General features: G+C 75.1%; 52 protein-coding genes and 1 tRNA gene (2 of these 53 cut by a window edge). 19 read left to right on the forward strand and 34 right to left on the reverse strand.

From position 1 onward, the window contains the following. Positions 1-451: the 5' portion of a helix-turn-helix domain-containing protein gene (locus ACIQKA_RS12665; RefSeq protein WP_383151476.1), read on the reverse strand. 425 nt of this gene lie to the left of the window's left edge; the window shows 451 of its 876 coding nt (coding positions 1-451); its start codon is at positions 449-451; its stop codon lies off the left edge, out of view. 263 nt (positions 452-714) lie between these two features. Here ACIQKA_RS12665 and ACIQKA_RS12670 point away from each other — a divergent pair, with 263 nt between their 5' ends. From ACIQKA_RS12670 to ACIQKA_RS12680, 3 genes are all read left to right on the forward strand, one after another. Continuing rightward, on the forward strand, positions 715-1,152 hold the full coding sequence (locus ACIQKA_RS12670) for an ATP-binding protein (RefSeq protein WP_376230734.1): 438 nt from the start codon (positions 715-717) through the stop codon (positions 1,150-1,152). Positions 1,153-1,229: 77 nt separating this feature from the next. Next, positions 1,230-1,688: a hypothetical protein gene (locus ACIQKA_RS12675; RefSeq protein ID WP_402540970.1), complete on the forward strand. Its 459-nt coding sequence runs from the start codon at positions 1,230-1,232 to the stop codon at positions 1,686-1,688. A 34-nt stretch (positions 1,689-1,722) separates the two neighbouring features. Further along, entirely contained in the window at positions 1,723-2,433 is a 711-nt protein-coding gene (locus ACIQKA_RS12680) for a class I SAM-dependent methyltransferase (RefSeq protein ID WP_383151481.1), read from the forward strand. A 100-nt stretch (positions 2,434-2,533) separates the two neighbouring features. Here ACIQKA_RS12680 and ACIQKA_RS12685 read toward each other — a convergent pair. From ACIQKA_RS12685 to ACIQKA_RS12745, 13 genes are all read right to left on the reverse strand, one after another. Then, positions 2,534-2,618, reverse strand: a tRNA-Leu gene (locus tag ACIQKA_RS12685). Positions 2,619-2,906: 288 nt separating this feature from the next. Continuing rightward, on the reverse strand, positions 2,907-3,920 hold the full coding sequence (locus ACIQKA_RS12690) for a sugar phosphate isomerase/epimerase family protein (RefSeq protein ID WP_383151483.1): 1,014 nt from the start codon (positions 3,918-3,920) through the stop codon (positions 2,907-2,909). Positions 3,921-3,932: 12 nt separating this feature from the next. Beyond that, positions 3,933-5,150, reverse strand: a complete 1,218-nt coding sequence (locus tag ACIQKA_RS12695; protein ID WP_402540873.1) for a Gfo/Idh/MocA family protein — start codon at positions 5,148-5,150, stop codon at positions 3,933-3,935. A gap of 50 nt (positions 5,151-5,200) precedes the next feature. Continuing rightward, complete coding sequence (locus tag ACIQKA_RS12700; RefSeq protein WP_383151487.1) at positions 5,201-6,238, reverse strand: substrate-binding domain-containing protein; 1,038 nt, start codon at positions 6,236-6,238, stop codon at positions 5,201-5,203. Between the two features lie 85 nt (positions 6,239-6,323). Next, on the reverse strand, positions 6,324-7,322 hold the full coding sequence (locus ACIQKA_RS12705) for an ABC transporter permease (RefSeq protein ID WP_391094139.1): 999 nt from the start codon (positions 7,320-7,322) through the stop codon (positions 6,324-6,326). Then, entirely contained in the window at positions 7,319-8,848 is a 1,530-nt protein-coding gene (locus ACIQKA_RS12710) for an ATP-binding cassette domain-containing protein (protein WP_391094140.1), read from the reverse strand. The genes ACIQKA_RS12705 and ACIQKA_RS12710 overlap by 4 nt, the downstream gene beginning before the upstream one ends. 277 nt (positions 8,849-9,125) lie before the next feature. After that, a complete protein-coding gene (locus ACIQKA_RS12715) occupies positions 9,126-10,307 on the reverse strand; it encodes an ROK family protein (RefSeq protein ID WP_383431338.1) in 1,182 nt (393 codons plus the stop codon). Between the two features lie 180 nt (positions 10,308-10,487). After that, positions 10,488-11,150 carry a class F sortase gene (locus ACIQKA_RS12720; RefSeq protein WP_383151495.1) on the reverse strand — a complete coding sequence of 221 codons (663 nt, stop codon included), beginning with the start codon at positions 11,148-11,150 and terminating at the stop codon, positions 10,488-10,490. 124 nt (positions 11,151-11,274) lie between these two features. Next, positions 11,275-12,003: a hypothetical protein gene (locus ACIQKA_RS12725; protein WP_402540875.1), complete on the reverse strand. Its 729-nt coding sequence runs from the start codon at positions 12,001-12,003 to the stop codon at positions 11,275-11,277. 199 nt (positions 12,004-12,202) lie between these two features. Then, a complete protein-coding gene (locus ACIQKA_RS12730) occupies positions 12,203-13,159 on the reverse strand; it encodes a beta-ketoacyl-ACP synthase III (protein WP_383151499.1) in 957 nt (318 codons plus the stop codon). A 214-nt stretch (positions 13,160-13,373) separates the two neighbouring features. Next, positions 13,374-13,757, reverse strand: a complete 384-nt coding sequence (locus ACIQKA_RS12735) for a (2Fe-2S) ferredoxin domain-containing protein (RefSeq protein WP_386365499.1) — start codon at positions 13,755-13,757, stop codon at positions 13,374-13,376. Beyond that, positions 13,754-14,275, reverse strand: coding sequence for an isochorismatase family protein (locus ACIQKA_RS12740; RefSeq protein ID WP_383151503.1), 522 nt, complete (start codon positions 14,273-14,275; stop codon positions 13,754-13,756). The genes ACIQKA_RS12735 and ACIQKA_RS12740 overlap by 4 nt, the downstream gene beginning before the upstream one ends. A gap of 57 nt (positions 14,276-14,332) precedes the next feature. Further along, on the reverse strand, positions 14,333-15,439 hold the full coding sequence (locus ACIQKA_RS12745; RefSeq protein WP_402540876.1) for a bile acid:sodium symporter family protein: 1,107 nt from the start codon (positions 15,437-15,439) through the stop codon (positions 14,333-14,335). 211 nt (positions 15,440-15,650) lie between these two features. On the opposite strand from ACIQKA_RS12745, the gene ACIQKA_RS12750 reads away from it, so the two are divergent. The 4 genes from ACIQKA_RS12750 to ACIQKA_RS12765 all read left to right on the forward strand — a co-directional run bounded on the left by ACIQKA_RS12750 (position 15,651) and on the right by ACIQKA_RS12765 (position 20,361). Next, complete coding sequence (locus tag ACIQKA_RS12750; protein WP_402540877.1) at positions 15,651-16,517, forward strand: LysR substrate-binding domain-containing protein; 867 nt, start codon at positions 15,651-15,653, stop codon at positions 16,515-16,517. A gap of 412 nt (positions 16,518-16,929) precedes the next feature. Then, a complete protein-coding gene (locus ACIQKA_RS12755) occupies positions 16,930-18,753 on the forward strand; it encodes an AMP-dependent synthetase/ligase (protein ID WP_402540878.1) in 1,824 nt (607 codons plus the stop codon). A gap of 205 nt (positions 18,754-18,958) precedes the next feature. Then, entirely contained in the window at positions 18,959-19,753 is a 795-nt protein-coding gene (locus ACIQKA_RS12760; protein WP_402540971.1) for an aldo/keto reductase, read from the forward strand. Positions 19,754-19,896: 143 nt separating this feature from the next. Further along, positions 19,897-20,361: an RICIN domain-containing protein gene (locus ACIQKA_RS12765; RefSeq protein WP_402540879.1), complete on the forward strand. Its 465-nt coding sequence runs from the start codon at positions 19,897-19,899 to the stop codon at positions 20,359-20,361. A 174-nt stretch (positions 20,362-20,535) separates the two neighbouring features. On the opposite strand, the gene ACIQKA_RS12770 is transcribed toward ACIQKA_RS12765, so the two are convergent. Beyond that, positions 20,536-20,841, reverse strand: a complete 306-nt coding sequence (locus ACIQKA_RS12770) for a 4a-hydroxytetrahydrobiopterin dehydratase (RefSeq protein ID WP_383151513.1) — start codon at positions 20,839-20,841, stop codon at positions 20,536-20,538. Between the two features lie 121 nt (positions 20,842-20,962). Here ACIQKA_RS12770 and ACIQKA_RS12775 point away from each other — a divergent pair, with 121 nt between their 5' ends. Continuing rightward, a complete protein-coding gene (locus tag ACIQKA_RS12775; RefSeq protein ID WP_390107945.1) occupies positions 20,963-21,787 on the forward strand; it encodes a helix-turn-helix domain-containing protein in 825 nt (274 codons plus the stop codon). Here the strand turns inward: ACIQKA_RS12775 and ACIQKA_RS12780 are convergent. The 5 genes from ACIQKA_RS12780 to ACIQKA_RS12800 all read right to left on the reverse strand — a co-directional run bounded on the left by ACIQKA_RS12780 (position 21,784) and on the right by ACIQKA_RS12800 (position 26,196). Then, positions 21,784-22,200 carry a hypothetical protein gene (locus tag ACIQKA_RS12780; RefSeq protein ID WP_383151517.1) on the reverse strand — a complete coding sequence of 139 codons (417 nt, stop codon included), beginning with the start codon at positions 22,198-22,200 and terminating at the stop codon, positions 21,784-21,786. The two genes, ACIQKA_RS12775 and ACIQKA_RS12780, sit on opposite strands and share 4 nt — an antisense overlap. Positions 22,201-22,519: 319 nt before the next feature. Beyond that, positions 22,520-22,684, reverse strand: a complete 165-nt coding sequence (locus ACIQKA_RS12785; protein WP_383151519.1) for a hypothetical protein — start codon at positions 22,682-22,684, stop codon at positions 22,520-22,522. A gap of 58 nt (positions 22,685-22,742) precedes the next feature. Next, on the reverse strand, positions 22,743-23,120 hold the full coding sequence (locus ACIQKA_RS12790) for a hypothetical protein (RefSeq protein ID WP_390107941.1): 378 nt from the start codon (positions 23,118-23,120) through the stop codon (positions 22,743-22,745). Between the two features lie 112 nt (positions 23,121-23,232). Beyond that, a complete protein-coding gene (locus ACIQKA_RS12795) occupies positions 23,233-25,530 on the reverse strand; it encodes a phage holin family protein (protein WP_402540881.1) in 2,298 nt (765 codons plus the stop codon). 261 nt (positions 25,531-25,791) lie between these two features. Then, a complete protein-coding gene (locus tag ACIQKA_RS12800; RefSeq protein ID WP_383151522.1) occupies positions 25,792-26,196 on the reverse strand; it encodes a recombinase family protein in 405 nt (134 codons plus the stop codon). A 121-nt stretch (positions 26,197-26,317) separates the two neighbouring features. Between ACIQKA_RS12800 and ACIQKA_RS12805 the strand changes: the two genes are divergently transcribed. Continuing rightward, positions 26,318-27,091, forward strand: a complete 774-nt coding sequence (locus ACIQKA_RS12805) for an MBL fold metallo-hydrolase (protein ID WP_383431234.1) — start codon at positions 26,318-26,320, stop codon at positions 27,089-27,091. Next, the gene (locus tag ACIQKA_RS12810) at positions 27,088-27,819 is read left to right on the forward strand and encodes a DedA family protein (RefSeq protein WP_402540882.1); all 732 of its coding nucleotides are present in this window, start codon (positions 27,088-27,090) and stop codon (positions 27,817-27,819) included. The genes ACIQKA_RS12805 and ACIQKA_RS12810 overlap by 4 nt, the downstream gene beginning before the upstream one ends. Here the strand turns inward: ACIQKA_RS12810 and ACIQKA_RS12815 are convergent. The 3 genes from ACIQKA_RS12815 to ACIQKA_RS12825 all read right to left on the reverse strand — a co-directional run bounded on the left by ACIQKA_RS12815 (position 27,799) and on the right by ACIQKA_RS12825 (position 31,515). Beyond that, positions 27,799-28,821 carry an MBL fold metallo-hydrolase gene (locus ACIQKA_RS12815; RefSeq protein ID WP_391094152.1) on the reverse strand — a complete coding sequence of 341 codons (1,023 nt, stop codon included), beginning with the start codon at positions 28,819-28,821 and terminating at the stop codon, positions 27,799-27,801. The two genes, ACIQKA_RS12810 and ACIQKA_RS12815, sit on opposite strands and share 21 nt — an antisense overlap. A 64-nt stretch (positions 28,822-28,885) precedes the next feature. Next, entirely contained in the window at positions 28,886-30,118 is a 1,233-nt protein-coding gene (locus ACIQKA_RS12820) for an aminotransferase class I/II-fold pyridoxal phosphate-dependent enzyme (protein ID WP_391094153.1), read from the reverse strand. A gap of 185 nt (positions 30,119-30,303) precedes the next feature. Further along, on the reverse strand, positions 30,304-31,515 hold the full coding sequence (locus ACIQKA_RS12825) for a sulfite oxidase (protein WP_402540883.1): 1,212 nt from the start codon (positions 31,513-31,515) through the stop codon (positions 30,304-30,306). Between the two features lie 424 nt (positions 31,516-31,939). Here ACIQKA_RS12825 and ACIQKA_RS12830 point away from each other — a divergent pair, with 424 nt between their 5' ends. Together ACIQKA_RS12830 and ACIQKA_RS12835 are read left to right on the forward strand one after the other, a co-directional pair. Next, positions 31,940-32,776: a methyltransferase domain-containing protein gene (locus tag ACIQKA_RS12830; RefSeq protein ID WP_383151528.1), complete on the forward strand. Its 837-nt coding sequence runs from the start codon at positions 31,940-31,942 to the stop codon at positions 32,774-32,776. A 229-nt stretch (positions 32,777-33,005) separates the two neighbouring features. Continuing rightward, positions 33,006-33,338: a DUF6204 family protein gene (locus tag ACIQKA_RS12835; protein WP_402540885.1), complete on the forward strand. Its 333-nt coding sequence runs from the start codon at positions 33,006-33,008 to the stop codon at positions 33,336-33,338. Positions 33,339-33,351: 13 nt separating this feature from the next. Here ACIQKA_RS12835 and ACIQKA_RS12840 read toward each other — a convergent pair whose 3' ends face one another. Together ACIQKA_RS12840 and ACIQKA_RS12845 are read right to left on the reverse strand one after the other, a co-directional pair. Then, entirely contained in the window at positions 33,352-33,963 is a 612-nt protein-coding gene (locus tag ACIQKA_RS12840; RefSeq protein ID WP_383151530.1) for a GNAT family N-acetyltransferase, read from the reverse strand. Positions 33,964-34,028: 65 nt separating this feature from the next. After that, positions 34,029-34,391, reverse strand: coding sequence for a hypothetical protein (locus ACIQKA_RS12845; RefSeq protein ID WP_383151531.1), 363 nt, complete (start codon positions 34,389-34,391; stop codon positions 34,029-34,031). 269 nt (positions 34,392-34,660) lie between these two features. Between ACIQKA_RS12845 and ACIQKA_RS12850 the strand changes: the two genes are divergently transcribed. Together ACIQKA_RS12850 and ACIQKA_RS12855 are read left to right on the forward strand one after the other, a co-directional pair. After that, positions 34,661-35,416 carry a GntR family transcriptional regulator gene (locus tag ACIQKA_RS12850; protein WP_402540887.1) on the forward strand — a complete coding sequence of 252 codons (756 nt, stop codon included), beginning with the start codon at positions 34,661-34,663 and terminating at the stop codon, positions 35,414-35,416. Positions 35,417-35,492: 76 nt separating this feature from the next. Then, positions 35,493-36,581 (forward strand): adenosine deaminase, encoded by a 1,089-nt coding sequence (locus ACIQKA_RS12855; RefSeq protein ID WP_383442581.1) that lies wholly within the window; start codon positions 35,493-35,495, stop codon positions 36,579-36,581. 53 nt (positions 36,582-36,634) lie between these two features. On the opposite strand, the gene ACIQKA_RS12860 is transcribed toward ACIQKA_RS12855, so the two are convergent. The 6 genes from ACIQKA_RS12860 to ACIQKA_RS12885 all read right to left on the reverse strand — a co-directional run bounded on the left by ACIQKA_RS12860 (position 36,635) and on the right by ACIQKA_RS12885 (position 43,832). Next, on the reverse strand, positions 36,635-37,501 hold the full coding sequence (locus tag ACIQKA_RS12860) for a D-alanyl-D-alanine carboxypeptidase family protein (RefSeq protein WP_402540889.1): 867 nt from the start codon (positions 37,499-37,501) through the stop codon (positions 36,635-36,637). A 226-nt stretch (positions 37,502-37,727) separates the two neighbouring features. Beyond that, on the reverse strand, positions 37,728-38,468 hold the full coding sequence (locus tag ACIQKA_RS12865) for a class I SAM-dependent methyltransferase (RefSeq protein WP_383431221.1): 741 nt from the start codon (positions 38,466-38,468) through the stop codon (positions 37,728-37,730). A 170-nt stretch (positions 38,469-38,638) separates the two neighbouring features. Further along, the gene (locus ACIQKA_RS12870) at positions 38,639-39,598 is read right to left on the reverse strand and encodes an LD-carboxypeptidase (RefSeq protein ID WP_402540890.1); all 960 of its coding nucleotides are present in this window, start codon (positions 39,596-39,598) and stop codon (positions 38,639-38,641) included. After that, positions 39,595-41,592, reverse strand: coding sequence for a S9 family peptidase (locus ACIQKA_RS12875; RefSeq protein WP_402540891.1), 1,998 nt, complete (start codon positions 41,590-41,592; stop codon positions 39,595-39,597). The genes ACIQKA_RS12870 and ACIQKA_RS12875 overlap by 4 nt, the downstream gene beginning before the upstream one ends. A gap of 79 nt (positions 41,593-41,671) precedes the next feature. Continuing rightward, positions 41,672-43,006 (reverse strand): M20/M25/M40 family metallo-hydrolase, encoded by a 1,335-nt coding sequence (locus tag ACIQKA_RS12880; RefSeq protein ID WP_383431216.1) that lies wholly within the window; start codon positions 43,004-43,006, stop codon positions 41,672-41,674. After that, the gene (locus ACIQKA_RS12885; RefSeq protein WP_383159532.1) at positions 42,999-43,832 is read right to left on the reverse strand and encodes a M55 family metallopeptidase; all 834 of its coding nucleotides are present in this window, start codon (positions 43,830-43,832) and stop codon (positions 42,999-43,001) included. The genes ACIQKA_RS12880 and ACIQKA_RS12885 overlap by 8 nt, the downstream gene beginning before the upstream one ends. 215 nt (positions 43,833-44,047) lie before the next feature. On the opposite strand from ACIQKA_RS12885, the gene ACIQKA_RS12890 reads away from it, so the two are divergent. Continuing rightward, on the forward strand, positions 44,048-45,280 hold the full coding sequence (locus ACIQKA_RS12890; RefSeq protein ID WP_402540893.1) for a hypothetical protein: 1,233 nt from the start codon (positions 44,048-44,050) through the stop codon (positions 45,278-45,280). A 142-nt stretch (positions 45,281-45,422) separates the two neighbouring features. Here the strand turns inward: ACIQKA_RS12890 and ACIQKA_RS12895 are convergent, their stop codons facing one another. Both ACIQKA_RS12895 and ACIQKA_RS12900 read right to left on the reverse strand, forming a co-directional pair. Next, entirely contained in the window at positions 45,423-47,951 is a 2,529-nt protein-coding gene (locus ACIQKA_RS12895; RefSeq protein WP_402540895.1) for an MFS transporter, read from the reverse strand. Between the two features lie 281 nt (positions 47,952-48,232). Further along, on the reverse strand, positions 48,233-48,676 hold the full coding sequence (locus ACIQKA_RS12900) for an SRPBCC family protein (protein WP_383159539.1): 444 nt from the start codon (positions 48,674-48,676) through the stop codon (positions 48,233-48,235). Between the two features lie 147 nt (positions 48,677-48,823). Between ACIQKA_RS12900 and ACIQKA_RS12905 the strand changes: the two genes are divergently transcribed. Next, positions 48,824-49,873, forward strand: a complete 1,050-nt coding sequence (locus tag ACIQKA_RS12905; protein WP_383442566.1) for an Rv2578c family radical SAM protein — start codon at positions 48,824-48,826, stop codon at positions 49,871-49,873. A gap of 151 nt (positions 49,874-50,024) precedes the next feature. After that, on the forward strand, positions 50,025-51,653 hold the full coding sequence (locus ACIQKA_RS12910; protein WP_402540897.1) for an alpha/beta hydrolase: 1,629 nt from the start codon (positions 50,025-50,027) through the stop codon (positions 51,651-51,653). 43 nt (positions 51,654-51,696) lie between these two features. Here the strand turns inward: ACIQKA_RS12910 and ACIQKA_RS12915 are convergent, their stop codons facing one another. Beyond that, complete coding sequence (locus tag ACIQKA_RS12915) at positions 51,697-52,335, reverse strand: HEAT repeat domain-containing protein (RefSeq protein ID WP_383442563.1); 639 nt, start codon at positions 52,333-52,335, stop codon at positions 51,697-51,699. A 329-nt stretch (positions 52,336-52,664) separates the two neighbouring features. On the opposite strand from ACIQKA_RS12915, the gene ACIQKA_RS12920 reads away from it, so the two are divergent. Together ACIQKA_RS12920 and ACIQKA_RS12925 are read left to right on the forward strand one after the other, a co-directional pair. Continuing rightward, positions 52,665-54,446 carry a 3-hydroxyacyl-CoA dehydrogenase family protein gene (locus ACIQKA_RS12920; RefSeq protein WP_383159873.1) on the forward strand — a complete coding sequence of 594 codons (1,782 nt, stop codon included), beginning with the start codon at positions 52,665-52,667 and terminating at the stop codon, positions 54,444-54,446. 115 nt (positions 54,447-54,561) lie between these two features. After that, positions 54,562-55,309, forward strand: the 5' portion of a protein-coding gene (locus ACIQKA_RS12925) for a TetR family transcriptional regulator (protein ID WP_383159876.1). The gene runs 101 nt beyond the window's last position; the window shows 748 of its 849 coding nt (coding positions 1-748); the start codon lies at positions 54,562-54,564; its stop codon lies beyond the right edge, outside the window.

Here is a 55,309-nt window from a genome sequence, read left to right on the forward strand (position 1 = left end):
CCTCTTCCCCGGCGGCGTCGCTGCCGCCTCCGACCGCCCCGCTGCGCAGAATGGCACGGGCGTACTCCGCGGTCTGGAGCAGACCGGGAACGAACTGGGGCTCGTACGCCCGGATGAGGCTCGCGGCCCCCTCCAGACTGACGTACATGGAGAACCAGCCGGGCAGCACGTCGTGGAACCGCTGCCACCAGCCGGGGAGGTTGGCCTCCTCCGCGAGGGCGACGAAGCCCTCGGCCTCGGAGTCCGTGATCCCGTACTCCTTGAGCAGGAGCTGGACGTAGGGGATCTTCAGCGCGACCTCGGCGGTCTCCATCCGCCGGACGGTGGCCGGGGCCACCCGGAGGATCCTGGCGGCCTCCTCCCGCTTCATGCCGGCCCGCTCGCGCAGGTCCTGCAACCGCTTTCCGAGGACGACCTGTCCCACCGTGGGGGCGGACCGCGGCTCGCTCACTCCCAGACCTCCCCGACGCGCTGTTTTCGACGAGTGTGCCACGAAGCCGGGCCGGAGAGAACACGGCACTCTGCAATTTTCAGAGTGCCACTTGCCAAGTGTCCGACTCAGGAGGACAGTGTTCCGGTGAACCAGTACACGCTGCCGTCGTGCGCCTCCGCGCCCCGGCGCGGCGCCGTACGGCAAGTCCTGCCCACTGTTGTGAGGAACCGGTCGTGGCTTCTGGTAACGCGCAGCCTTCAGGTCTCATGAGTCCCCGCGTCATGGCCCAGCGCCCACAGCCTCAGACCGATACCGGCGCCGTGCGGCGCTTCGCCTTCGAGCTCCCGGCCCTCACGGCGTCGGTCGCGCGGGCCCGTCGCCTCGCGGAGGAGCGGCTCATCATCTGGGGCTGCGGCCCCGACATACGCGACACCGTCTCCCTGATCGTCTCCGAGCTGGTCACCAACGCCGTCGTGCACACCGCCAGCGGCCGTTTCGTCTGCGAGCTCCGCGAGGGCGAGGAGAAGCTGCGGATAGCGGTGCGGGACGAGGGCGGCCCGGCGGGCCCGAGGATCCGCGACTGCGGTGAGGACGAGCGCGGCCGGGGACTGATCATCGTCGACGCGCTGTGCAGCGCGTGGGGCGCCGAGCGCACCGGGCACGGCACGTCACAGACCGTCTGGGCCGAGCTGGCCCACGGCACGGGGGAGCCGTGCTGAGGTCGATGGCGGACCGCATGCTGCCGCGGGCCCGCCGCCGCCCCGGACTCGGCCTGGTCGCGACCACCGGCCGCCCCCTGGAACTCCGTCTCGAACGGGACGACCACCGCGCCGCGGAAGCGCCCTCCCGGAGCGTCCTCGGCCCGGCGGGCCCCACCCGCTCCCCGCGGCCGGACCCCGTCGTCCGGCTCGCCGTCCCCGCCGACCTCCCCGCCGGCCTGGGCCGCGACGCCGTCGGCGTCCCCGCCCGCTTCGGCTTCAAGATCCTCTCCCGGCTCCCCGCCAACGGCTGCGTCTACGCCGACTCCGACTGGTGGTGGTGGCTCGTCCCGGCCGGCTCCGACCTGGACCTGACCTGGCCGCTGCCCGCCTGCTACGCGCGCGGCGCGAAGATCCCGGACCGCCGCCCCCGGCTGATCCACCGGCCCGACGGCGCCTCGCCCTACACCCCGCCGATCCCGCTCTACCTGCTGGCCTGCCAGCTCACGGGCGTCACCCCGTCCTGGTCGGCCCCCTCGGTGCGCAGCGCGCTCTGACGCGTGCGGGCCGTCACGGCATAGGGTCGGGGCCATGTTCACTCCGCAGGGCCCCGGCCTCCGCGAGCTGACCGTCCAGGCCCTCTCCTCGGTCGAGCACGGTTACGACCTGCTCGCGGAGAAGTTCGACGCGACGCCCTTCCGCACCTCCGACCGCCTCCTGGACGCGGTGACCCGCACCCTGGAGACCCTCGGCCCGTTCGACTCGGGCCTCGACGTCTGCTGCGGCACCGGCGCCGGGCTCGGCGTCCTGCGCGCGGTCTGCGCGGGCCGGGTCGCCGGGGTCGACTTCAGCACGGGCATGCTGGCCGGGGCCCGCCGCGCCCACCCCGACGCCGACCTGGTCCGCGCCGACGCCCTGGCCCTGCCCTTCGGGCCCGCCTTCGACCTGGCGGTGAGCTTCGGAGCCTTCGGCCACTTCCTGCCGGAGGAGCAGCGCACCCTCTTCGAGCGGGTCCACGCCTCCCTCCGCCCGGGCGGCACCTTCGCCTTCCCCCTCCCGGCCCCGCCCCGCGTCGGCTCGCGCCCCTACTGGATCCTCTGGGGCTTCGACGCGGCGATGCGGGTCAGGAACGCGCTCTGGCGCCCGCCCTTCGTCATGTACTACCGCACCTTCCGCCTCGCGGACGTCCGCGCCCGCCTGGAGGCGGCCGGCTTCGACGTCTCCCTCGTCCCGGTCGAGCCCCTGGGCCGCCGCGACGACGGCAGCCCGGCGTGCAGGCTGGTGGTGGCGAGGAAGGGCTGACCGCGGGAGTCGACGCCGGTGTGGAAGCCCGGCCTCGTACGAGAAGTGCCGGATACGAGAAGTGCCGGTCGATGCGAGATCGACCGGCACTTCTTCGTTGTGTCCGAGGGGGGACTTGAACCCCCACGCCCGATAAAGGGCACTAGCACCTCAAGCTAGCGCGTCTGCCATTCCGCCACCCGGACCGGGTGTTGTCGTTCCGGGGTTTCCCCCGCGGCGACAGAGATAACTCTACCAGGGGTTCCAGGCGCCTTTCACCAGCGTTTTCCGTGGTCAGTGGGGTGGGGCGGCACCGGCGGCACCGATCCGGACGGAATCGTCCGGACATGCGCACGATGGGTGCTTTCGCGCGTACGGAGCGTGCCTCGGCGCTCCGGGCGGCCCGGTGGAGCTCGACGCCCCCCGACGCCGGCTCCGTGGGAGTCACCTTGGCGACGCCCTGCGGTCCAGGCCAATGCTTCGGGGAGAGTCCGTCAGGTCGGGTCGGGGCCGGTTCCGAAGGCGGCGTCGAAGGAGGCGGCCGGGGGGTCGAAGTCGTACCGCTTGAGGAAGGAGAGCGCCTCGGGGGCGCCCGTGAGCCGGTCCATGCCCGCGTCCTCCCACTCCACGGAGACCGGTCCGGCGTAGCCGATCGAGCGGAGCATCCGGAAGACGTCCTCCCAGGGCACGTCGCCGTGGCCGGCGGAGACGAAGTCCCAGCCGCGCCGGGGGTCGCCCCAGGGCAGGTGGGAGCCGAGCCGTCCGTTGCGCCCGTCCAGCCGCTTGCGGGCCTCCTTGCAGTCCACGTGGTAGATCCGGTCGCGGAAGTCCCACAGGAAGCCGACCGGGTCGAGGTCCTGCCACACGAAGTGGCTCGGGTCGAAGTTCAGGCCGAAGGCGGGGCGCCGGCCGACCGCCTCCAGGGCCCGCCGGGTGGTCCAGTAGTCGTACGCGATCTCGCCGGGATGGACCTCGTGGGCGAAGCGGACGCCCTCGGCGTCGAAGACGTCGAGGATCGGGTTCCAGCGCTCCGCGAAGTCCTCGAAGCCGCGTTCGACCATGCGCTCGGGAACCGGCGGGAACATCGCCACCAGGTGCCAGATGGAGGAGCCGGTGAAGCCCACGACGGTGTCGACGCCGAGCGCCGCCGCGGCCCGCGCGGTGTCCGCGAGCTCGCGGGCCGCCCGGCGCCGCACCCCCTCGGCCTCGCCGTCGCCCCAGATCCGGGCGGGCACGATCGCCCGGTGGCGCTCGTCGATCGGGTCGTCGCAGACGGCCTGCCCCACCAGGTGGTTGGAGACCGCCCGGCACTTCAGGCCGTACGCGTCGAGCAGGTCCCGCCTGCCCTTGACGTACGCCGGGTCGGCGAGGGCCTTGTCGACCTCGAAGTGGTCGCCCCAGCAGGCGAGTTCGAGGCCGTCGTAGCCGAAGTCGCGGGCGAGCCGGCAGACCTCCTCCAGGGGCAGGTCGGCCCACTGGCCGGTGAAGAGGGTGAAGGGTCGTGGCACGGTCCGGGCCTCCTAGCGGGATACGGGGGGTGCGGGGAGCACGGGGGTGTAGACGGCGTCGTTCCGGGCGCTCTCCTCCACGGCGGCCAGGACCCGCTGGACCTGGAGGCCGTCGGCGAAGGAGGGCTCGGGGGCGGTGCCGGTCGCGACGGCGTGGACCAGGTCGCGGACCTGGTGGGCGAAGGTGTGCTCGTAGCCGAGCGCGTGGCCGGGCGGCCACCAGCCCTCCAGATAGGGGTGGCCGGGCTCGGTGACGAGGACGCGGCGGAAGCCGGCCGTGACGGCGGGCTCGGTGTGGTCGTGGAAGGACAGCTCGTTGAGCCGCTCCAGGTCGAAGGCGAGGGAGCCGCGCTCCCCGTTGATCTCCAGGCGCAGCGCGTTCTTGCGGCCGGCGGCCATCCGGGTCGCCTCGAAGGAGGCGAGCGCCCCGGAGGCGAGCCGCCCGGTGAACAGGGCCGCGTCGTCGACCGTGACCCGCCCGCGGGCGCCGCGGGCCGGCCCCGGCGCGAGGCCCGCGGCGGCTCCCGCGAGCAGCGGGCGCTCCCGTACGAAGGTCTCGGTGAGCGCCGAGACCCCGACGAGCGGCTCCCCCGCCAGGTGCTGGGCGAGGTCGACGGCGTGCGCCCCCAGGTCGCCGAGCGCCCCCGACCCGGCGTGCTCGCGCTCCAGGCGCCAGGTCAGCGGGAAGTCGGGGTCGACCAGCCAGTCCTGGAGGTACGTGACGCGGACGTGCCGCAGGGCGCCGAGCCGGCCCTCCGCGACGAGCGTCCGGGCGTACGCGAGGGCCGGCACCCGGCGGTAGTTGAAGCCGACCATGGCGATCTGGCCCCGGGCGGAGGCGGCCTCGGCGGCGGCCGTCATCGCCTCGGCCTCGGCCACCGAGTTGGCGAGCGGCTTCTCGCACAGCACGTGCTTGCCGGCCTCCAGGGCGGCGATCGCGATCTCCGCGTGGCTGTCGCCCGGGGTGCAGACGTCGACGAGCCGGACGTCGTCGCGGGCGATCAGGGCGCGCCAGTCGGTCTCGGCGGCGGCCCAGCCGTGCCGGCGTGCGGCGGCCCGTACGGCGTCGGCGTCGCGGCCGGCGACGGCGGCGAGGACGGGCCGCAGCGGCAGGTCGAAGACGCGGCCCGCGGTCCGCCAGCCCTGGGAGTGGGCGGCTCCCATGAACGCGTGACCGACCATGCCGATGCCGAGCGGCGGCGCGGTCCCGCCCTGCGTGGTCTGTTCCATGCGGTTCCTCCCTGTCGTGGTGCGCCGGGGGCCCTTCGGTGCCGGCGGGGTCAGTGGAAGCCGGTGGGCAGGTACGCGTCGACGTTCTCCTTGGTGACGACGGCCGAGTAGAGGGTGATCGAGGCGGGGATCTCCAGTTCGGACAGGCCGCCGATCCCCTTCTTCTGGCCGAGGGCGCGGGCGAGGTCGATCGCGGAGGCGGCCATGGTCGGCGGGTAGAGGACGGTGGCCTTGAGGACGCCGTCGTCGGCCTTGATGGCGTCCATGGCGGATCTGGCCCCGGCGCCGCCGACCATGAGGAAGTCCTTGCGTCCGGCCTGGGCGACGGCGCGGAGCGCGCCCACGCCCTGGTCGTCGTCGTGGTTCCAGAGGGCGTCGAACTTCTGCTGCGCCTGGAGCAGTTGGGCCATCTTGGCCTGGCCGGACTCGACGGTGAAGTCGGCGGCCTGGCGGGCGACCTTGCGGATGTTGGGATAGTTCTTCAGGGCGTCGTCGAAGCCCCGGGTGCGCTGTTGGGTGAGCTCCAGGCTGTCCATGCCGGCGAGTTCGACGACGGTGGCGTCCGGCTTGTCCTTGAGCTTCTCGCCGATGAAGCGGCCTGCGTTGAGGCCCATGCCGTAGTTGTCGCCGCCGATCCAGCAGCGGTAGGCCTGCGGGGAGGCGAAGATCCGGTCGAGGTTGACGACGGGGATGCCGGCCCGCATGGCCTGGAGGCCGACCTGGGTGAGGGCCTTGCCGTCGGCGGGGAGGACGACGAGGACGTCGACCTTCTTGTTGACGAGCGTCCGGACCTGGCCGATCTGGGCGGCGGTGTCGTTGGAGCCCTCGGTGATCTCCAGGGTGACGTCGGAGTACGTCGCGGCGCGCCGCTTGGCGTTCTCGTTGATGGCGTTGAGCCAGCCGTGGTCGGCCTGCGGGCCGGCGAAGCCGATGGTGACGGGGGTGCCGGGCTTGCCGTCGGCGGCGGGCGCGGCGCTCCCGGCGGGCGCCCGCCCCTCGGGCTCGTTGCCGGTGCAGGCGGTGAGCAGGGCTCCGGCGGAGACGGCGGCGCCGCCGAGGAGGAGGTGTCTGCGGCTGGTTGCGGGCATGGCGGTGGATCCCTTCGGGCGGGTTTCTTCGGAGGGGGCGGGCCGTGCGGAAGGGGCTGCGGGCGGGGGTTTTCGGGCCCGGCGCTCAGTGTGGGTCGCGGGCGGTGCGGTGCTGGACCAGGACGGCGGCGACGATGATCGCGCCCTTGGCGATCTGCTGGACGTCGCTCTGGAGGTTGTTGAGGGCGAAGAGGTTGGTGATCGTGGTGAAGACGAGGACGCCGAGGACGGAGCCGGCGATGGTGCCCCGGCCGCCGCTGAGGAGGGTGCCGCCGATGATGGCGGCGGCGATGGCGTCGAGCTCGTACAGGTTGCCGTTGGTGTTCTGGCCGGAGCCGGAGAGCACGATCAGGAGGAAGGCGGCGATGCCGCAGCACAGGCCGGAGAGCAGGTAGAGCAGCAGGCGCTGGCGGCGCACGTCGATGCCGGCGAGCCGGGCGGCCTCGGGGTTGCCGCCGACGGCGACGGTGCGGCGGCCGAAGGTGGTGCGGTTGAGCAGCAGCCAGCCGGCGGCGGTGACGGCCGCGAGGACGAGGACGAGCGGCGGGATCCCGAGGACGTGGGAGTCGGGGAGGCCCAGGTCGAGGACGGACGGGACGGTGACGATCTGGGTCCTGCCCTCGGTGATCTGGAGGGCGAGGCCGCGGGCGGAGGCGAGCATCGCGAGGGTGGCGATGAAGGGGACCATCCCGCCGTACGCGACGAGGAGGCCGTTCACCAGTCCGCAGCCGAGGCCGACGACGACCGCCGTGAAGAGGATCCCGGCGAAGCCGAACTCCTGGGTGGCGAGGGTGGTGGCCCAGACGGAGGCGAGGGCGACGACCGCGCCGACGGAGAGGTCGATGCCTCCGCCGGTGATGACGAAGGTCATGCCGACGGTGACGACGCCGATGACGGAGGCCTGGGTCAGGACGAGTTGCAGGTTGGAGGCGGCGAGGAACTCGGCGGGCCGGGTGAGGCCGCCGACGAGGACCAGGACGGCGAGCACGCCGAGCAGGGACAGGTTGCGGACGTCGGGCCGGAGGCCGGGCGCCGGCCGGCGTCCTTCCCGGGGCGTCATCCCGGCGGGGGTGGTGGGCGTCATGCCACCGGGCTCCCTTCCATCACGAGGTCGAGTACGCGGTGTTCGTCGAGGTCGCGGGCGGGCGCCTCGTGGACGACCCGGCCCTCGCGCAGGACCAGGACGCGGTCGGCGAGGCCGAGGACCTCGGGCACCTCGCTGGAGACGAGGAGGACGGCGAGTCCCTCGTCGGCGAGGCGGCGGACGACGGCGTAGAGCTCGGCGCGGGCACCGACGTCGACGCCCCGGGTCGGTTCGTCGAGGAGGAGGACGCGGCAGCCGCGGAGCAGCCAGCGGGCGAGGACGGCCTTCTGCTGGTTGCCGCCGGAGAGGGTGCGGACGGGGGCCTCGGGGTGGTCGGGGCGGAGGGAGAGCTCCCGGGTGGCGGTCCGGGCGGCGGCGCGTTCGGCGGCGCGGTCGATCCAGCCGGCGCGGGAGAAGCGGCCGAGGGAGGAGACGGAGACGTTGCGGGTGACGGATTCGAGGAGGAGCAGGCCCTGGGCCTTGCGCTCCTCGGGGGCGAGGCCGAGTCCGGCGCGGACGGCGGCCGGGACGCTGCCGGGGCGCAGCGGCCGCCCGTCGACGAGGACCCGGCCGGCGGTGGGCCTCCGGGCCCCGTAGACGGTCTCCAGGATCTCGGAGCGCCCGGAGCCGACGAGTCCGGCGAGGCCGACGATCTCGCCGGGGCGCAGTTCGAGGTCGAGCGCCTCGAACTCGCCTTTTCTGGCGAGCCCTTGGACCGTGAGGACGGGTTCCGCACCGGGGGCGTGGGCGCGGCGGCCGGGCCTGTCGGGGAAGGCGTACGGGACGTCCCGGCCGGTCATCAGGGAGACGACCTCGCGGGTCGGGGTGGTCGCGGCGGGCAGTCCGCGGGCGACGGCCCGGCCGTCCTTGAGGACGGTGACGCGGTCGCCGATCCGGCGGATCTCCTCCAGGCGGTGGGAGATGTGGAGGACGGCGACGCCGTCGGCGGTGAGGTCGGCGACGATCCGGAAGAGGTTGTCGGCCTCGTCGGGGTCGAGGGCGGCCGAGGGCTCGTCCATGACGATGAGGCGGACGTCGTGGGAGAGCGCGCGGGCCATGGAGACGATCTGCCGCTGGGCGGCGGAGAGCCCGCCGACGCGCCGGGCGGGATCGATCTCGGGGTGGCCGAGGCGCTTCAGGAGGGCGGCGGTGGCGGCCCGCGCCGTCTTGGCCCGGACGAACCCGGCGGTGGCGGGCTCGTGTCCGAGGTGGGTGTTCTCCGCGACGGAGAGCCCTTCGACGAGGTCGAGCTCCTGGTGGAGGGTGGCGATGCCGAGGCGGACGGCGGCGCTCGGGGAGCCGAGCCGTACGGGCTCGCCGTTCCAGGTGATGCTGCCGCCGTCGGGCTGGTGGGCGCCGGCGAGGACCTTGATGAGGGTGGACTTCCCGGCGCCGTTCTGGCCGAGGAGGCAGTGGACCTCGCCGGGCGCGACCTCCAGGTCGACGCCGTCGAGGGCGCGGACGCCGGGGAACGACTTGGTGATGCCGGACATGGTGAGCAGGGGCGGGCGGGGGTCTGGGGCCATGACGGAGTTCCCCTCGGCGGGTGCGGGCGGGCGCCTGGGCGAGCGGGGTGGGCGGGGCGGAGTGCGCGGGTGCGGGCGTATGGGCGTATGGGCGTATAGGCGTGCGGGCGTACGCGGGTACGGACGTACGGACTTGCGGACGTACGGGTGGGGCGGGAGTACGCGGGTGCGGACGTGCGGACGTACGGGTGGGGCGGGCGGGCGCGGGTGCGGACGTGCGGACGTACGGGTGGGGCGGGCGGGCACGAGCCGGGTGTCGCGGCGCGGGGCCCGGGTGTTACGCCGGGGAGAAGAGGTGGTCGCTGATGAGGCGGGCCGCGCCGGTCACGCCGGCGGTCTGGCCGAGTTCGCCGAGGACGATGGGGAGGTTGCCGGTGGCCAGGGGCAGGGACTGCCGGTAGACCTGGGTGCGGACACTGGCGAGGAGGTGGTGGCCGAGGCCGGTGACACCGCCCCCGATCACCACCAGACCGGGGTTGAAGAAGCTGACGAGTCCGGCGACGACCTGGCCGACCCGTCGGCCGCCCTCGCGGACGAGGGCGAGCGAGGTGGCGTCGCCCGCGGCGGCGGCCGCGGCGACGTCGACGGCGGTGAGGCGCCCGGCCGCCGCGAGCCGGGCGGCGAGCTCCTCCGACCGGCCGCCGCGCGCCGCGTCCTCCGCGTCGCGGGCGAGGGCGGCGCCGCCGAAGTGGGCCTCCAGGCAGCCGTGGTTGCCGCAGGCGCAGGGGCGCCCGTCCGGCTCGACCCGGATGTGGCCGATGTCGCCGGCGCTGCCCGTCGCGCCCCGGTGGACCCGGCCGCCGACGACGATGCCGCAGCCGATGCCGGTGCCGATCTTGACGCAGAGGAAGTCGTCGACGGAGCGGGCGACGCCGGCGTGCCGCTCCCCCAGGGCCATGAGGTTCGCGTCGTTGTCGACCATGACGGGGCAGCCGAGTTCCTGGCTGAGCGCCTCCCGCACGGGGAAGCCGTCCCAGCCGGGCATGATCGGCGGCGCGACGGGGACGCCCTCGGGGAAGCGGACGGGTCCGGGGACGCCGACCCCGGCGCCGTCGAAACCCTCCGCGAGACCGGCGGAGCGGAGCTTCGCCGCCATCGACAGGGCCTGTTCGAAGACGGCGACGGGTCCCTCGCGGACGTCCATGGGGTGGTTGAGGTGCCCGAGGACCTCCAGCTCGGCGTTGGTGACGGCGACGTCGACCGAGGTGGCGCCGATGTCGATGCCGAGGAACCGGAGTCCGGGCGCGAGGCGGACGTTGTGGGAGCGTCGGCCGCCCCGGGAGGCGGCGAGTCCGTCGGCGACGACGAGCCCGGTCTCCAGGAGCCGGTCGACCTCGACGGCGAGCTTGGAGCGCGAGAGGTCGATCCGGTCGCCGAGCTGTGCCCGGGAGCTGGGGCCCCCGTCGCGCAGCAGCCGGAGGAGGCGCGCCTGGTGCCGGTTGGCGGGTCGTGCCGTCATGCGTCTCACGCGCCCCTCCCTCTCCCCCGTGCTCTTCCGCACGCGGTGTCGCCGGGTCCTCCGTCGGCTTTCGGGGGAACGTAGCAGCGGACCGCCGGGCCGGGAAGAAGTCGTGCGCGAATCCGCCGGACTTTTTCCCCCGAGGGGACAAAGGGCGGGCCGGTACGGGGAGAAGAGGGGTCAGCGGACGTCGGTGAGGCGGGCCGAGACCACCACGTTGCCCTCGTAGCCGTTCTCCTCGGTGTACGTGCCGCCGCAGGTGATCAGGCGCAGCTCGGGCCGGCCCGAGTCGGCGTAGACCCGCCGGGCGGGGAAGCCCTCCTTGGGGACGACCTCGGCCCCGTACACGGTGAAGACGGCGGTCCTCCCGTCGCGGCGGAGGACCTCGATCCGGCTGCCCCTGCCGACGGCGCCGAGCTCGTAGAAGACGGCCGGGCCGCCCGGGGCGTCGACGTGGCCGACGACGACGGCGGTGCCGCGCTCGCCGGGGGTGACCGCGCCGGTGAACCAGCCCGCCGAGCGGTCGTCCTCCGGCGGCGGGGCCTCGATCCAGCCCTCGGCGTCGAGTCCGACCGCCGTGACGGGCGCGTCGACGCGGACGGCGGGGACGCGGACGCGGACCGGGGGCGAGGCGGGCAGCGGGCCGGGAGCGGCGGCGGGGGCGGGAGCGAGGAGGGCGGCGTCGGCGCGGGTGCCGCCGGGGGCGGCCGCGGCGAGGGGCTGCGGCGGGCCGGCCGCCCGCAGCTCCTCCGCGCCGCCGCGCACCAGGTGCACGCCCACGAGGAGGACGACGGCGACGGCGCCCCAGGCGCCGTGCCGGCCCGTGCTGTCCGCTCGCCCCACGTCCGCTCTCCTCCACGGCGGCCGCTCGGCCGCGTGGTCGCTCGTTCCTCCGTATGGCGCCCCTCCGTCCCGGACCTCGTCACACCGGGGCGGAGGGGCCGTTGCGGCCCCCCGGTCCCGGCCGTCAGACGCGGCCGTCGGCGGTGCGGCGGCGGGTGAGGACGACGGCGGAGCCGAGCGCGCCGACGATGAGCAGGGCGCCCGTCACCACCTCGGCCGTGCCGAGCCCGTCGGCCTCCGTGTCGGAGGCGGCGGTCCCGTAACCGGCCTTCACGCCCTTCTGGGCGCCGGCGGGGGTGTCGGACCGGGCGCCGACACCGGTGTCGTGGCTGTCGGTGCCGGTCCCGGTGCCGTACTTCTCGGTCTCGGTGCCGGTGCCGTACAGGTCGGTGCCGGTGCCGTACGTGTCGGTGCCGGTTCCGGTGTCGTGTCCGCCGGTGGTTCCGGTGCCGGTGGTGCCGTCGGCGTGCTCCGTGGTGTCGCCGGCCTCGTGCTCCCGGGCGCCGTCCCCGGCGACGGTCAGGGCTGCGGTGCCGCGTTCGCCCTGGCAGTCGAAGGCGATCTCGTACCGGGCGCCCGCCTTGGCGTCGGAGTCCACGGTCGCGGTGCCCGGACGGCCCTCTTCGAGGGTGACGGTGTCGAAGACGCCGGAGGTGACCGTCACGGACGGCACCTCGCAGCCCTCGGACGCGAGGGTGACGGTGCCGCCGGGGGCGACCGTCTCCGGGGTGACGGAGAAGCCGAACGACGTGACGGGGCCGGTGCCCTCGTCCGCCAGGGCCGCGGGGCCCGCCGTCATCACGGCGGCGGCGGCGAGCAGGGCGGCGGAAGCGGCGGCGCGTATCGCACGCATGGCGTTCCTCCGATCGCGCGAGGGCCCGGACGCGGAGCGGTTCCGCCCCAGGAAGGACGACCCTCACCGCGTTCGAAGCTAGGCCCGCCCCCGGCCCGCCGCCACCGGCGCGCCGCCGAACGGAGCACGGGCCCCGGAGCCCCGCCGGGGCCGTACGGGCGGCCCGTGCGCCCCGGTCGCGGACCCGCCGCGGGGTCCCCTACGGGACCCGGATCACCTGACCGGCGTACGAGAGGTTGCCGCCGAAGCCGAAGAGCAGGACCGGGGCGCCGGAGGGCAGCTCGCCGCGCTCGACCAGCTTGGCCAGGGCCAGCGGGATCGAGGCGGCGGAGGTGTTGCCGGAGTCGACGACGTCGCGGGCCACGACGGCGTTGACGGCGCCGATCTTGGCGGCCAGCGGCTCGATGATGCGCAGGTTGGCCTGGTGGAGGACGACGCCCGCGAGCTCCTCGGGGGTGACGCCGGAGCGCTCGCAGGCCTTGCGGGCGAGGGCGGGGAGCTGCTGGGTCGCCCAGCGGTAGACGCTCTGGCCCTCCTGCGCGAAGCGGGGCGGGGTGCCCTCGATGCGGACGGCGTGGCCCATCTCCGGGACCGAGCCCCACAGGACCGGGCCGATGCCCGGGGCGGCCCCGGCCTCGTCCTCCTCGACGGCCTCGACGATCGCGGCGCCCGCGCCGTCGCCGACGAGGACGCAGGTGGTGCGGTCCGTCCAGTCGGCCACGTCGGTCATCTTGTCGGCGCCGATCACCAGGACGCGGCGGGCGCCGCCGGCCCGTACGGCGTGGTCGGCGGTGGCCAGGGCGTGGGTGAAGCCGGCGCAGACCACGTTGAGGTCGAGAGTGGCGGGCCCGGTCATGCCGAGGCGGGCGGCGACGCGGGCGGCCGTGTTCGGGGAGCGGTCGATCGCGGTGGAGGTGGCGACGAGGACCATGTCGACGTCGTCGGGGACCAGGCCGGCCGTGGCCAGGGCCTTGCCCGCGGCGTGCGCGGCGAGCTCGTCCACGGGCTCGTCGGGGCCCGCGACGTGCCGGGTGCGGATGCCGACCCTGCTGGTGATCCACGCGTCGTCGGTGTCGACGAGTTCGGCGAGGTCGTGGTTGGTCAGCACCTTGGCGGGCTGGTAGTGCCCGAGCGCGGCAATGCGAGTGCCCGTCATGCTCAGGGTCCCCCTAGGTGGTTCGTTCGTCCGGCAGGACCACCCAGTCTTGCCAGCGACTGATGGGTAACCGGTGACGTAAACCACCAACATTCACCCGTATCGCTTGGCCGACCGCGACAAGGGCCCGTGGGGGGCACGGCCCCCGCCGCACCGCGCCCCTCCCCGGGTTCCGCGAGGGTCCTCCCCCGCTTCCGTACGGGTCGTGCGGGGCTCAGTTCTTCGGCGGGTCGACCAGCTGGAGGGCCAGGGACGCCGGGGGCGGGGCGATGCCGGGGCCGCCCGCCGCCGTCCAGGCGAGGATGTCGTCGAGGCAGTCCTCGTCCAGGGCGAACCCGACCCACGCGGCCCGTCCGCCGCGCCGCCGGCCCTCGGTGGAGGGCTGCACCACGACGATGTTGGCCTGGGCGCAGGGCCCCAGGCAGTCGCTGGTGCGGACGATCAGCCGGCCGCCGGAGGCCGCGGCGGCCTCGCGGAGCCGGGCGAGCTGGGCGTCGTGGTCGGTGCCGGGGTTCTTGCGGGCGTCGCCGCAGCAGCAGCCCCGGCAGACGACGAGGGAGCAGGGGCGGGCCCCGTACCGTATCGGCACCGGGGTCACCGCGGGCCGTCCAGGGTGATCGCGGAGACGGGGGCGACCGTGCCGAGGCGGGGGAAGTCGAGGGCGACGGAGGCGCGGTGCTCGTCGGCGGTGAGGGCGGCCATGGCGTCCTCGGCGAAGACGAGGCCGTAGCCGAGGTCGCAGGCGGCGCGGGCGGTGGACTCGACGCCGAGGTTGGTGGCGATGCCGCCGAGGACCAGGGTGTCGGCGCCGAGGCCGGAGAGCAGCTCGTGGAGGCCGGTGTCCTGGAAGCCGCCGATGGTCCGCTTGACGACGACCGGGTCGCCGTCCCGGACGAGGTCGGGGACGAGCTCGCTGCCGGGCGGCTGCGTGGCGGTGTTCGGGCGCTCGACGCGGAGGTGGACGACGGGCGCGCCGGCGTCCCGGAAGGCGTCGGCGAGCCGGGCGGAGGCGGCGAGGACGTCGGTGCCGGGGCGGGGGGCGAGGGGCAGCGCGACGATGCGTTCCATCAGGTCGACGAGGACGAGTGCGGTGCGGCCGGGATCGAGTGCGGGCATGGGAGCACCGTAGCCGCCCCGATGATCATCCAGGGGTGGCCGGGGATGTGATCCGGCCTACGGGACCTTCTCGGCGGGGCGGGGAGGCGTACGGGGTTCCGGGGCGGCCGGTCCGTCCGGCTCCCCGTCGCGGACACGGCGCGGTCCGTCCGGCTCCCCGTCGCGGGCACGGCGCTTCGCGAGGACCGCGCAGACCATCAGCTGCATCTGGTGGAAGAGCATCAGGGGGAGGACGGCGAGGGAGGCGTGGGGGCCGAAGAGGACGCTGGCCATCGGGAGTCCGGCCGCCAGGCTCTTCTTCGAGCCGGCGAACTGGATGGCGATCCGGTCGGCCCGGTCGAAGCCGAGGCGCCCGGCCCCGTACCAGGTCGCCGCCAGCATCACCGCGAGCAGCACGGCCTCGACGGCGAGCAGCAGGCCGAGCCGGGCGGGGGTCACCAGGTGCCAGACGCCGGCGGTCATGCCCTGGCTGAAGGCGGTGTAGACGACGAGCAGGATCGAGCCCCGGTCGACGTGGCCGAGGACCTTCTTGTGCCGGACCAGGAAGCCACCGACCCAGCGGCGCAGGAGCTGCCCGGCGAGGAACGGCACGAGGAGCTGGAGGACGATCCGCGGAATCCCGTCGGCGGAGAAGCCGCCCGCGCCGGTCCCGCCGCCTCCGCCGGCCCCGCCGCCGAGGAGCAGCGCCGCGAGCAGCGGTGTCAGGACGATCCCGGCGAGCGAGGAGAACGAGCCGGCGCAGATGGCGGCGGACACGTTGCCCCGGGCGATCGAGGTGAAGGCGATGGAGGACTGGATGGTGGACGGCACCAGGCAGAGGAAGAGGAGCCCGCCGTAGAGCTGGGGCGTGAGCACGGCGGGGACGAGTCCGCGCGCGGCGAGGCCGAGGAGCGGGAAGAGCAGGAAGGTGCAGCCGAGGACGGTGAGGTGGAGCCGCCAGTGCCTCAGGCCGTCGAGCGCCTCGCGGGTGGAGAGCCGGGCCCCGTAGAGGAAGAAGAGGAGGGCGACGGCCCCGGTCGACGTCCCCTCCGCGACGGTCGCGGCGGTCCCCGAGGCGGGCAGGAGCGCGGCGAGGACGACCGTGCCGAGCAGCGCCAGGACGTACCCGTCGACGGGCAGCCGGGAGAGGAGGCGGGAGGCGCGGCCGGCGGTGCGGGGGGTCATGGGCTCCACTGTCTGTGCGCGGTCGTACGGGTGGGGGCCCGTGCGGGAGGGTGCCCGTACGGGTGCGGGGTACCCGTACGGCGGGGTGCCCGTGCGGGTCCGCGCCGCCGCGGGGCGGCTCGCGGGCGGGTCCATCCTGCTCCACGGCCCGGTGATCGGGAATCCCGCACAGCGCTCTGACTGTCATCACGCACCGCGATAACCTCGTCCCGTGTACGAACCCGCCCAGGTGCGCACCTTCCTCGCCGTGGCCCAGACGCTGAGCTTCACGCGGGCCGCGGAGCGGCTCGGGCTGCGCCAGTCGACCGTCAGCCAGCACGTGCGGCGTCTGGAGGAGGCGACCGGGCGACCGCTCTTCAGCCGGGACACGCACCGCGTGGAGCTGACCGAGGACGGCGAGGCGATGCTCGGCTTCGCGCGGACGATCCTCCGGGCGCACGAGCGGGCGGCGGCGTTCTTCGGCGGGACGCGGCTGCGCGGGCGGCTGCGGTTCGGCGCGTCGGAGGACTTCGTGACGACCCGGCTGCCGGAGATCCTGGAGTCCTTCCGGCGCGAGCACCCCGAGGTCGACCTGGAGCTGACGGTCGAGCTCTCGGGGACGCTCCAGGCCCGGCTCGCGGCCGGCCGGCTCGATCTGATCCTGGCCAAGCGGCGGGGCACGGAGGACGGGGGCCGGCTCGTCTGGGAGGACTCCCTGGTCTGGATCGGGTCGCCGGGGCTGCGGATCGAGCCGGACCGGCCGGTGCCGCTCATCCTGTACCCGCCGCCGGGGATCACCCGGGCGCGGGCCCTGGAGGCGCTGGAGGCGCAGGGCCGGGCGTGGCGGATCGCCTGTACGAGCTCCAGCCTGAGCGCGAACGTGGCGGCGGCCCGCGCGGGGCTCGGGGTGATGGCGCACACCCGGGGCCTGGTGCCGCCGGGGCTCATGCCGGTGCCGGCCCGGGCCGGGCTCCCCGACCTCGGCGAGGTGGGCTTCGTGCTGCGGAGGGGGCGCCGGGGCGGGGAGACACAGGCGGCGGCCGACGCGCTCGCGGAGGCGATCCTGGCGGGCGGCGACCGGCTGCACCGCCCCCGCTGACGGGGCCTCCGCCCGGCGTCCGACGCCCCTGCCGACAGAGCCCCCACCCGGCGTCCGACACCCCCGCCGACAGAGCCCCCGCCCGGCATCCGGAGCCCCTGTCGACAGCACCCCGCCCGGCGCCCGGCGCCCCCGCCGACGGGTCCTTCCGCCCGCCGTGCGGCGCCCCCGCGTGAGCGGCCCGTACAGATTCCGTGGAGATTCGCGCCCGGCGGACGTACCGCCCGGTACGCAATCCCCCCGCCGCGCCCCCGACTTGGCTCCTCCACCCGTTCTGACCTGTGCGAACGGTGAATGTCCCGGCTTGGTGAAGGTCCTCCCGCCGGGCAGGCGGGTGGGGTACCGTCACCCGCGCCGTACGGAGAGCGACCAACGGGCTTTTTCAGCCATCGAGCCGTCGAGGAGCAGGTCAGTGCGCGAGTTCACCGTGCCGCCCGTCGAGGCGGCGCCTCAGGTCGGCGGTCTGGCGGACGCCGTGTTCGCGCACGCCCTGGCCGACCCGGACCGGATCGCTTTCGGCCGCAAGGGACCGGACGGGGAGTGGCGGGACGTGTCGGCCGCCCGGTTCCGGGACGAGGTCGTGGGCCTCGCGAAGGGGCTGATCGCGGAGGGGGTGCGGTTCGGCGACCGGGTCGCGATCATGGCCCGCACCCGGTACGAGTGGACGCTCTTCGACTTCGCCCTGTGGACGCTGGGCGCGCAGCCCGTGCCGGTCTATCCGACCTCCTCCGCCGACCAGGTCCTCTGGATGCTGCACGACGCCGAGGTCACGGCGTGCGTGGTGGAGCACGAGGACCACGCCATGACCATCGGCTCGGTGGTGGACCGGCTGCCCCTGCTGCGGCGGCTGTGGCAGCTGGACGCGGGCGCGGTGGCCGAGGTGACGGCGGCGGGGGCGGGCATCGACGAGGAGGTCGTGCACCGGCACCGGCGGGCGGTGACCCCCGAGACGGTGGCGACGGTCATCTACACGTCGGGGACGACCGGCCGTCCCAAGGGGTGTGTGATCACCCACTCCCACCTGATGTTCGAGACGGACATGGTGACGGGCCGCTGGGAGCCGGTGTTCCGCTCCCGGCAGGGGGAGCAGGCCTCGACGCTGCTGTTCCTGCCGCTGGCGCACGTCTTCGGGCGGATGGTGGAGGTCGCGGCGGTCCGGGCCGGGGTGAAGCTGGGGCACCAGCCCGTGATGGCGGCGGCCGAGCTCCTCCCCGACCTGGCGGCCTTCCGGCCGAGCTTCGTGCTGGCCGTGCCGTACGTCTTCGAGAAGGTCTTCCACGCGGCGCGGCGCAGGGCGGAGGCCGAGGGGAAGGCGGACCCCTTCGACAAGGCGGTGGAGGTGGCCGTGGCGTACGCGGAGGCGCTGGAGCAGAAGGCGTTCGGGCGCGGCCCGGGGCCGTCGGCGGCGCTGCGCGTGCAGCACCGGTTCTTCGAGAAGACGGTGTACGGGAAGGTCCGCGGCGCCCTGGGCGGGCGGGTCCGGCACGCGATGTCGGGCGGTTCGGCGATGGACCGCGGGCTGGGGCTCTTCTTCGCGGGGGCGGGGGTCACGGTCTTCGAGGGGTACGGACTCACCGAGTCCTCGGCCGCCGCCACGGCGAACCCGCCCGAGCGGATCAAGTACGGCACGGTCGGGCAGCCGGTGCCCGGGACGACGGTGCACATCGCGGAGGACGGGGAGGTGTGGCTGCACGGCGGCCAGGTCTTCTCCGGCTACCTCAACGACCCCGAGTCGACCGCCGCCGTCCTCAACGACGGCTGGCTGGCCACCGGGGACATCGGCAGCCTCGACGAGGACGGCTATCTGACGATCACCGGGCGGAAGAAGGAGATCCTGGTGACCTCGGGCGGCAAGAGCGTCTCCCCCGGGGCCCTGGAGGAGCGGGTGCGGGCGCATCCGCTGATCGCCCAGTGCATCGTCGTCGGCAACGACCGGCCGTACGTCGCCGCCCTGGTGACGCTCGACCAGGAGGCGGTGGAGCACTGGCTCGCGATCCAGGGGCGGCCGCCGCTCTCCCCGGCCGAGCTGGTGCGCGACCCGGCCCTGGAGACGGAGATCCGGCGGGGCGTGGTCGCGGCGAACACGCTGGTCTCGCAGGCCGAGTCGATCCGGACCTTCCGGATCCTGGCGCACCCCTTCAGCGAGGAGCACGGGCTGCTCACCCCCTCCCTGAAGCTGAAGCGGAGGGCGATCGAACGTGCGTACGCGAAGGAGGTCGCGGCCCTGTACGGCTGAGGCGGGGCGGCCGGTGCGACCGGGACGGGGCGGCCGGTGCGGCCCGGGCGGGAGCGCGCAACCGGAACGCCCTTCGCGGAATGCGGAGCGGCCCGTGATCGTTGACGCTGGGAGTACCCCGTACGACCTCAGATAACGTAAGGACCCCCCTCACGTGAGCACGGACAGCAAGGTTCCCCAGGTCACCCTGAACAACGGCGTATCGATGCCGCAGCTCGGCTTCGGTGTCTGGCAGGTGCCGGACGACGAGGCGGAGAAGGCCGTGGCGGCCGCCCTGGAGGCCGGCTACCGCTCGATCGACACCGCCGCGATCTACGAGAACGAGCGGGGCACCGGCCGTGCCGTCGCCGCGTCCGGGATCGCCCGCGAGGACCTGTTCGTCACCACCAAGCTGTGGAACAGCGAGCAGGGCTACGACACGACGCTGCGCGCCTTCGACGCCTCCCTCGACAAGCTGGGCCTCGACCACGTCGACCTGTACCTGATCCACTGGCCGGTGCCGGCGAAGGACACGTACGTCGACACCTACCGGGCGTTCGAGAAGATCCTCGCGGACGGGCGCGCCCGGGCGATCGGCGTGTCCAACTTCCTCCCGGAGCACCTGGAGCGGCTGATCGGCGAGACGTCGGTCGTGCCCGCCGTCAACCAGATCGAGCTGCACCCGCAGCTCTCCCAGCAGGCCTCGCGCGAGGCGCACGCCCGGTACGGCATCGCGACCGAGGCCTGGTCGCCGCTCGGCCAGGGCAAGGGCCTCCTGGAGGTCCCGGCGATCGTCGCGATCGCGCGGAAGCACGGCCGGACCCCGGCCCAGGTGGTGCTGCGCTGGCACCTCCAGCTCGGGAACGTGGTGATCCCGAAGTCGGTCACCCCCTCGCGGATCGCCGAGAACATCGACGTCTTCGGCTTCGAGCTGGACGACGAGGACCTGGCCGCGATCGCCGCCCTCGACGAGGACCGGCGCCTCGGTCCGAACCCGGCCGAGTTCAACGCCGGCGCCTGATCCACCGCCCCACGGGCGCCGGAGCCGTGCCGACGGCTCCGGCGCCCGTTGTCGTACCCCGGACGTAGGGTCGGTGGGGTCCCGTCGGGGGGCCGGGGCGCCGTGCGTCCCGAGCGGTCGGTGGAGCGTGAGGAGTCGGTACGGTGAGCGGTGCGCCGAAGCCCGTGGAGGAGGGCGTCTACCAGGTGCGGAACGTGGCGAGCGGGCTGCTCCTGGAGGTGTACGAGGGGTCCTCGCGCGCGGGGGCGAAGGTGCGGCAGGGCACCGCGAACGGAACTCCCGGGCAGCACTGGCACGTTACGCCCGTGCCGAACGGCGGCGGGCTCTACCACCTGGTCAACGCGGCCAGCGGCAAACGGCTCGACGTCGCGAACGCGTCCACGGAGAACGGCGCGCGCATCCAGCAGTGGCGGGCGAACAACTTCGGCGCGCAGGAGTGGATCATCGAGCAGGACCTCCAGTCGCCCGGCACCGTGGCCCTCGTGAGCTTCGTCAGCGGGCTGCTCCTGGAGGTCGCGGACGGCTCGGAGCGGGACGGCGGGGACGTGCGGCAGTGGGAGGACACCGACTCCCCGTCCCAGTGGTGGCGGTTGGAGCCGGTGTCCTGAGCCCCTCGGCCGCGGGGCGGGGCGTCAGCCCCGGCCGGCGAAGGAGACCAGCCGGTACGGGGGTCGGGGCGGCGCCGGTCCTGGTCCGGTCGTAGTGCGCTGCCTCGGCCTCGTGGTCGAGCACGGTCTCCGCCACGGCGGCGATCCTACGGACCCCGCCGGGCGGGCGGCGGGTCAGCGGGCGCCGTGGCCGGGGGCGATCCGCTCGACGCGCTCGGCGAGTTCGAAGTCCTTCCCGGTGAGGGCGCCGCCCGCGGAGTGGGTGTGCACGGAGAGGGCGACGGAGTCGTAGCCGAGGGTCAGGTCGGAGTGGTGGTTCAGCTCCTGCTGGATCCGGGCCACGTGGACGACGAGGGCGGTCGCCGCGAAGTGGTCGCCGAGCCGGTAGGCGCGGGTGAGGCGGTCGTCCTCGACGGACCAGCCGGGGAGTTCCCTCAGGCGGTCCTCGATCTCCTTCTGGGACAGCGGTTCCGTGGGCACGGCGGTGCTCCCTCCGGTCGGGTGGCGCGGATGGCGGGCGGTGGCGGTTCTCGGGGGGTGGTGGTGCGCGGGGGTTCCCGGGAAAGGTACCCGGGCTCCCCCTCTGGGATACCGTCTCGCCATGACGACCGTCGTGAGCGACACGGGAGTGGGTCCGCTGCTGCGCGGATGGCGGGAGCGGCGCCGGCTGAGCCAGTTGGAGCTGGCGCTGCGCGCGGGCTCCTCGGCGCGGCACGTCTCGTTCGTGGAAACGGGCCGCTCCCGGCCGAGCGAGGAGATGGTCCTGCGGCTCGCCGAGCACCTGGAGGTGCCGGTGCGGGAGCGGAACGCGCTGCTGCTCGCCGCGGGTTACGCCCCCCGGTACGCCGAGACGCCGCTCGACGCCCCGCGCCTGGAGGCGCTCCGGGAGGGCGTCGAGCGGCTGCTGCGGGGGTACGAGCCGTATCCGGCGCTCGTGGTGGACGGCTCGTACACGGTGGTGGCGGCGAACCGGGGCGTCGCGCTGCTGCTCGGCGGACTGCCCGGGCACCTGCTGGCCCCGCCGCTGAACGCGATGCGGATCGCCCTGCACCCGGAGGGCCTGGCGCCCCGGATCCGCAACCTGCGGGAGTGGCGGGGCCATCTGCTCTCCCAGATGGAGCGTCAGATCGCCCTGGCCCGCTCGGAGTCGCTGCGGGAGCTGTACGAGGAGGTGGCGGCCTACCCGCCGCCGCCCGGCGCGGGGAGCGGGCCGGAGGAGCCGGAGGAACCGAGTCCGTACTTCGCGCTGCCGCTGCGGATCGAGCACGGCGGGCGGGTGCTGTCGTTCGTGTCGTCGATCTCGACGTTCAACACCCCGATGGACGTGACGGTCGCCGAGCTGGCCATCGAGACGCTGATCCCGGCCGACCCGGAGACGGCCGCGTACCTGCGGTCACTCGCGGAGGACGCGGAGGCGTCCGCTTAGCGGCCGAGGGCCCGCAGGGCGGTCCACTGGAGCGCGGCGAACCCGGCGACGGTGACCGCCTGGAGCGGTGTCCACACCAGGCCGGCGGTGGTCGGCTCCAGCCAGGCGACCAGGGCGACGACGCTCAGGACGGCCCACAGGAGGTTGGCGTCGACGACGAGCCTCACGGCGGGCGCCGGAGGCTGCGGGCGGCTCGCCAGCCAGCCGACCCCGGCCGCGAACGCGCTCAGGAACAGGCCGAGTCCGAGCAGCGGGCCCGCGTCGATCCCGAGGAGTTCGCCGAGGGGGCGGGAGGCGGTGGCGTAGGCGATGCCGTTGGCCCCGGTGACGGCGGCGTCGAGGGCGAGGAAGCGGCGCAGCGCGGTGTGGGGGCGGGCGGGGCGGGCGAGGCCGGTGGGCAGGGCCTGGGACATGGCGGATCACCTTCCGGGGGCGTGCGTGCGGGACCGTGCGTGCTGGTCGTGGGCCCGGAGCCCGGACGGAGTGCGCCGCCCGGGTTCCGGTGCCCCCGAGCATGCCGGGCGGCGGGCGGGGGGTCGATGACGCCGGAGGTAATGCCGGGGCGCCCCGTGGGGGCGGGGCAGGACGCGGGGCAGGCGCTCCGGTCGGGGCCGGCGCTCCGGTCGGGGCCGGCGCTCCGGTCGGTCGAGGGCGCCGGATCGCCCCCCGTACCTCCGGGCGCCGGTCCGCACGCCGGATCCCGCCGTGGCCCGCGTCGAGCCGTTCCGGGTGTCAGCGGACGGATTCGCCCCGGGACGCGGGCGGTTCCTGGGTGCGGGCGGGGGCGGGCTCCGGGGCCGGGGCGCCGGGTTCGGGCGCGGCGCGGTCGGGGCGCCGGGCCCGGGAGGCCTCGGCCCGCATCAGGGCGTGGAGGACGGCGAACGGATCGACGGGCATAGCGAAGCTCCTCGCGGTGCGAAGGGTGGGTGAGGGGGCTGCGGTGGGGGCGGGCCCCTCAGCAGCGCATCACCACGCACCGGAGCGCGTCTTCGCGCGGGGCGGGTACGGGAGCGGGGAGCGGGTTCCGGCGGCGCCCCCGGCGCGCGCGGTTCCGGCGCCGGGGCCCGGCGGGGCGCGAGCCGGTGCGGTGCCGTCTCGTACGGGCGGGGAGGGCGGTGCCGGCGGCGGTCTGGTCGTGGGTCTCGCCGCCCGGGTCGGAGGCCGGGGCGGCGACGGCGGGGAGCGGGGCGGCGCCGGAGAGCAGGGCCGGGGCCCCGGTGCCGAACAGCGCGGCGAGGACGAGGAGGAGGACGATCCAGCGGTGGCGGCCCGGGCGCGCCCGGCGGCCCGCCGGGGCGGCGGGCGCTGCGGTCGGCTCGGGCGCGGGGCTCACGGAGATCCGTACTGCCCCGCGCGGGTCCCGGCACGGCGCCCGGGGCCCGAGATCCGCCCGGCCGGCCTACGCCCGGCCGCCGGGATTCACCGCCCCGGCGGTCACCTCCGGATCAGCGCTTCTCGTCCCGCACGGCGGGCCCGGGGACCGGCCTGCCGACGGGTTCGTCCACGGGCTCGTCCAGAGGCTCGTCCACGGGCTCGTCCACGAACCCGTCTGTGGATTCGTCTGCGGAACCACGGGGCGAACCGGCGGCCGGGCCGCCCTCCGTCCCCCCGGCCGGGCCGCCGACCGGAGCACGGACCGGGCCACCGGCCGGGGCGTCGACCGGGCCACCGGCCGGAAGGCTCGACTCCGCGCGCGCCGGGACTCCCGGGGCCTCCGGGACACCCGGGGCCCCCGCCTCCCCCACCGGCACCTGCGGTCCCGAGGACTCCCTCAGCCAGCGGCGCAGGACCCGGTGGACCTGCTCCGCGCCGACCAGTTCCTCCCCCTCTCCCACCGGCGGCGAGAGTTCCGGCGGCGAGAGCAGGAAGGGCTCCGACTGCTCGCCGCCGAGGCCTCCGTGCGAGCCGATCTGCTCCTCGAAGGCGTGCACGGCGCCGGTCTCCGGGTCGCACATGGAGTTGACCATGATGTCCGCGACGTGCGGGAATCCGTCCGTGCGCCGCACGGCCCGCGCCGCGCCGCTTCCGAACACGGCGAGCGGCCCGTCGTCGGTCAGCTCGGCGACCGGGACCTCGGCCCCGTCGCCGGCCAGGACCACCGAGCCGTGCTCGGCGCTCGCCACGAGGACGAAGCCGACGCCCGGGTGGTGGGCGAGGGTGCGGAGCAGCGCCGGGTGGCGCCGGTCGATCTCCTCCCGGGTCATCCGGTGCGGCACGTCGGGGAAGGAGACGAGGCCGAGGTTGCCGGAGGCGAGGACCACCGGTTCGGAGGGCCTGGCGGGCAGCTCGCGGGCCGTCTCGTCGCCCTCGTCGACCGGCCGGTGCAGCGCGCTGCGCAGCGCGTCCCTGGCCGCGTCCCGGGCCTCCGAACCACTGCGGGTGCGCCGCACCCGGCGCGGCACGGGCAGCCCGCACCCGGCCCTCACCAGGTCCTTGAGCGTCAGGCCGTACACCGCCTCGAAGGTCTCGCCGGGGCTCTGCCCGTGGTCGGAGAGGAGGACGATCCGGTACGGGCGCGGGGCGTGCTCGGCGACGTCCGCGATCAGCGCGATCGAGCGGTCGAGACGGCGCAGGACCTGGTCGGTGTCCCGTCCGTGCGGGCCGGAGTGGTGGGCCACCTCGTCGTAGGCCACGAGGTCGGCGTAGACGGCGGTCCGGCCCGCCAGCATGTCCCCCATCACGGCCGAGACCACCACGTCCCGCTCCAGGACCGTCGCGAAGGCGCGGACGAGGGGGTACGTGCCGCCGCGCGAGATCCTCGGGGTCTCGCGGCGCAGCCGCGCCCGCGCCGACTGGCACATCTCGCGGACGCACTCGGTGACGAACGACCCGGCGGTGCGGACCGCGTTGGCCGGGTCGGAGAAGTACGCGAAGTAGCCGGCCCGGGAGCGGTTGCGGCGGCCGCGCCGGGCGGCCACCGACAGGACCAGGGCGACCTGTTCGGCGCCGCCGCTGAAGAGGTTGCCCCGGGAGGCGCCGTCGTGGGTGAGGAGGCCGCCGTCGCCGGTGCGGCGCACCGCCCGCCGCTGGAGTTCGACGGCACTGGCCGGCCGGTTGGACACCATGACCCGGCCGGTGTCCTTCTCGTACCAGCGGAAGGCGGGCACGTCCTCGTTGGAGCCGTGCAGGATGCCGAGCTGGCTGGCGCCGGTCTGGCTGGACCAGTCGGTGCGCCAGGGGGTGAGCCGGTGGCCGGCCTCCAGCCAGGAGGCGACGGTCGGCATGAGCCCGTCGGCGACGGCGTCGCGCAGCACGCGGTGGCCGACGCCGTCGAGCTGGAGGAAGACCGTGCCGGGGACGGCGTCCGCGGAGTCGCCGGGGGCGCGGGGCCGGGTGCGGCCGGTGAGCCGGTAGAGGCGGCGGCGGTAGGCGTCGTCGTCGCGGACGGCGAGGCCCGTGGAGGTGGCGGAGGCGACGGCGGACATGACGGCCGCGACCACCACGGCGGTCTCGGGGTCGGCGGCGGCGTCCCCCTCGGGGGTGACCCAGAGCGCGAGGAGCAGCAGCGAGCCGTTGAGGAAGAAGCCGAACAGGCCGAGGACGAGGGCCGGGACGAGCAGCAGCGCCCGTACGAGGAGGGGCCAGACGAGCGCGCCGAGCAGGCCGAAGGCGCCGGCCGCCCAGGCGGCGGTGATCGCGGTGCGGGTGAGGCTGTCCCCGTCGGGGGACTGGAGCTGGAAGTCGGGCAGCAGCCCCGCGAGGAGGAGCAGGGTGAGCGTGGAGACCGCCCACACCACGGTCACGCGCCCGAGCGCGCCTCCCGCGGACCGCCAGCCCCGCGCGGACCACCGGCCCTTCCCGGGCCGCCGGTCCGCCTCGGACCGCCCGCCCGTCCCGGACCACCGGCGGCCGGTGCCGCCCCCTCGCCCGTCGCCCACGCCCGCCTCGCCCTTCAGCCGTTTCCTGCCCCAAGCGTGTCACAACGCCCACGGCGGGACCGGAGGAAGGCCCGGCGGAGGTCGGACGAGGTCAGGGGCCGTCCTCCCCGGTGGAGGCCGGCGGAATCAGGAGCCGTCGTACCCGGCGGTGGGCATCGAGAGGCGGCGGTGCACCCCGGCCTTGGCCGCCGCGTCGTACGCCGGTTCGTCGGGGCGGACCGTCTCCAGGCGCACTCCGCGCCGCTCGCACTCGGCGCGGAAGCCGGTCACGGAGGTCAGCGCGCGGGCGAGGACCCGCTCGCTGGCCGCGACGAAGAGGTCGACCGCGCCGTCCTCCACGTCCGCCCACAGCGCCTCGTGGTCGGGCCGGATGCCGTAGAACAGCAGCTGGCGGGCGATCACGTACCCGTTGTCCTCGGCCCAGCGCGCGCACACCGCGTGCTGGCCGCGCGTGTCGACGAGGAAGGGTTCGCTGTCGAGCTCTTCGAGCGGGGTGAGGCTGGCGATCGCCGCCACCCGAACGTCGTCCATGGAGGGACCCTACTGCGGGAAGGCGCGACCGGACATCCTCCGGGGCGCGCTCCGGACATCTACCCTCGTTACGGGGGTACGGAGGGCACGAAGGCACGGAACGGACGGAAGGCGGCACGCCGTGGAGGTCACCTGGTGGGGTCACGCGACCTGCACGGTCGAGGACTCCGGGGTCCGCTTCCTCACCGATCCGCTGTTCGCGCGGCGGCTCGCACACCTGCGGCGGCGCCGCGGCGCCCCGCCGCCGCCGGAGGCCGCCTCCGCCGAGGCCGTCCTCGTCTCGCACCTGCACTCCGACCACCTGCACCTGCCGTCGCTCGCGCGGCTCGCGCCCGGGACGCGGCTCGTGGTGCCGCGCGGGGCCCCCGCCGCCGTGCCGGGACTGCGCAGGCTGGAGCGGGCCGGGCTGCGCCTCACCGAGGTGGCGGCGGGCGACGCGGTGACGGTGGAGGGCGTGACGGTGCGGGCGGTCCCGGCGCTCCACGACGGGCGGCGGCTGCCCGTGGGGCCGCACCGGGCCCCCGCGCTCGGCTATGTCGTCGAGGGCGAGGCGCGGACGTACTTCGCCGGGGACACCGGGCTCTTCGACGGCATGGCGGAGGCGGTGGGCCCGGTGGACGTGGCGCTGCTCCCGGTCGGCGGCTGGGGACCGTACCTGGGACCGGGCCACCTGGACGCGGGCCGGGCCGCGCAGGCGCTCGCGGAGCTGTCCCCGGCGGCGGCGGTGCCGGTGCACTACGGCACGTACTGGCCGATCGGGCTCGACGGGGTCCGGCCGCACGAGTTCCACTCCCCCGGCGACGAGTTCGTCCGGCACGCGGCGCGCCTGGCGCCGAAGGTGGCGGTGCACCTGCCGGGGCACGGCGAGCGGGTGCGGCCGGAGGTCGCCCGGTGATCGACGGGGTCGCCCGGTTCCTCACGGTCGTGGGCGAGCTGCCGCCGGAGTCCACGCAGCAGGCGGCCGGCTACCCCTCGCTGTTCCTGCTCGTGGCGCTCGGCGCGCTGGTGCCGGTGGTGCCGACGGGCGCGATCGTCAGCTCGGCGGCGGTGGTGGCCTTCCACCAGACCTCGCCGCTGTCGCTGCTCTTCGTCTTCCTGGTGGCGGCGTCCGCCGCGTGCCTGGGGGACGCGGCGCTGTACTGGCTGGGGCGGCGCGGAGTGCACTCCGACAAGGGCTCGCGGTGGCTGGCCGCGCTGGAGAACCGGGTCACGCCGGAGCGGCTCGCGCACGCGCGGGAGCGGCTCGACACGCACCAGGTGTCGGTGCTCGTCCTGTCCCGGCTCGTCCCGGCGGGCCGGATCCCGGTGATGCTGGCGTGCCTGCTCGCGGAGATGCCGCTGCGCCGCTTCGTCCGGGGGGACGTGGCGGCCTGTCTGGCATGGGCGGCGACGTACCAGCTGATCGGGATCCTGGGCGGTTCGCTCTTCCCGGAGCCGTGGCAGGGGGTCGTGGCGGCGGTGGGCCTGACGGTGCTCGTCGGCGCGGTCCCGTCGCTGTGGCGGCGGGTGCGGGGGACGCGCTCCGGGGCGCCGGGCGGCGCGGACCCGGCCCCGGGTGCCGGGCCGGGCTCCGGCACGGGGGTTCCCGAGGGTCCGGGCGGGTCACGGCACGAGCACCCCTGAGCCGCCGATCGGCAGGTCCCACAGGTCCTCGCGGGCGAGGCCGGCCTCCTCCCAGGCGGCCCTGACCCGGGTGAGGGGTTCGAGGACGGGCTCGGAGGAGAGGACGAAGGTGGCCCAGTGCATGGGCGCCATCCGCCGGGCCCCCAGGTCCCGGTGGGCCCGGACCGCCTCCTCGGGGTCGGTGTGCACGTCGCGGAGCCACCAGCGCGGTTCGTAGGCCCCGATCGGGAGGAGCGCCAGGTCGATGCCGGGGTGGCGGCGGCCGATCTCCTCGAACCAGTGGCCGTAGCCGGTGTCCCCGGCGAAGTACACCCGGTGTCCGGACCGGTCGGTGAGGACCCAGCCGCCCCACAGGGAGCGGCAGGTGTCGGTGAGGGTGCGCTTGGACCAGTGGTGGGCGGGGACGAAGTCGAAGCGGACGCCGTCGAGTTCGGCCGCCTCCCACCAGTCGAGCTCGGTCACCCGGCTGAACCGGCGGCGGGTGAACCAGCGGCCGAGGCCGGCCGGGACGAAGACCGGGGTGTCCCGGGGCAGCCGGCGCAGGGTGGGGGCGTCGAGGTGGTCGAAGTGGTTGTGGCTGATGACGACGGCGTCGACGGCCGGCAGGTCCTCCCAGCGGACCCCGACGGGGGTGATCCGGGCGGGGGTGCCGAGGATGCGGCGGGACCAGACCGGGTCGGTGAGGACGGTGAGGCCGCCGATCCGGACCACCCAGCTGGCGTGTCCGGCCCAGGTGACGGCGAGGGTGCCGGGTCCGGCGGGCGGGAGCGGGCCGGGTTCGAAGGGCAGCAGCGGGATGTCGCGCAGGCCCTCGGGGCGGGGGCGCACGGCTCCCTCGCGGGCGAAGCGGGCCATGGACCGGACGCCGGGGAGGGGCGCGGTGAGCCGGTCGGTGAAGGTGCGGGGCCAGTCGTGCCGCAGCCGGCCGAGGGGCTGGAGGGGGCCCGTGGGGGCCGCGGCACGGTCGGTCTCGTACGGGGCGACTGCCGTCCGTTCGGTCATCTGCGGGCTCCGTTCCGTTCGGCGCTTCATGACGGGCTCGTGGGGCGTCGGCGGGCGGCCGGGATCACCGGAGTTCCTCCAGTGCCGCGCCGAAGTCCGCGAGGGCCCGGGCCACCCGGGGGAGTTCCGGGGGGTCCTCGGCCCCGAGGGCCTCGGTCCGCTCCTCCCCCGTGGTCCCGAGGAACATGCGCGTGCCGAAGCGGACCCGCAGGGCGCCGAGTTCGTCGCCGAAGCGGTGTCCGCCGGCCGCCGGGGCGCCGAGCCGTTCGGTGAGCAGGCCCTCCAGTTCCAGGGAGTCGGTGACGCCCCGGGCGGCGAGTCCGGCCCGCAGCGGTCCGAGGTCGGCGTAGAGGTGGCGGCCGGCCTGCGGGGGCAGGGAGAGGGCGCCGGCGGCGAGGACCGCGCGGTGGGCGGCCCGGGCGAGGCCGGCGTGGACGGCGGTCGCGCGCCGGGCCGGCGCGGTGACGTCCTCGGGTTCGTCGAGGGCGTGGGCGAGGGCGGGGGCGAGCGGGCCGGGGACGACGGAGCCGAGGGCGGTGAGGACGTCGAGGACGCGGGCCCGGGGGTCGGTCCAGCGGTCGGCGCGGGACGGGTCGGTGGGCGGGAAGCGGGCGACGGCGCAGGGCCAGGCGGCGGGGGTGAGCGCGCCGCCGAGGTCGCTGAGGACGGTGACGTCGTCGGGGCACATCTCGGCGGGGCTGACGAGCACGGTGTCGTGCGGGGCGTGGCGGGTGTCGCGCCAGGTCTCGTCGCTGACGACGTGGAGGCCCTCGGCGACGGCGGCCTCGCAGGCCTCGCGGACGAGTTCGGGCGGGGCGACGGTGCCGGTGGGGTCGTCGGCGACGGAGAGCAGCAGGACGCGGGGGTGGCCGCCCTCGGCGCGGATCCGCCGGACGGTCTCCAGGAGGGCGTACGGGTCGGGGACGCCGCCGCACTCGGCGGGGGTGGGCACGTGGTACGCGGGGCGGCCGAGGAGCCGGGCCTGCGGGGCCCACCAGGCGGGACAGGGCCGGGGCAGCAGGAGGTCGCCGCCGTGGGCGGCTATGAGGGCCAGGAGCAGGGCGGGGGCGCCGGGGGCGGCGACCACGTCCTCGGGGTGGGTGCGCAGGCCCCGGCGCCACCAGTGGCCGGCGGCGGCCTCGCGCAGGACGGGCCCGCCGCCGGGCGGCTCGGGTTCGGTGCGTCCGGCGGCGGCGGAGAGGAGGCCGGCGAGCACGGGCGGGACGGGCAGGCCGGTGTCGGGGGCGGGGGGACCGTAGCGCACCGGGCCGCGCCCTTCCGGAGCCTTCTGCGGCATGTCCCGTACCTCCTGAGCGCACGGGGGCGCCGGGCACGGCACCCTCGTGCCCTTTATACGGAGTTTCGGGCGTTTCCGCCGCCCCAGAGGGCGGGGCGGGGGACGGCACCGGCGCCGGCCCGGCCCGGGGCGGGGGACGGTGCGGGCCCGGGCCCGGGGCGGGGCGCGGGCCGCCCCGGGCGGGGTCAGACGACGGTGACGGGGTGGCGCACGACCGCGTTGAACAGATAGCCCTGGGTGTTGTGGACGGCCCGCTCGGGCTGGGTGTTCCCGGCGGCGTCGGTGGTGCGGGAGAGCAGGGTGACCCGCCCGGCGCGGTGCGGGCGCCACGGGGCGCTCCAGCGGACCCAGCCGTCGCGCCGGGGGACGTCGTGGAGCCGGGCGGGCCGCCAGCGGGCGCCGCCGTCGACGGAGACCTCGACCTTCCGCACGGGGGCCAGGGCGGACCAGGCGCGGCCGGTGAGCCGGTGGACCCCGCCCGCCTCCAGGGTGGCGCCGGAGGGGAGCTGGTAGCCCGACTTGAGGGTCTGGCGGCCGAGCGGGGCGCTGCCGCCCTCGGGGTGGGCGTCGCCGAAGAGGCGGTACCAGTCGGTGGACCAGGGCGAGGTCAGCGGGCGGGTGGAGACCTCGATGTCGCCGAGCCACTTGACGGAGGCGATGCCGATCCAGGAGGGAACGACGAGCCGGACCGGGTGACCGTGGTCGTACGGGAGGGGCTCGCCGTTCATCTCGTACGCGAGGATCACGTCGTCCAGGGCCTTGGCGATCGGCAGCGGGCGGCGCACCCGGCCGTAGTCGACGCCGCCGGAGACGTACGGGGCGTCGAGGCCGCGCGGCTGGACGGCGACGGCGTCGCGGGCGATCCCGGCGCGCCGGAGGACGTCGGCGAGGCGGACGCCGCGCCAGCGGGCGGCCCCGACGGCGCCCAGGGTCCAGGCGGTGCCTGTGACGGGCTCGCCCTGCTGGGTGGTGTAGAGGCTGCGGCCGTTCCCGGCGCACTCGATCAGGACGGTCCGGGTGACGGACGGGAGGTCGCGGAGCTGCCCGTAGGTGAGGTGGACGGGGGTGCGGCCGTGGAGCCCGTCGCCCCAGAGCGTCAGGCGCCAGTCGCGGGCGTCGAGGACGGGGGTGGAGGTGTGGTTGCGGACGAAGAAGCGGTCGGCGGGGGTGAGGTACCCGGTGTCCGCGAAGGCGTCGAAGCGGGCCTCGGCGTTGGTGCCCCGGACGGTGAAGTGCTCGGCGGGGAGCGGCTTGACGATCCCGGGCGCGGCGGGTCCCGCCGCGGTCGCCGCCCGCGCGGGGGCCGCGGCGGCGAGCCCGCCGAGGGCGGACACCGCCGGGCCGGCGGCGAGCAGCTTCAGCAGGGAGCGGCGGGCGGGCACGGGCGAGTACGGCACGGGACTCCTCGGCGGACGGAAGGGGAGGGGCCGAACGGGCGGCGCGCCGAATCCTAGGGGCGCGGGACGCGTTCGAACGGTCCGTTCACAGGCCTGTCACAGAGGCTTTGAGGAGCCTGGCATACGGGAGGGAAGGTGGCGGAGGAGACCGGAAAATGCGAGGTAAGGGAGGCTGCGGGGAGAGGGGGCGGACGGGCGGGTGGCGGAGGTGGACGGTCGGGCGGGGGGGGAGGCGGACGGCCGGGTCCTGGGGAGGCGGGTGACTGGACCCCGGGAAGGCGGGTGGCCGCGCACCGACGGGGAACTCCTGCGGCGGCGGGGCCCGTTGGGGTGAGCCGTTGTCCACATGGCAAGACATGGGTCTCATTATCTGATCCGCCCGCATACGGTGGACGCACCCACCCACACCGAGGGAGCCGGTTCCATGACGCACGCCTCCACACCGCCCGCGGCCCACGAGACCGCCGTCTACACCCACGGCCACCACGAGTCGGTCCTGCGCTCGCACAGCTGGCGGACCGCCGCCAACTCCGCCGCCTACCTGCTGCCCGAACTGCGGCCGGGACTGGACGTCCTGGACGTGGGCTGCGGGCCCGGCACCATCACCGCCGACCTGGCCGCGCTGGTCGGGCCGGGCCGCGTGACCGGGGTCGACGCGGCCGAGGACGTCCTGGCGAAGGCCCGCGCCGTCGCGGACGGACGCGGCCTGGAGAACGTCCGGTTCGCCGTGGCCGACGTCCACGCCCTGGACTTCCCCGACGACTCCTTCGACGTCGTCCACGCCCACCAGGTGCTCCAGCACGTCGGGGACCCCGTGCGGGCGCTGCGCGAGATGCGGCGGGTGTGCCGGCCCGGCGGGATCGTCGCGGCCCGGGACAGCGACTACGGGGCCTTCGCCTGGTTCCCCGAACCGCCCGCCCTGGACGGGTGGCTGGACCTGTACCACCGGGTCGCGCGCGCCAACGGCGGCGAACCGGACGCGGGCCGGCGCCTGTTCTCCTGGGCCCGGCGGGCCGGCTTCACCGACATCACGACGACCGCCGGCACCTGGTGCTTCGCCACTCCCGAGGAGCGGGCCTGGTGGAGCGGCCTGTGGGCGGACCGCACGACCGCCTCCGGCTACGCCGGCCTGGCCGTCTCCGGCGGCCACGCGACCGCCGGGGAGCTGGCGGCGATCGCGGAGGCCTGGCGGGAGTGGGGCGGGCGGGAGGACGCCTGGTTCATGGTCCCGCACGGGGAGGTCCTGTGCCGGGTGGCGTGACGCCCCAGGGGTTCGGGCGCATCAGGAACCCGTGCGCGTCCGGCAGGGGCTCGCCGGTGAGGCGCGTCCGAGCCGCCGGGCCCGGTCGGTGCGGCCCGCGGCGGGCCGCCGGGCGGGGCGGCCAGATATTCCGGGCGGCGCGGGCCCCCGCCGTCGTACGGTGACGGGTCGGCGCGCCGCCGTGGCGGGCCGGGGAGCAGGAACACCCGTGGCACAGGGAGTACGAGGAATGGGCACGCAGCACACCTACCGGGTCATCGTCCGGGGCACGTTCGACGGTCTGTCGGAGGAGAGCCGGTCCCGGCTGCTCGCCGAGGCGGACGACCACGGGATGGCGGCGATGCGGTTCACGGAGGAGGGCTCGCTGGCCTACGACCGGACGCTGAAGCACTTCTCGTACCGCGTGGTCGTCGTCTCCGACGCCGAGGACGGCGAGGAGATGGCGGGCGCGCTGGCGGAGGACCGGGTGGAGACGGTGCTCGGGGAGCTGGGCCACGGCCACAAGGAGCTGCGCTCGACCGTGACGGACCTCGACACGATGAAGATCAACTACAAGCGCTGAGGCCGTCGCGCGCTCACGCCCCGGGTTCCGGGGCCGTGATCGCCCAGCGCTCGTGGTCGCGCCAGGCGCCGTCGATGAACAGCATCGCGGGCGAGAACCCCTCCAGGCGGAAGCCCGCGCGGCGGACGAGGGCGCGGGAGGCCGCGTTGCCGGGCTGGATGTTCGCCTCCAGGCGGTGCAGTTCCAGGGGCCCGAAGGCGTGCGCCACGACCAGGCCCAGGGCCTCGGTGAGCAGACCGCGTCCGGCGGCGTGCGCGAAGGCGCCGTAGCCGAGGGCGCCGCTGCGGAAGGCGCCGCGGACGATGTTGTTGATGTTGACGAACCCGGCGATCCGGCCGCCCTCCGCACGCTCGCACACCAGGAAACCGGCGCGCGTCGACTCGCCGAGGAGCACTCCGGCGTAGGCGGCGTACGCCTCGGGCGTGCACGGCGGGAACAGCCAGGGCCGGTGCAGCTCCCGGCTCTCGCGGGCCCGGGCGGTGAACTCCTCGGCGTCGGCCGCCGAGAAGGGCCGCAGGCCCACGCGGGGACCGAGGGCGAGGTAGGGGGTGACGGGGGTCGGGGCGGGATCTCCGGGGGCCGGGCCGGGGACGGAGGAGGGGTACGGGCCTGGGGCGTCGGGCATGCAGTCAGGTTATGCGGGCGGCCCGTACGGCACCGGTCAGCGGCGGACGGCCCGTACGGCACCGGTCAGCGGCGGGCCGTGCGGACGCGGGGCGGGCAGGTCTCGCCCCTGCGGACGACCCCGATCATGACCGTGGTCCGCCGGTCGAGGCCCGCGCCCGCCTCCGGGTACTGGGTGCAGACCTGCCAGCGCGACGGCCAGAGCACCCGCCGGTCCCGGCCGCTCACGTCGTGGACGTCGAGCCGGGTCCGGCGGTCGAGCCGGGTGAAGACCCGCCACAGGCCCAGGCCCAGGAAGTCCGGCACCGTCCGCTTCTCCGTCTCGCCGCCGGCTCCGGCTCCGGTCCCGGGGGCCTCCTCCGCCGAGGACACGGCGACGGCCGCGAGCGCGAGGAGCGCGCCCGCGCCGACGGCGGCGGCCCGCTTCACTTCCGCCTCCGGGCGGGTGGGAAGGCCCCGCCGGACCGGGACGCTCCCGCGCCCGCCGTCCGCTCCCTGTCCCTGGGACTCATCGATCAGGCCCTCTCCTCGTCGTGCCGCGCGGGACGCCGGCCGCGCGGGACGCCGTCGTGGGACCAGAATGAGGGGGACGGGGCTCCACCGTGACGGTGGGAAGAGCCGTACGGGTGACTTGTCAGACAACCGACCCGACTACGGTGGTGCCGGGTACGGGACCGACAGCGAGAAGAGGAGAGGCCGTGGCGGTCAGCGGACAGCGGCGGCGGCCGGTCGTGGCGCTCTACGAGCGGATCGCGGACGCCGTCCACGACGGCACCTATCCGCCGGGCTCCACGCTGCCCTCCGAGCCGAAGCTCGCCGCCGAGCTGGGCGTGAGCCGGCCCGCCCTGCGCGAGGCGCTGCTGCTGCTCCAGGAGGACGGCGTCCTCACCGTGCGGCGCGGGGTCGGCCGGACCGTGAACGACCGGCCGCCCCGGCGGGGGTTCGAGCAGGTCCAGCCGCTGGAGGAGCTGATCGGCGGGGGCGGACCGCTCCGCGTGCGGGCGCTCCTGCGAACGGTCGAGGAGCCGACCGACTTCACCGCCCAGCACCTGCTCGCCCCGGCCCGTGCCGAGCTGCGGTTCTGGGAGTCCGTGCTGGTCGGAGAGGGTGTGGCAGCCGCCCTGAGCCACGAGTGGGCGGCGGACGGCGACCTCCTCGACCGGGTGCACCCCGAGTTCGCGCGGGCCCTGCGGGAGACGGACGCCGTCGGACACCCGGCCGTCTCCATGCTCTCGGTCCTGGTGGGCGCCTCGCGCGAGACGGCCCTCGGCGCGCACAGCGGCATCACGGCGACGCTGCTCGGGCGGCGGCGCGGGGACCAGCTCGGGCGCCCGGCGGACACCCCCGCCGTCCTGGTCACCCAGGTCGTCCGGGTCGGCGAGGTCCCGGTCCTGGCCGCCAAGCACATGCTGCCGACGGGCGCCCCCGCACTGCCGGTGCTCCAGTCCCACTGAGCGGCCCCGAGCCCTTCCCGGCCCCTGTCGGGGGCGTCACAGCGCGCCCCCTTCCCGTGGCGTACACTTCCCCGCCATGCACTTGTCTGACAACCTCACCGCGCCCGCCGCCGCCTCCGTCTCCGACTGGATCCGACGGGCCCCCAAGGCCGTCCTCCACGACCACCTCGACGGCGGGCTGCGTCCCGCGACCATCGTCGAGCTGGCGCGCGAGTGCGGCTACACCGCGCTGCCGACCGAGGACCCGGCCGAGCTCGCGGTCTGGTTCCGGGACGCCGCCGACTCCGGTTCGCTGGAGCGGTACCTGGAGACCTTCGCCCACACCTGCGCGGTGATGCAGACCCGCGAGGCGCTCACGCGCATCGCGGCCGAGTGCGCCGAGGACCTGGCGGCGGACGGCGTCGTCTACGCCGAGGTCCGCTACGCCCCCGAGCAGCACCTCGAAGGCGGCCTGACCCTCGACGAGGTCGTCGAGGCGGTCAACGACGGCTTCCGCGAGGGCGAGCGGCGCTCCGGCGGCCGCATCACCGTCCGCACCCTGCTCACCGGCATGCGCCACACGGACCGCTCCCTGGAGATCGCGCGGCTCACGGTCGCGCACCGGGACAACGGCGTGGCGGGCTTCGACATCGCGGGCGGCGAGATCGGCAACCCGCCGGCCCGCCACCTGCCGGCCTTCCAGCACCTGAAGCGGGAGAACTGCCACTTCACCATCCACGCGGGCGAGGCCGTCGGCGCGGAGTCGATCCACGAGGCCGTGCAGGTCTGCGGCACCGAGCGGATCGGCCACGGCGTGCGGATCACGGACGACATAGCCGAGGACGGCACGCTGGGCCGGCTCGCCTCGTACGTCCGGGACAACCGGATCGCCCTGGAGGTCTGCCCGACCTCCAACCTGCAGACGGGCGCGGCGAAGGACTACGCCACGCACCCGATCGACGAGCTGCGCCGCCTGGGCTTCCGGATCACGCTCAACACGGACAACCGGCTGGTCTCCGGCACCACCATGAGCGAGGAGTTCCAGCACATGGCGGACGCCTTCGGCTACGGCCCGGAGGTCTTCGAGGAGTTCACGGTCGCCGCCCTGGAGGCCGCGTTCCTGCCGCTGCCGGAGCGCCGGCGCCTGATCGACGAGGTCGTGCGCCCGGGGTACGCGGCGCTCTGAGGGCCGTCCGGAGCGGCGGGCCGGCGCGCCACGGCGCCGGCCCGCCTCCAGGATCACTTCTTGAAGGCGTAGTCCAGCAGCTTCTTGACGTCGGCCGTCCGGTTCGCCTCGGAGGACGAGGCCAGCACCGCGCCGATGACCGTCTTGCCGTTGCGGGTGGCCGCGAAGACCAGGCAGTACTTGGCCTGCGGGCCCGAACCGGTCTTCACGCCGATCGTGCCGCTGTACTCGCTCAGCAGCTTGTTCGTGTTGGTCCACGCCATGTACCGGTAGCCACCGCTCTTGGTGGTCACCTTCTGCGACGTGGACTTCGTCGCGACGACGGTGCGGAACGTGGTGTTCTTCATCGCGCTGCTGGCGAGCTTCGTCAGATCGCGCGGGGTCGAGTAGTTCTGCCCGTTGCTTATGCCGTCGAACGAGTCGAAGTGGGTGTTCTTCATGCCGAGGTTCTTGGCCTCGGTGTTCATCTTGCCGATGAACGACTTGACCCGGGCCGCCCGCGTGGTGCCGGTGCCGAACTTGTCGGCGAGGGCGTAGGCGGCGTCGCAGCCCGACGGCAGCATGAGGCCGTAGAGGAGCTGGCGGACGGTCACCTTGTCCCCGACGATGAGCCGGGCCGAGGAGGCGTTCTTGGCGACGATGTAGTCGCTGTAGGCCTTGTCGATCGTGACCTTGGCGTCGAGGTTGAGGCCCTTCTGCGCGAGCACCACCTTCGCGGTCATGATCTTCGTGGTGGAGCCGGTGGCCCGGCGGGTGTCCCCGGCCTTCCCGTACAGCGTCGCGCCCGTCCCGTTGTTCATGACGAAGCCGCCCTGGGCGGTGATCGTCGGGACGGCCGGCGCGGCGTGTGCCTGGCCGGCGAAGAGCCCGCTGGCCAGTACGGCCGAGGCCGTGAACGCGACGGTCACGGCACTGCGCACCCCGAGTGTGGGAGTCTTCAAAGTCTTCTGCCCTTGGATCGATGCCTTCCGGGTCCGCACGGACCCGGTGCACGGAAGACGAGCGAAGGGGCCCCGGGGATGTACGGCGGGGACCGTGAAGTTCCTCGCGTTCCGGGCCGCCCCGGTCGGGGACGGGGGCGGCCCGGAACCCGTCCGGGGTCGGGCGCATCGGCCCGCCGGGGCCAGGCGCGGCACCCGTTCGCGGTCAGGCGCGGCAGCGGAGCATCGTCAGCGGCGGGTTGGCGTCGTGGTCGGCCCAGAACTCCTCGCCGTACTCGCGCACGCCGGCCTCCGCGATCTCCAGGGGCACCCAGGTGATCCCGTCGAACCCGGCCGCCCGCAGGCTCTTCTCCAGGACCTCGCGGCCGGGCGGGTTCGCCTCGAACGAGATCGGCGGGTCGAGGAGCGCGGTGAGCCTCTCGCGCGGCCCGATCTCGGTCTCCTCTCCGAGCGATTCGCACAGGAAGCCGTACTTGGCCAGGGACGGCCCGCCGAAACGGAAGTCCGGGTTCTGCGTGAAGACGAAGAACCCGGCCCCGGCCGCGAGGCTGCGGTGGATGTTCCGGCACATCCGCTCGACGGTGGCGACGCTGTCCGCGTAGTTGAACAGCTGGACCGCGATCGCGAGGTCGAAGGGCTCGTCGAAGGCGCGCAGCTCCGCGACGTCGCCGACCTCGTACCGCGCGCCCAGAGGTTCGGCGTCCTCCAGGGCGCGGGCCGCGTCGACCATCGCGCCGGAGATGTCGACGCCGAGGACGTCGGACGCGCCGCGGCGCTTGAGCTCCCTGCTGTAGAAGCCGGTTCCGGAGGCCAGGTCGAGGACCGACCTGCCCTTCACGTCCCCGACGAGGGCGAGGAAGGCGGGCACTTCCCCGTAGCGCGCGAGGGGGAGGCCCTTGAACCCCTCGAACGCCTCGCCGATCCCGTCGTAGAGCTGACCGCTCATCGTGCTGTTCCCCTCTTCGTGGCGTCGGCCTTCGGGCAGGCCGCGGCCCCTGGCGGGAAGTCTCTCCCCGGCGGTCCGGAGGGCCGTACTGGCGGAACCCACGAAGAGGGCGGGGCCGTTCCGTCGTCGCGCCGAACGTCCGCGCGGAGGAGGGGACTCGGCGGAACCCCTCAGCGCAGGGCCGGTACGTCGAGGGTGAGCGTCCCCGCGTCCGCGTCGAGCACCGCCGGCACGCCGAGCGGCACGGTGAGCGCGGTCGGGCCGTGTCCGAAGCCCAGCTCCTCCACGACCGGCACCCCGAGGCCGCCGAGCCGGTCGGCGAGCACCGCCCGCACCTCCTCGTACGGCCCGCACTCCGCCCAGGAGCCGAGCGCCACGCCCGCGACCCCGTCGAGCCATCCGGACCGCAGGAGCTGGGTGAGGATGCGGTCGAGGCGGTACGGCTCCTCCCCCACGTCCTCCAGGACCAGCAGTCCGCCGCGCGCCGAGGGCCGGGCGTGCGGGGTGCCGAGGTCGGCGGCGAGGAGGCTGACGCAGCCGCCGAGGGTGACGCCCCGGGCGCGGCCCGGCACGAGGGCCCGCGCGGTCTCCGATCCCAGGGTCCGCACCGACTCGGGCGCGAGCAGGGTGGCCCGCAGGGACTCCTGGGTGCGCGGGTCCGACAGGAAGGTGCCCGCGGCGGTCATCGGTCCGTGCAGGGTGGCGAAGCCCGCGCGGACGGCGAAGGCCTCGTGCAGGGCGGTGACGTCGCTGTAGCCGACGAAGGCCTTGGGCCCGGCCGCCCGGACCGCCGCCCAGTCGACGAGGTCCACCATGCGCTGGGCGCCGTACCCGCCGCGCGCGCAGACCACGGCGGAGACCGAGGGGTCGCACCAGGCCTCGGTCAGGTCCCGGGCCCGCGCCCGGTCCGCCCCCGCGAGGTGTCCGAGGGCCGGATGGACGTCCAGGACGTGCGGGGCGACCACCGGCTCCAGGTCCCAGCCGCGCAGCACGTCGAGCCCCGCCCGCAGCCGCTCCTCGGAGACGGGTCCGCTGGGGGCGACGACGGCGACCCGCGCCCCGGGCCGCAGCCGGACGGGCCGCTCCAGTGCGCCGACGGCGAGCGGCTCCCGGGCCCCGGGGCCGGTCACGTGCGGTACTCCAGGTCCGGGACGTCCGCGCGGTCGATGCCGAACGCCTTGACGTACAGGGACAGTTCGGCCTCCAGGGAGCGGACCAGGGCGTCGGCCCCGCGGAAGCCGTGGCCCTCCCCCTCGAAGGCGAGGTAGGCGTGCGGGACGCCCCGGCCGGCCGCGCGGGCGAGCAGGCGCTCGGCCTGCTCGGGCGGGCAGATGACGTCGTCGAGCCCCTGGAGCAGCAGGAACGGGGCCGTGATCCGGTCGACGTGCTCGACGGGCGAGCGCTCCTCGTACCGGCCGGGCACCCGGTCGAAGGGGCCGATCAGCCCGTCGAGGTACCGGGACTCGAAGTCGTGGGTCCCGCCGGCGACCCAGCCCCGGGGGTCGAGGACGGGATAGACGATCGTGCCGCAGGCGTACACGTCCGTGGCGGCGAGGGATGCGGCGGCCGTCCAGCCGCCCGCGCTGCCGCCGCGCACGGCGAGTCGCGCCGGGTCGGCCGTGCCCTCGGCGGCGAGCGCCGTCGCGACGGCCGCGCAGTCCTCGACGTCGACGACGCCCCACTGCTCGCGCAGCCGCTCCCGGTACTCCCGGCCGTAGCCGGTCGAGCCGCCGTAGTTCACCTCGGCGACGCCGATGCCACGCGAGGTGAAGTAGGCGATCTCCAGGTCGAGGACGAGCGGGGCGTGCCCGGTGGGCCCGCCGTGCGCCCGGATCACGTAGGGCGGCAGCTCTCCCTCGGGTCCGGTGAAGGCGGGGTGGCGGGGCGGGTACACCTGGGCGTGGACCTCCCGGCCGCCGGGGCCGGTGAAGGTGCGGAGGCGGGGCTCCGGGTAGTACGCGGGGTCGACGGCGTCGGTGTGCGCGGCGCCGACCGGACGGGCGCGGCCGGTGCGGGTGTCGAGCTCGACGAGTTCGTAGGAGCCGTACGGTCCGGCGGCGACGCCGACCACCCGGGTGCCGTGGACGGCGAGGGCCGGGGTCCACTCGGTCCAGGGGCCGACGGCGTCGACGAGGTCGCCGCGCTCGGGGTCGAGGATCCCGAGGGAGGTGGTGCCCGTGCCGTGGACGACGGCGACGAGCCCGTTCTCCAGGGGCGCGAACCAGCCGTGTCCGATCTTCCAGAGCGGGCCGCCGAACTCCTCGGGGCGGGGACAGAGGACGACCGGTTCGGACAGGGTGCCGTCGTCGCCGACCGGGGCCCGGTAGAGGTTCCACCAGCCGGTGCGGTCGCTGACCAGGAGCAGTCGGCCCGCCGCGTCCCAGTCGGCCTGGGGGATCGACTCGGCCGGTCCGCCGGCGACGGTCCTGGCGTCCCGGAAGGTGCCGTCGGGGGCGACCTCGGCGAGCAGGACCTCGGTGCCGTCCCACGGCATCCGGGGGTGGTCCCAGCCGATCCAGACCGCCCGGCTCCCGTCCGGGGAGAGCCGGGGGCCGGTCACGAACCGGTGCCGCTCTGCGGTGAGTTCGCGCACGGCGGCGCGGTCCCCGGCGGCCGAGCCGTCGAGCGGCACGGCGGCGGGCACCCGGCGCACGTCGGTCGGCGCGGGCCCGGTGAACTCCTCCAGGACGCACCACACCTCGCCCCGGTCCGGGTGGACCACCGGGTCGACCCAGCGCAGTCCGCCGCCGACGGCGGAGACGGGGGTGAGCGGCCGGGGCTCCGCGCCGGGCCCGGCGTCCGGCTCGTACGCGTACAGCCGCTGGTCGGGGAAGTGGCAGAACACCACGAGCGGTCCGCCCTCGGGGCGGTCGGCCGCCGCCCAGGGCCGCCCGCCGTACTCGACGACCCGGCTGCGGACGTTCCACGGGGCGGGCAGCGCGGTCTCCTCCGTGCCGTCGGCCCGCCGCCGCACCAGGGCCCGGCGGCCGCCCTCGGCGGGCCGCGGCGCGGTCCACCACAGCTCGTCGCCGACGGCGCCGGGGTACTCGGGCCGTCCGTCGTGCGCGGCGGCGAGCTCCGCGCCGACGGGCGAGGGCCAGCTTCCGTAGGCGGCCGTGCTCATCGTCTCCGCTCCCCCTGTCACAGGTCCGTTCCCCCTCGTGTCCCATGTTTCCTTGCGTGTCCTGCGTGCGCCGGGTGTCCTAGGCGGTCTTCAGGTAGTGGTCGAGCACCCGGACGCCGAAGTGGAGGGCGTCCACGGGGACGCGCTCGTCGACGCCGTGGAAGAGCGCCGCGTAGTCGAGGCCCGGGGGCAGCTTCAGCGGCGAGAAGCCGTAGCCGGTGATGCCGAGCCGGGAGAACTGCTTGGCGTCGGTGCCGCCGGACATGGTGAACGGCAGGACGTGCCCGTCCGGGTCGAAGCGCTCGACGGCGGCCCGCAGCTTGGCGAAGGTCGGGGAGTCGACGGGGGCCTCCAGGGGCACCTCGCGGTGGTGGAACTCCCACTCCACGTCCGGTCCGGTGAGCCGGTCCATCGTCTCGACGAACTCCTCCTCGGCGCCCGGCAGCATCCGCCCGTCCACGTACGCGACGGCGGTGCCCGGGATGACGTTGACCTTGTAGCCGGCGTCGAGCATCGTCGGGTTGGCGCTGTTGCGGACGGTCGGCGCGACGAGGGCGGCGGCGGGGCCGAGCTTGTCGAGGAGGAGGTCCGTGTCGAAGTCGGGGGCGTGGGTGTCGATCTCGATCCCGTACAGCGCGGCCAGTTCGGTGAGGGCGGCGCGGACGGTGGCGGTGAGCCGGACGGGCCAGGTGTGGGCGCCGATCCGGGCGACGGCGGCGGCGAGGCGCGTGACGGCGTTGGCCGTGTTCACCTTGGAGCCGTGGCCGGCGCGGCCGTGGGCGGTGAGCCTGAGCCAGGCGGTGCCGCGCTCCCCCGCCGCGATCGGGTAGAGGGTGGTGCCGGGCTCCGGGTGGAAGCTGAACGCCCCGGACTCGCTGATGCCCTCCGTACAGCCCTCGAAGAGCGCCGCGTGCCGGTCGGCGAGGAAGCCGGAGCCGTCGGCGGCGCTGTCCTCCTCGTCGGCGGTGTAGGCGAGGACGACGTCCCGGCGCGGCCGGACGCCCTGCCGGGCCCAGGAGCGGACGACGGCCAGGACCATCGCGTCCATGTTCTTCATGTCGACGGCGCCGCGCCCCCACACGAGGCCGTCGCGGACCTCGCCGGAGAAGGGGTGGACGGCCCACTCGGCGGGGTCGGCGGGCACCACGTCCAGGTGGCCGTGGACGAGGAGCGCGGGGGCCGCGGGGTCGGTGCCGGGGATGCGCGCCACGACGTTGGTGCGGCCGGTGGTGCGCTCCAGGAGGGTGGGCTCGATCCCGGCGGCGGCGAGCCGCTCGGCGACGTACTCGGCGGCGGGGCGCTCGCGGCAGTCGCCGCCGCCCCGGTTGGTGGTGTCGATGCGGATGAGCTCGGAGGTGAAGGTGACCACCTCGTCGAGCGCCGTCGCGTCCGGTTCCCGGACCTCCTCAGCCATACTGCTCCTCCACCGCGGCGGAGACGATGGTCGTGACCGCCTTGAACGTACGGATTGCCTCGTACATGGTCCCGCTCGTGTACGCGACGCGCCGCTCCCCGCTGCGCGCCACGCCGGGAACCACCGTGGCGGCGGCGCCCAGGTGCTCGGCGTCGAACTCGACCTCCACGGTGAAGGGCCCGCCCCGGACCGGCTCGTACCGCACGGCGAGCCCGGCGCCGGCCTTCGCCGCGGCCCGGATGTCGGCGGCGGTCCTGGCCGGGGGGCGGCACACCGCCGCGTACCGCGAGACGTGGTCCTTGACGGCGACCTTGGGGGCCTCGGGGGCGTAGCCGAGGGCGTCCTCGCAGGTCAGGTCGTCGCCGGTGACCAGGACGACGGGGACGCCGTACTCCGCGACCACACGGGCGTTGAGCAGTCCCTCGCTCGCCCGTTCGCCGTCGAGCCAGACGGCGGTGATGGAGTTGGCGAGGTAGGTGTGGGCGAGGACGCCCTCGGTGCCCGCGCCCGTGTGGTACCCGACGAAGGCGATGCCGTCGACGTCGCCGTGCTGCACGCCCTCGACCATGGAGAGGGACTTGTGCCGACCGGTGAGCATCTCGGCCCGCTCGTCCAGTCCCTCCAGGAGCAGGTTCCGCATGGTCCAGTGCGCCTCGTTGATCAGCACCTCGTCGGCGCCGCCGTCGAAGAAGCCGAGCACCGCCGCGTTCACGTCGGACGTGAACATGGAGCGGCACCGCTCCCACTGGGGCGTGCCGGGCAGCACGTCGGCAGGCCAGGTCACACCGGTCGCGCCCTCCATGTCGGCGCTGATGAGGATCTTCATATCCGGCACCGTACGCGCCGCCCGGCACCCGTACCACCCCTGTGGAAAACCACCGTTGGAGTGGACCAATGACACGGACCGGGCGTCGGCAGGGGGGACGCGGCGGGTTCCGGTCGGCTCCTGGACGCCGTACCGCTGAAACGGGTGAAACTTCACCAAGGGGTGTGTATAGGCTGTCGGCCGCAGTTCCCGTACCCGACCCTCGGAGAGCCCCGGTGACCATCGCCTTCACCCCGTCCGACACCACGCCCGCCGAGGCCGGGCCCGCCGTCCCCGAGCCCGCCGTCCCCGGTTCCGCCGTCCCCGGACCTGCCGAGGAGCCCGCCGGCCCCGTCATGGCGGAGGAGCCCGAGTTCTGGGAGCCCTCGGCACCGGAGCCCCGGGACGGGGAGGACGCCGAGGACCGGGAGGAGACCGAGGACCGGGAGGACGCCGAGGACGGGGACGCCGGAGAGCCCGACCCCGTCGTCGTCCGCGACGCCCGCGACTTCGGCGTCTACGCCCGCACCGGCGGCTGGGCCTTCGCGCTCAAGGTGGCGCGGAGCGTGCGGCCCGGCGGCCAGCCCGCCGAGGGCACGGCCGCGACGAAGGTCTCCGCGAAGGCCTTCGCCCGGCTCGCGGAGTGCTCGCCGGAGCGGGTCATGCGCCACTACAAGGCCTGGGACATGGCCGCCGACGACGGTCTGGTGCCCCAGTTCGAGGTCCTGGTCCCCGGCGAGGACGTCGAGCTGCCCGACGCGGACGTCTGGATCTCGTACTACTCCTCGCGCAACGGCGCGACCTCCGTGCGCGGGCAGGCGATCAGCGCGGCGGCCGAGGCCGAGGGCATCCGGCCGACGAAGGCCCTCGAGGTCGCGGAGAACCCGACGGCGCTGCGGGCCGCGATCCTCGCCGACCCGGGGACGGCGGAGGCCGCGCGCGGCGCGCTGCTCGACCGGATGAAGGAGGACCCGGCCCTCCAGACGGAGATGGCCCGCGCGATCGCCCGCACCGGCGACCTGAAGAAGGCGGTGGCGAGCGAGGCGAAGGCGGCCGACCGCATCGGGTACGTGCGGCAGATCGTGGAGAACGGGCAGATCAAGACCCCGGCGGGGCAGACCGTGGAGGCGCCGCCCGAGCTGCGGGCGGAGGCCGAGCGGCACCTGTCGCTGCTCGACGAGCTGGACGACTCGGAGGAGGCCGGCGAGTGGGCCGGCGAGGCGTACGACGCGGTCAAGGGGCTGGTGGCCAAGGCCGTCGAGGAGGACCCGGCGCTGCGCGTCCAGGAGCGGCGGACGAAGTTCTACAACAGCCTGCAGAAGGCGACGAAGGTCTTCGAGGAGCTGACGCTGGACGAGGTGATGGAGGAGGACATCTACGAGGCCGACATGCTCCAGCGCCTCGAAGCCCTCCAGGACGCGATCGGCACCTGTATCAGCGCGCTGCGCAAGGCGTCGCCCGCCTCCTGAGGACCGTCTTTTGAGGACCGCCTCCTGAGCCGAGCACCGCCCCCGAGCACCGCCTCCGGTGCGCAGGGCCCGGTGAAGGCCCGTTCGACCGGTCGGCCCCGGCCCCCGCCCCGCGGCGGGCGGCCGGGGCCCGTCGTTCCGCTCAGTCCTGGTGGCCGAGCTGGAGGTCGCGCTCGGTGCGGCCCCCGCCGGCCACCTGGAGGACGGTCGCGACGGGCGGGTACCCGGCGGCGATGACCGTGTACTCGCCGGAGGACAGGTCGACGAACCGGAAGGTCCCGTCGGCCCCGGTGGTGAGGGTGTCGACGACGTTCCCGGCCGCGTCGAGCAGGGTGACCCGGGCGTCCTCCACCGTGCGCCCGCCGCCGGCCCGCACCGTCCCGCGCAGCACCGCGCCACCGGCCAGTTCGATGTCCTGGCGGGTCTCGCGGGAGGCCTGGACGCTCACCGGGAGCGCGGCGGGCCGGAAGGCGGGGGCGCTGGCGGCGAGCGTGTACTCGCCCGCGACCAGTTCCGTGATGACGTACCCGCCCTCGCGTCCGCTGCGGGTGGAGGCGACGACCTCGCCGCGCACGTCGGTGAGGGTGACGGCCGCGTCCCGCACGGGCGTGCCGTCGGCGGTGACGACGCTGCCCGCGAGCCGCCCGGCGCCGCCGAGGACGACGTCGAGCTCCACCGGGCGGTCCCCGACGGTGACGGAGACGGCCTGCGGCTGGTGGCCGCCGGCCGCCGCGATCAGGACGTAGGCGCCGCCGCCGGGCACGCTCAGCGCGTACCGGCCGTCCTCGCCGCTCGCGCCGCGCCCGATCTGCCGCCCCTGGACGTCGATGAGGGTGAGGGCGGCGCGGGGGACGCGGCTGCCGTCGTGGTGCTGGACGGTGCCGCAGACCGGGAGCCCCGAGTGCGGCGGGGCCGCGGCCGGAGCGGGTTCGGGGGCGGCGTGCCGGGCGTGCGGGACCGCCCGGGTGGCGAAGTCGGCGGCCTCGGTGGTGGGGGTGGGGTGGGACACCAGCGGTTTCTCCTTGAGGAAGAAGGCGAGGACGAGGCCGAGCACGAGGACCGGCACGAGGTAGAGGAAGATGCGCGGCATCGCGTCCGCGTACGCCTGGACGTAGGCGTCGCGCAGGACGGGCGGCAGGATGTGCACCGTCTGCGGGGTGATCGACTCGGCCGGGAGCGGGGCGCCGGAGCCGTTCGCGGGCAGGACGCCGGCGAGCCGGTCGCCGAGGGCGTCGTCGAGCCGGGAGGCGAAGAGGGTGCCGAAGATCGCGGCGCCGACGCTGCCGCCGATCTGGCGGAAGTAGGTGTGGGCGCTGGTGGCGGTGCCGAGGTCGGCGGGGCGCACGGAGTTCTGCACGGCGAGCACGAGGACCGGCATGACCAGGCCGATGCCGGTGCCGAGGACGGCCTGCCAGAGGCTGTGCTGGAGGCGCGGGGTGTCGGCGTCCATGTGGGAGAGCAGCCACATGCCGAGGACGGAGAGGGCGCCGCCGGCCACCGGGTAGGCCTTGTAGCGGCCGGTGCGGCTGATGAGCCGGCCCGAGACGACGGAGGCGACGACGATGCCGCCCATCAGGGGCAGCATCAGGAGGCCGGACTCGGTGGCGGTGGCGCCCTCGACCATCTGGAGGAAGCTGGGCAGGTAGCTGGCGGCGCCGAAGAGGGCGATGCCGACGACGGCGCCGACGAGGGCGGTGACGGTGAAGACGGAGTCGCGGAAGAGCCGGAGCGGGATGAGGGGTTCGGGCGCGAAGCGCTCGACGACCAGGAAGAGCAGGGTGGTTCCGACGGCGCCGCAGGCGAGGGCGAGGACGACCCGGGAGTCCCAGGCGTACTCGGTGCCGCCCCAGCTGGTGAGCAGGACCAGGCAGGTGGAGGCGGCGGCGAGGAGCAGGGCGCCGAGGACGTCGAAGCGCGCGCGTGCGGCGGGCTTGGGGAGCTTGAGGACGGTGGCGACGACGGCGAGGGTGACGAGCCCGAAGGGCACGTTGAAGTAGAAGCACCAGCGCCAGGAGACGTGGTCGGTGAAGAAGCCGCCGAGCAGCGGTCCGGCGACGGAGGCGAGTCCGAAGGCGGCGCCGATCATGCCCATGTACCGGCCGCGCTCCCGGGGCGGCACGATGTCGGCGATGATCGCCTGGACGCCGATCATGAGGCCGCCGGCGCCGATGCCCTGGACCGCGCGGAAGGCGATGAGCTGGTCCATCGTCCGGGACCAGCCGGCGAGGCCGGAGCCGATGACGAAGACGACGATGGCGAAGAGGAAGACGCCCTTGCGGCCGAGGAGGTCGCCGAGCTTCCCGTAGACCGGCAGGCCGATGGTGGAGGTCAGCAGGTAGGCGGTGATCGCCCAGGACATCCGATCCAAGCCCTGGAGTTCGCCGACGATCTTCGGCAGGGCGGTGGCGACGATCATCTGCTCCAGGGCGGCGAGGAGCAGGGCGAGCATGAGGCCGAGGAAGACGAGCCGGACGCGGCGGGGGTCGAGGGCGTCCGGTCCGGGACCGGGGGCCGGCGCGGGTCCGGCGGGCGGGGCGAGCGGCTCCGTACCCGCCGCGACCGCCGCGACGGCCCCGCCGCCGCCGGCGCCCGTGGCGTCCTCGGTGTTCTTCACCACGGTGACCGCACCCACGTGTCTGCTCCCCTCGTCACGGCGTCTGCGCCGCGCCATTCTTCGCATCGGGCGCGAAGGGGGAGCAAGTCGGGCGGTGCGGGAGGCCGGAGGGGCCCCGGGCGGCGAACGGCCCCGGGAGGCGGCGCACTTGGGTCGCTCATCAGCGCGTTTACGAGAGGGCCCGCGCCCCCGGCGCGCGCGGGCGCGGTCACGGGAGGCGCGGGCGATCCACTCGAACCGGTGAACGCTCCGGACTGCCGCTCACGCCCCGGGCACCGCCCCTTCCGGTCCGGGCGTTCGCCCTCCCGGTCCGGGCGGCGCCCCGCCCGCTCCGGGCGCTACTTCTCGACCTCGGCCGCGAGTCCGGCGAGGACGAGGTCGTAGATCCGGCCGAGCCCCTTGGGCGCGAAGGTCTTCTCGAAGAAGCCGCCGATGCCCCCGGCGCCGTTCCAGACGGTGGTGACGACCGCGCGGGACCTGCCCTCGCCGGCGGGCGTGACGGTCCAGGTGGTGACCATGGAGGAGTTGCGGTCCTTCTCGACGAGCTGCCCGTCGGTGGGCTCGCTCACCTCCAGGAGGCAGTCGCGGACGCGCTTGCTGGTGGCCTGGAGCTTCCAGTGGACGAGGGTGCCCTCGCCGTCGCCGCCCTCGCGCACCTCGTACTCGCTGAAGTGCTCGGGGAGCAGCTTCGCGCGCGTGCCGCTGTAGTCGGCGAGGGCGTCGAACACCGTCTCGGCGTCCGCGGCGATGATCCGTTCCGTCGTGGCCTCGACCTGCGCCATTGACTTCCTCCAGCTCGTGGTTGCTCGGGGTTGCGGGCCAAGCGAACCACGTGCGCTCCGGCGCGCGAAATCCGGGTTGCGACGATCAAGGGAACAAGTGTTCTATTCTGAGCGAACGGCCGGACCCGAGCGATCGAGGAGGCGTTCATGCGCTGGGACAATCTGGGCGACAGAGCGGCGAACCCCTCGGCCTCCCCGCCCCCCGCCGACCTCGCCCTGTTCGGTGCGGACGCGGTCACCAGCCGGACCTTCGACACTCCCGAGTTCCGGGGCGTCACCTTCCACGAGGTGCGGGCCCGGTCGATCCTGAACCGGGTCCCCGGCGCCTCCCGGATGCCGTTCGAATGGACGGTCAATCCCTACCGGGGCTGCACGCACGCGTGCGTGTACTGCTTCGCCCGCCGGTCCCACGCCTATCTGGACCTCGACACCGGCCTCGGCTTCGACTCCCAGATCGTCGTCAAGGTCAACGCCGCCGAGCTGCTCGCCCGTCAGCTCGCCTCGCCCCGCTGGCAGGGCGCGCACATCGCCATGGGCACCAACGTCGACTGCTACCAGCGGGCCGAGGGGCGGTACGGCCTGATGCCGGGCGTCCTCACCGCCCTGCGCGACCGCGCCAACCCCTTCTCGATCCTCACCAAGGGCACCCTGATCCTGCGCGACCTGGAGCTGATCGCCCAGGCGGCCCGGGTCACCGAGGTCGGCGTCTCGGTCTCCGTCGGCTTCACGGACCGGGAGCTGTGGCGCACGGTCGAGCCCGGCGCCCCCTCCCCGCAGAGCCGCCTCGACGTCGTCCGCGCGCTGGTCGGGAACGGCATCGACTGCGGGGTCCTGATGGCCCCCGTGGTGCCCTTCCTGAGCGACCGCCCGGAGCAGTTGCGCGCGACGGTCCGCGCGGTGGCCGAGGCCGGGGCGAGCTCGGTCACCCCGCTCGTCCTGCACCTGCGGCCGGGCGCCCGCGAGTGGTTCGCGGAGTGGCTGGGCCGCCACCACCCGGGCCTGGTGCGGCGGTACGAGCGGATGTACGCGGACGGGGCCTACGCGCCGACCTGGTACCAGCGCCGGATCACCCGTCAGGTGCACGAGTTCGCCGCCGAGTTCGGCATGGGTCCCGCGGGGCGGGACGGGACGCGCGGGACCGCCCCGCCGGAGGAGCCGGAGGCGGCGGCCGCCCCGGAGCAGCTCACCTTCCTCTGAGCCCGCCGGAGCCCTCGCGGCCCGCCGGAGCCCCCGGCGGCCGGGCCGATCATCGGACCGAACCGTCTGACACGCCGTCCGCTCCCCTCCTTTCGGGTCAACTCCGGGCGGAACGGGTCCCGCCGGGCCCCGTTCGAGGCACAAAGGCCCTATGACCCCACGCGCAGGAATGCTGATCGCCGCTGGAGCGCTGGTGGCCGGGACGGTCACCGCGCTGCCCGCCGCGCCCGCGGACGCCGTCGAACCGGCCCCCCGCCCGCTCCCCCGGCTCGCCTGGACCGACTGCGCCACCAAGGCGTACCCGAAGCTCCAGTGCGCCACCCTGGAGGTGCCGCTCGACCACGACGACCCGGCCGGGCGGAAGGTGACGCTCGCCCTGACCCGGGTCCAGCACACCGCGGAGACCTTCCAGGGGCCGCTGCTCGTGAACCCGGGCGGGCCCGGCGGCAGCGGGCGCGGCATGGCGGGGTACGTGGCGGCCTCGCTGCCGCCCGAGGTGGCCGCCCAGTACGACGTGATCGGCTTCGACCCGCGCGGGGTCGGGAAGAGCGAGCCCGCGCTCGACTGCCTGCCCGGCCACTTCGCCCCGGTGCGCCCCGACTCGGTGCCGCGCGGCTCCCGGGCCGAGCGGACGGGGACCGAGCGGGCGCGGGCCTTCGCGGCGGCCTGCGGCGAGAAGTACGCCGACGTGCTGCCGCACGTCGACACGGTGAGCACGGCCAAGGACCTGGACGCGATCCGGGACGCGCTCGGCGCACCGAGGCTCAACTACCTCGGCTACTCGTACGGCACCTACCTGGGCGCCGTGTACGCGCGGCTCTTCCCGGACCGGGTGCGGCGCATGGCGCTCGACTCTGTCGTCGATCCGCACGGGGTCTGGTACGAGGGCAACCTCGGGCAGAACCTCGCCTTCGACGCGCGGCACAAGGACTTCATGGCGTGGGTGGCCCGGTACGACGCCACGTACCGGCTGGGCACCGACCCGGCGGCGGTCGAGGCCGCCTGGTACCGGATGCGCGACGCGGTGCGCGCGGAGCCGGCCGGCGGGAAGGTCGGGCCGGGCGAGCTGGAGGACGCCTTCCTGCCCGGCGGGTACTACGACGGCTACTGGCCCAAGCTGGCGAGCGCCTTCTCCGCGTACGTCAACGAGGGGGACACCGGCCCGCTGGTCGAGGCGTACGAGCGGTACGGGGAGGCCGACGCGGCCGCCGACAACGGCTACTCGGTCTACGCGAGCGTGCAGTGCCGGGACGCGGGCTGGCCGCGCGACTGGAACGTCTGGCGCAAGGACGCGTGGGAGACGCACGCCAAGGCGCCGTTCTCGTCCTGGAACAACACCTGGTACAACGCGCCGTGCGCGTTCTGGCCGGTGGAGTCCCTGACCCCGCCGGACGTCTCCAACGACCGGGTGCCGCCGGCCCTGGTGCTCCAGGCGACGGACGACGCGGCGACGCCGTACGAGGGCGGGGTCGCGCTGCACCGGCTGCTGCGCGGCTCCCGTCTGGTCGTGGAGGAGGGCGGCGGCAACCACGGCGTGACGCTGGCCGGGAACGACTGCCTCGACGGCCACCTGGCCGCCTACCTGGCCACCGGGAGGCTCCCGCGCGGCGCGGACGGCGCCGAGGCGGACGCGGTCTGCGCCGCGCTTCCGGAGCCGGAGCCCGAGCCCGTCGTCACCTCCGGGTCGAAGCCCCCGGAGAAGCGCGGCGCACGCGCGGCCGCCGCGCGCACGGAGCCGACCGGCGCCACGCTGCACGGCCTCCTGGGCCACGTGCGCTGAAAGGGCCGGGGGGAGGGCTCCACGGAGCCGTGCTCCCCTTCCCTCAGGCGCGGTCGGCCGCGCGCTCCGGGCCGAGCAGGCCCAGGGAGCGCGCGGCCGCCGCGCCGAGGCGCGGGTGGGGCAGGGCGGCCTCCAGGGCGGGGCGGGCCCGGGGGTCGCCGAGGGCGCCGAGGCCCTCGACGCAGGCGAGGCCGACCCGCCAGTGGGGGTCGCCGGCCGGGAGGCGCCGTTCGAGGACGGCGATCAGGGCCGGCACGGACTCGGGGGCGCGCAGTTCGGCGAGCAGCCGGACCGGCAGCAGGGCGTAGGCGGCCCGGAGTTCGTTGGTGGCGAGGGCGGCGGCGGCGCGGGCGGTGCGCGGGTCGCCGAGCCGGGCCAGGGCGTGGGCGGCGGTGACGCAGCGCTCGGGGTCGCGGTGGTTGAGGAACAGGACGAGGGCCTCGAAGGCGCGCGGGTCGCCGGCGACGCCGAGGGCGTAGGCAGCGACCTCGCGGGCCCAGAGCGGCCGGCCGGGCTCGGTGAGGACGCGGTGCAGCTCCTCGGGGTCGCCGGGCAGTTCCGCGGGGTCTCCGGTTTCCGCGAGCCGGCCGAATGCCGCCGGGACTTCTCCGGTGCCATTCCCGATCTCGTCGCGCAATCGATCGATCATCGAGCAGAATTCCGGATCCTCGGCGTATTCCATGAATCCGAGCCTATCCGCGATCCAGATCACATCTTCTCGACTTCCCGGGACTGGCGCGCTCGTTACCCGCCGGTTATTCTCAGGTGAGCGGGTCAACCCCCGCTTCTCACAACGGCCTGGTGACGCAGCCGTGGTGAGCGTACGTCGGTTCGGCAGTTTCGACGCGGCTCCGGGACAGAGCCCGTCGCCCCCTTTCCCATCGGGCGCCGCCCTTTTCCACGGGCTCCTTCCCGTGCGTTTCCCGCGATTCTCCTCGCGCCCGCGCAATTCCGCGGCACCACCCGCACGCACTGCCCTCAGTCGTCACTCTTCCTCTCTGGAGTCCCCTGATGGACACCCCTCTCTCCACCATCGCCGTCGTCGGTCTCGGCACCATGGGCACGGGCATCGCCGACGTCCTCGCCCGGGCCGGCCGCGAGGTCATCGGCATCGACGTCAGCGACGCCGCCGCCGCCCGGGCCGTCGCCGCCCTGGAGGCCTCCACCGCCCGCGCCGTGGCCCGCGGGCGGATCACCGAGGACGAGCGGCAGGACGTCCTGGCCCGCTTCCGCACCTACTCCGACCTCCAGGCGGCGGCCGGGGCCGACCTCGTGATCGAGGTCGTGCCGGAGTCGTACGAGGCGAAGCAGGAGGTCTTCCGGGCCCTGGACGGCATCGTCCGGCCCGACGCGATCCTGGCCACCGGCACCAACGCGCTCTCCGTCACCCGGCTCGCGGCCGACTCGGCGCACCCGGAGCGGGTCCTCGGCCTGCACTTCTTCACCCCGGTCCAGGCCATGAAGCTGGTCGAGGTGGTCTCCTCGGTGCTGACCGACCCGCGGGCCGTCGACGCCGTCACCCGGCTCGCCCAGGACCTCGGCAAGGAGCCGGTGGCCGTCGGGGACCGGGCGGGCTTCATCGCGGACGGGCTGCTCTTCGGCTACCTGAACCAGGCCGCCGCCATGTACGAGGCCAAGTACGCCTCCCGCGAGGACATCGACGCGGCGATGAAGCTGGGCTGCGGCCTGCCGATGGGCCCGCTGGCGCTGCTCGACCTGATCGGCGTGGACACGGCCCGCACGGTCCTGGAGGCCATGTACGCCTCCTCGCACGACCGGCTGCACGCCCCGGCCCCGATCCTCAAGCAGCTCAGCGAGGCGGGCCTGACCGGCCGCAAGGCGGGCCGCGGCTTCTACACGTACGCGGCGCCGGGCTCCGACGAGGTGGTGCGCGACGCGCTGACCCCGCTGACCTCGGCGGAGAGCGCCGGCGGGCGCGAGGTCCGCTCGGTCGGCGTCGCCGGCTCGGGCACCATGGCCTCCGGCATCGCGGAGGTCTTCGCCAAGGCCGGGTACGAGGTCGTACTCGCCGCCCGTTCCCAGGAGAAGGCGGACACCGCCAAGGCCCGGATCGCCAAGTCCCTGGAGCGCTCGGTGTCCAGGGGCCGGACGACGGCCGAGGCCCGGGACGCCGTGCTCGCCCTGATCACCCCGGCCGGCACGCTCGACGCCTTCGCCGAGGTCGACCTGGCGGTCGAGGCGGTCGCGGAGGACCTGGAGGTCAAGCAGGACCTGTTCGCGCGGCTCGACAAGATCTGCAAGCCGGGCGCGGTGCTCGCCACCACGACCTCCTCGCTGCCGGTCGTGGCCTGCGCCCGGGCCACCTCCCGCCCGCAGGACGTCATCGGGATGCACTTCTTCAACCCGGCGCCCGCGATGAAGCTGGTGGAGATCGTCCGCACGGTCCTGACCGGCGACGACGTCCACGCCACCGTCCGCGAGGTCACCGCGAAGATCCGCAAGCACCCGGTGGACTGCGGCGACCGGGCCGGCTTCATCGTGAACGCGCTGCTCTTCCCGTACCTGAACAACGCGATCAAGATGGTCCAGGAGCACTACGCGACCCTGGACGACATCGACGCGGCCATGAAGCTGGGCGGCGGCTACCCGATGGGGCCGTTCGAGCTGCTCGACGTGGTCGGCCTGGACGTCTCGCTCGCGATCGAGCAGGTCCTGCACCGCGAGTTCCGCGACCCCGGCCTCGCCCCGGCCCCGCTCCTGGAGCACCTGGTGGCGGCCGGCTGCCTGGGCCGCAAGACGGGTCGCGGCTTCCGCGAATATGCCCGACGCTGAGCCCCGCACCCCCGGTTGGGGCGGGCTCCTGAGCCCCTCGGGCACCCCCGGTGCCCCGGCGGGCCCCCCGCCCCCACCTGGGCACACTTCCCCCCCGATGCAGTACGTTCGGACCATGCCCAAGGCCGCGAAGTCACCCCGTGCCACCTCCCCGTCCGACGCTCCGGAGAGCGCGGCGGGCACCCGTGCCGCCGCGCAGCGGCTCAAGATGCGCCGGGAGCTCGCCACCGCCGCGATGGAGCTGTTCGCGACCAAGGGGTACGAGGCCACCACGGTGGACGAGATCGCGGCCACGGCCGGGGTCGCGCGGCGGACCTTCTTCCGGCACTTCCGGTCCAAGGAGGAGGCGATCTTCCCCGACCACGACGACACCCTGGTGCGGGCGGAGGCGGTGCTGAACGCGGCGCCGCCGCACGAGCACCCGCTCGACACGGTGTGCCGGGGGATCAAGGAGGTCATGAAGATGTACGCGGGGTCCCCCGCGGTCTCCGTGGCCCGCTACCGGCTCACCCGCGAGGTGCCGACCCTGCGGGAGCGGGAGATCGCCTCGGTGGCCCGCTACGAGCGCCTCTTCACCCGCTACCTCCTCGGGCACTTCGACGAGCGCGACCACCACGACGGCAACGACGACCCGCTGCTCGCCGAGGTGGCCGCCTCGGCCGTCGTCACCGCCCACAACCACGTGCTGCGCCGCTGGCTGCGGGCGGGCGGCCAGGGCGACGTGGAGACCCAGCTCGACCACGCCTTCGCGATCGTCCGGGAGACCTTCGGATCGGGCATAGGCGCCGGCCGGCCGGCTCCGTCCGCCTCCTCCCCCGCCGCCGCCCCGGAGGCACGGGAGGAGGCCTCCGCGCCCGCCGTCC

The organism is Streptomyces sp. NPDC092045 (assembly GCF_044756005.1).
GTDB lineage: Bacteria > Actinomycetota > Actinomycetes > Streptomycetales > Streptomycetaceae > Streptomyces.

Bases quoted from the DNA above. Each gene is read 5' to 3' on its own strand.
- ACIQKA_RS12705 (WP_391094139.1), bottom strand. From the start codon at position 7,322: ATGACGCCCACCACCCCCGCCGGGATGACGCCCCGGGAAGGACGCCGG.
- ACIQKA_RS12885 (WP_383159532.1), bottom strand. From the start codon at position 43,832: ATGAAGATCCTCATCAGCGCCGACATGGAGGGCGCGACCGGTGTGACC.
- ACIQKA_RS12680 (WP_383151481.1), top strand. From the start codon at position 1,723: ATGTTCACTCCGCAGGGCCCCGGCCTCCGCGAGCTGACCGTCCAGGCC.
- ACIQKA_RS12865 (WP_383431221.1), bottom strand. From the start codon at position 38,468: ATGAGCGGTCAGCTCTACGACGGGATCGGCGAGGCGTTCGAGGGGTTC.
- ACIQKA_RS12920 (WP_383159873.1), top strand. From the start codon at position 52,665: ATGGACACCCCTCTCTCCACCATCGCCGTCGTCGGTCTCGGCACCATG.
- ACIQKA_RS12700 (WP_383151487.1), bottom strand. From the start codon at position 6,238: ATGCCCGCAACCAGCCGCAGACACCTCCTCCTCGGCGGCGCCGCCGTC.
- ACIQKA_RS12730 (WP_383151499.1), bottom strand. From the start codon at position 13,159: ATGACGGGCACTCGCATTGCCGCGCTCGGGCACTACCAGCCCGCCAAG.
- ACIQKA_RS12695 (WP_402540873.1), bottom strand. From the start codon at position 5,150: ATGGAACAGACCACGCAGGGCGGGACCGCGCCGCCGCTCGGCATCGGC.
- ACIQKA_RS12760 (WP_402540971.1), top strand. From the start codon at position 18,959: ATGCCGCAGCTCGGCTTCGGTGTCTGGCAGGTGCCGGACGACGAGGCG.
- ACIQKA_RS12785 (WP_383151519.1), bottom strand. From the start codon at position 22,684: ATGCCCGTCGATCCGTTCGCCGTCCTCCACGCCCTGATGCGGGCCGAG.
- ACIQKA_RS12855 (WP_383442581.1), top strand. From the start codon at position 35,493: ATGCACTTGTCTGACAACCTCACCGCGCCCGCCGCCGCCTCCGTCTCC.
- ACIQKA_RS12905 (WP_383442566.1), top strand. From the start codon at position 48,824: ATGCGCTGGGACAATCTGGGCGACAGAGCGGCGAACCCCTCGGCCTCC.
- ACIQKA_RS12880 (WP_383431216.1), bottom strand. From the start codon at position 43,006: ATGGCTGAGGAGGTCCGGGAACCGGACGCGACGGCGCTCGACGAGGTG.
- ACIQKA_RS12710 (WP_391094140.1), bottom strand. From the start codon at position 8,848: ATGGCCCCAGACCCCCGCCCGCCCCTGCTCACCATGTCCGGCATCACC.
- ACIQKA_RS12775 (WP_390107945.1), top strand. From the start codon at position 20,963: ATGACGACCGTCGTGAGCGACACGGGAGTGGGTCCGCTGCTGCGCGGA.
- ACIQKA_RS12815 (WP_391094152.1), bottom strand. From the start codon at position 28,821: ATGACCGAACGGACGGCAGTCGCCCCGTACGAGACCGACCGTGCCGCG.
- ACIQKA_RS12745 (WP_402540876.1), bottom strand. From the start codon at position 15,439: ATGACCCCCCGCACCGCCGGCCGCGCCTCCCGCCTCCTCTCCCGGCTG.
- ACIQKA_RS12875 (WP_402540891.1), bottom strand. From the start codon at position 41,592: ATGAGCACGGCCGCCTACGGAAGCTGGCCCTCGCCCGTCGGCGCGGAG.
- ACIQKA_RS12715 (WP_383431338.1), bottom strand. From the start codon at position 10,307: ATGACGGCACGACCCGCCAACCGGCACCAGGCGCGCCTCCTCCGGCTG.
- ACIQKA_RS12725 (WP_402540875.1), bottom strand. From the start codon at position 12,003: ATGCGTGCGATACGCGCCGCCGCTTCCGCCGCCCTGCTCGCCGCCGCC.
- ACIQKA_RS12800 (WP_383151522.1), bottom strand. From the start codon at position 26,196: ATGGACGACGTTCGGGTGGCGGCGATCGCCAGCCTCACCCCGCTCGAA.
- ACIQKA_RS12915 (WP_383442563.1), bottom strand. From the start codon at position 52,335: ATGGAATACGCCGAGGATCCGGAATTCTGCTCGATGATCGATCGATTG.
- ACIQKA_RS12900 (WP_383159539.1), bottom strand. From the start codon at position 48,676: ATGGCGCAGGTCGAGGCCACGACGGAACGGATCATCGCCGCGGACGCC.
- ACIQKA_RS12780 (WP_383151517.1), bottom strand. From the start codon at position 22,200: ATGTCCCAGGCCCTGCCCACCGGCCTCGCCCGCCCCGCCCGCCCCCAC.
- ACIQKA_RS12670 (WP_376230734.1), top strand. From the start codon at position 715: ATGGCCCAGCGCCCACAGCCTCAGACCGATACCGGCGCCGTGCGGCGC.
- ACIQKA_RS12740 (WP_383151503.1), bottom strand. From the start codon at position 14,275: ATGCCCGCACTCGATCCCGGCCGCACCGCACTCGTCCTCGTCGACCTG.
- ACIQKA_RS12820 (WP_391094153.1), bottom strand. From the start codon at position 30,118: ATGCCGCAGAAGGCTCCGGAAGGGCGCGGCCCGGTGCGCTACGGTCCC.
- ACIQKA_RS12840 (WP_383151530.1), bottom strand. From the start codon at position 33,963: ATGCCCGACGCCCCAGGCCCGTACCCCTCCTCCGTCCCCGGCCCGGCC.
- ACIQKA_RS12835 (WP_402540885.1), top strand. From the start codon at position 33,006: ATGGGCACGCAGCACACCTACCGGGTCATCGTCCGGGGCACGTTCGAC.
- ACIQKA_RS12830 (WP_383151528.1), top strand. From the start codon at position 31,940: ATGACGCACGCCTCCACACCGCCCGCGGCCCACGAGACCGCCGTCTAC.
- ACIQKA_RS12895 (WP_402540895.1), bottom strand. From the start codon at position 47,951: ATGGCGCGGCGCAGACGCCGTGACGAGGGGAGCAGACACGTGGGTGCG.
- ACIQKA_RS12910 (WP_402540897.1), top strand. From the start codon at position 50,025: ATGACCCCACGCGCAGGAATGCTGATCGCCGCTGGAGCGCTGGTGGCC.